Origin of the sequence: Microcystis sp. 0824, assembly GCF_003112475.1 — a bacterium.
GTDB lineage: Bacteria > Cyanobacteriota > Cyanobacteriia > Cyanobacteriales > Microcystaceae > Microcystis > Microcystis aeruginosa_C.
In genome coordinates, this window is the sequence record NZ_BDSM01000050.1 from 1 (window position 1) to 57,671 (window position 57,671).

52 protein-coding genes, 1 tRNA gene and 1 pseudogene are annotated in these 57,671 nt (G+C 42.9%); 22 read left to right on the forward strand and 32 right to left on the reverse strand.

What is annotated here, in order from left to right:
* From N0824_RS20780 to N0824_RS16205, 5 genes are all read right to left on the reverse strand, one after another.
* Nucleotides 1-4,352 (reverse strand): Calx-beta domain-containing protein (locus tag N0824_RS20780; RefSeq protein ID WP_158269563.1); only part of this gene is annotated, 4,352 nt, incomplete at its 3' end.
* A 171-nt stretch (nt 4,353-4,523) separates the two neighbouring features.
* On the reverse strand, nt 4,524-4,820 hold the full coding sequence (locus tag N0824_RS21455; protein ID WP_233256468.1) for a hypothetical protein: 297 nt from the start codon (nt 4,818-4,820) through the stop codon (nt 4,524-4,526).
* Nucleotides 4,821-5,024: 204 nt separating this feature from the next.
* A complete protein-coding gene (locus N0824_RS16195) occupies nt 5,025-6,515 on the reverse strand; it encodes an MFS transporter (protein ID WP_108937494.1) in 1,491 nt (496 codons plus the stop codon).
* Between the two features lie 22 nt (nt 6,516-6,537).
* Nucleotides 6,538-7,320: a DNA repair protein RecO gene (gene recO, locus N0824_RS16200; protein ID WP_108937495.1), complete on the reverse strand. Its 783-nt coding sequence runs from the start codon at nt 7,318-7,320 to the stop codon at nt 6,538-6,540.
* Between the two features lie 306 nt (nt 7,321-7,626).
* Nucleotides 7,627-7,699 (reverse strand) — tRNA-Ala (locus N0824_RS16205).
* 77 nt (nt 7,700-7,776) lie between these two features.
* Between N0824_RS16205 and N0824_RS16210 the strand changes: the two genes are divergently transcribed.
* On the forward strand, nt 7,777-8,589 hold the full coding sequence (locus N0824_RS16210; RefSeq protein ID WP_108937496.1) for a rhodanese-related sulfurtransferase: 813 nt from the start codon (nt 7,777-7,779) through the stop codon (nt 8,587-8,589).
* Nucleotides 8,590-8,611: 22 nt separating this feature from the next.
* Here the strand turns inward: N0824_RS16210 and N0824_RS16215 are convergent, their stop codons facing one another.
* The gene (locus N0824_RS16215; protein WP_108937497.1) at nt 8,612-10,153 is read right to left on the reverse strand and encodes an RDD family protein; all 1,542 of its coding nucleotides are present in this window, start codon (nt 10,151-10,153) and stop codon (nt 8,612-8,614) included.
* Nucleotides 10,154-10,210: 57 nt separating this feature from the next.
* Nucleotides 10,211-10,732, reverse strand: a complete 522-nt coding sequence (locus N0824_RS16220; RefSeq protein ID WP_108937498.1) for a hypothetical protein — start codon at nt 10,730-10,732, stop codon at nt 10,211-10,213.
* A 375-nt stretch (nt 10,733-11,107) separates the two neighbouring features.
* Here N0824_RS16220 and N0824_RS16225 point away from each other — a divergent pair, with 375 nt between their 5' ends.
* Nucleotides 11,108-11,629 (forward strand): hypothetical protein, encoded by a 522-nt coding sequence (locus tag N0824_RS16225; protein WP_108937499.1) that lies wholly within the window; start codon nt 11,108-11,110, stop codon nt 11,627-11,629.
* Nucleotides 11,630-11,670: 41 nt separating this feature from the next.
* On the opposite strand, the gene N0824_RS16230 is transcribed toward N0824_RS16225, so the two are convergent.
* The gene (locus tag N0824_RS16230) at nt 11,671-12,450 is read right to left on the reverse strand and encodes a pentapeptide repeat-containing protein (protein WP_108937500.1); all 780 of its coding nucleotides are present in this window, start codon (nt 12,448-12,450) and stop codon (nt 11,671-11,673) included.
* Between the two features lie 710 nt (nt 12,451-13,160).
* Nucleotides 13,161-14,042 (reverse strand): helix-turn-helix domain-containing protein, encoded by an 882-nt coding sequence (locus N0824_RS16235; protein ID WP_108937501.1) that lies wholly within the window; start codon nt 14,040-14,042, stop codon nt 13,161-13,163.
* A 197-nt stretch (nt 14,043-14,239) separates the two neighbouring features.
* Between N0824_RS16235 and carA the strand changes: the two genes are divergently transcribed.
* From carA to N0824_RS16260, 5 genes are all read left to right on the forward strand, one after another.
* Nucleotides 14,240-15,388 (forward strand): glutamine-hydrolyzing carbamoyl-phosphate synthase small subunit, encoded by a 1,149-nt coding sequence (gene carA / locus N0824_RS16240; RefSeq protein ID WP_108937502.1) that lies wholly within the window; start codon nt 14,240-14,242, stop codon nt 15,386-15,388.
* Between the two features lie 74 nt (nt 15,389-15,462).
* The gene (locus tag N0824_RS16245; protein WP_046661916.1) at nt 15,463-15,813 is read left to right on the forward strand and encodes an STAS domain-containing protein; all 351 of its coding nucleotides are present in this window, start codon (nt 15,463-15,465) and stop codon (nt 15,811-15,813) included.
* A 3-nt stretch (nt 15,814-15,816) separates the two neighbouring features.
* Nucleotides 15,817-16,233: a Mini-ribonuclease 3 gene (locus N0824_RS16250; protein WP_002734315.1), complete on the forward strand. Its 417-nt coding sequence runs from the start codon at nt 15,817-15,819 to the stop codon at nt 16,231-16,233.
* A 40-nt stretch (nt 16,234-16,273) separates the two neighbouring features.
* Nucleotides 16,274-17,140: a 23S rRNA (guanosine(2251)-2'-O)-methyltransferase RlmB gene (gene rlmB / locus N0824_RS16255; protein ID WP_108937503.1), complete on the forward strand. Its 867-nt coding sequence runs from the start codon at nt 16,274-16,276 to the stop codon at nt 17,138-17,140.
* A gap of 112 nt (nt 17,141-17,252) precedes the next feature.
* Entirely contained in the window at nt 17,253-17,549 is a 297-nt protein-coding gene (locus tag N0824_RS16260; protein WP_002768846.1) for a DUF1816 domain-containing protein, read from the forward strand.
* A 70-nt stretch (nt 17,550-17,619) separates the two neighbouring features.
* Here the strand turns inward: N0824_RS16260 and N0824_RS21770 are convergent, their stop codons facing one another.
* From N0824_RS21770 to N0824_RS16270, 3 genes are read right to left on the reverse strand one after another with little or no spacing between them, the layout of a single operon-like run.
* A complete protein-coding gene (locus tag N0824_RS21770; RefSeq protein ID WP_306438775.1) occupies nt 17,620-17,802 on the reverse strand; it encodes a hypothetical protein in 183 nt (60 codons plus the stop codon).
* A gap of 40 nt (nt 17,803-17,842) precedes the next feature.
* Nucleotides 17,843-19,276 carry a bifunctional orotidine-5'-phosphate decarboxylase/orotate phosphoribosyltransferase gene (locus tag N0824_RS16265; RefSeq protein WP_108937504.1) on the reverse strand — a complete coding sequence of 478 codons (1,434 nt, stop codon included), beginning with the start codon at nt 19,274-19,276 and terminating at the stop codon, nt 17,843-17,845.
* A 12-nt stretch (nt 19,277-19,288) separates the two neighbouring features.
* Complete coding sequence (locus N0824_RS16270; protein WP_108937505.1) at nt 19,289-20,293, reverse strand: CHAD domain-containing protein; 1,005 nt, start codon at nt 20,291-20,293, stop codon at nt 19,289-19,291.
* Nucleotides 20,294-20,644: 351 nt separating this feature from the next.
* Between N0824_RS16270 and N0824_RS16275 the strand changes: the two genes are divergently transcribed.
* Complete coding sequence (locus N0824_RS16275; RefSeq protein ID WP_108937506.1) at nt 20,645-22,174, forward strand: glycine betaine ABC transporter substrate-binding protein; 1,530 nt, start codon at nt 20,645-20,647, stop codon at nt 22,172-22,174.
* Here N0824_RS16275 and cysS read toward each other — a convergent pair.
* The gene (cysS, locus tag N0824_RS16280) at nt 22,157-23,599 is read right to left on the reverse strand and encodes a cysteine--tRNA ligase (protein ID WP_108937507.1); all 1,443 of its coding nucleotides are present in this window, start codon (nt 23,597-23,599) and stop codon (nt 22,157-22,159) included. The two genes, N0824_RS16275 and cysS, sit on opposite strands and share 18 nt — an antisense overlap.
* 464 nt (nt 23,600-24,063) lie before the next feature.
* Between cysS and N0824_RS16285 the strand changes: the two genes are divergently transcribed.
* A complete protein-coding gene (locus N0824_RS16285) occupies nt 24,064-24,339 on the forward strand; it encodes a hypothetical protein (protein WP_002768833.1) in 276 nt (91 codons plus the stop codon).
* Between the two features lie 2 nt (nt 24,340-24,341).
* Here N0824_RS16285 and N0824_RS16290 read toward each other — a convergent pair whose 3' ends face one another.
* Nucleotides 24,342-25,535: an FAD-binding oxidoreductase gene (locus N0824_RS16290; protein WP_108937508.1), complete on the reverse strand. Its 1,194-nt coding sequence runs from the start codon at nt 25,533-25,535 to the stop codon at nt 24,342-24,344.
* A 121-nt stretch (nt 25,536-25,656) separates the two neighbouring features.
* On the opposite strand from N0824_RS16290, the gene N0824_RS16295 reads away from it, so the two are divergent.
* On the forward strand, nt 25,657-26,298 hold the full coding sequence (locus N0824_RS16295) for a Uma2 family endonuclease (RefSeq protein WP_108937509.1): 642 nt from the start codon (nt 25,657-25,659) through the stop codon (nt 26,296-26,298).
* Here N0824_RS16295 and recN read toward each other — a convergent pair.
* From recN to N0824_RS16310, 3 genes are all read right to left on the reverse strand, one after another.
* Entirely contained in the window at nt 26,275-28,029 is a 1,755-nt protein-coding gene (gene recN, locus N0824_RS16300; protein ID WP_108937510.1) for a DNA repair protein RecN, read from the reverse strand. The two genes, N0824_RS16295 and recN, sit on opposite strands and share 24 nt — an antisense overlap.
* A 57-nt stretch (nt 28,030-28,086) precedes the next feature.
* Nucleotides 28,087-28,767 (reverse strand): two-component system response regulator RppA, encoded by a 681-nt coding sequence (gene rppA, locus N0824_RS16305; RefSeq protein WP_108937511.1) that lies wholly within the window; start codon nt 28,765-28,767, stop codon nt 28,087-28,089.
* Nucleotides 28,768-28,862: 95 nt separating this feature from the next.
* The gene (locus N0824_RS16310; RefSeq protein ID WP_108937512.1) at nt 28,863-29,921 is read right to left on the reverse strand and encodes a DUF2157 domain-containing protein; all 1,059 of its coding nucleotides are present in this window, start codon (nt 29,919-29,921) and stop codon (nt 28,863-28,865) included.
* A gap of 178 nt (nt 29,922-30,099) precedes the next feature.
* On the opposite strand from N0824_RS16310, the gene N0824_RS16315 reads away from it, so the two are divergent.
* The 3 genes from N0824_RS16315 (at nt 30,100) to N0824_RS16325 (ending at nt 33,585) form a co-directional block, all read left to right on the forward strand.
* Nucleotides 30,100-30,570, forward strand: a complete 471-nt coding sequence (locus tag N0824_RS16315; protein WP_108937513.1) for a DUF29 domain-containing protein — start codon at nt 30,100-30,102, stop codon at nt 30,568-30,570.
* A gap of 869 nt (nt 30,571-31,439) precedes the next feature.
* Nucleotides 31,440-31,880 (forward strand): Fur family transcriptional regulator, encoded by a 441-nt coding sequence (locus N0824_RS16320; RefSeq protein WP_061432819.1) that lies wholly within the window; start codon nt 31,440-31,442, stop codon nt 31,878-31,880.
* A gap of 58 nt (nt 31,881-31,938) precedes the next feature.
* Nucleotides 31,939-33,585 carry a DUF3685 domain-containing protein gene (locus tag N0824_RS16325; protein WP_108937514.1) on the forward strand — a complete coding sequence of 549 codons (1,647 nt, stop codon included), beginning with the start codon at nt 31,939-31,941 and terminating at the stop codon, nt 33,583-33,585.
* 60 nt (nt 33,586-33,645) lie between these two features.
* On the opposite strand, the gene lysS is transcribed toward N0824_RS16325, so the two are convergent.
* The 5 genes and pseudogenes from lysS to N0824_RS16350 form a co-directional block, all read right to left on the reverse strand.
* On the reverse strand, nt 33,646-35,367 hold the full coding sequence (lysS, locus tag N0824_RS16330) for a lysine--tRNA ligase (protein ID WP_108937515.1): 1,722 nt from the start codon (nt 35,365-35,367) through the stop codon (nt 33,646-33,648).
* A 106-nt stretch (nt 35,368-35,473) separates the two neighbouring features.
* On the reverse strand, nt 35,474-36,043 hold the full coding sequence (locus tag N0824_RS16335; RefSeq protein ID WP_108937516.1) for a TIGR04376 family protein: 570 nt from the start codon (nt 36,041-36,043) through the stop codon (nt 35,474-35,476).
* A 154-nt stretch (nt 36,044-36,197) separates the two neighbouring features.
* Nucleotides 36,198-37,325, reverse strand: a complete 1,128-nt coding sequence (locus N0824_RS16340; protein WP_108937517.1) for an RNA-guided endonuclease TnpB family protein — start codon at nt 37,323-37,325, stop codon at nt 36,198-36,200.
* Nucleotides 37,306-37,595 (reverse strand): annotated as a pseudogene (locus N0824_RS21460) (hypothetical protein); the annotation flags it as partial. The gene N0824_RS16340 and the pseudogene N0824_RS21460, both read right to left, overlap by 20 nt.
* Nucleotides 37,596-37,724: 129 nt before the next feature.
* The gene (locus tag N0824_RS16350) at nt 37,725-38,015 is read right to left on the reverse strand and encodes a recombinase family protein (RefSeq protein ID WP_002782826.1); all 291 of its coding nucleotides are present in this window, start codon (nt 38,013-38,015) and stop codon (nt 37,725-37,727) included.
* 337 nt (nt 38,016-38,352) lie between these two features.
* Here N0824_RS16350 and N0824_RS16355 point away from each other — a divergent pair, with 337 nt between their 5' ends.
* From N0824_RS16355 to N0824_RS16375, 4 genes are all read left to right on the forward strand, one after another.
* Nucleotides 38,353-39,267 (forward strand): alpha/beta fold hydrolase, encoded by a 915-nt coding sequence (locus tag N0824_RS16355; RefSeq protein WP_108937518.1) that lies wholly within the window; start codon nt 38,353-38,355, stop codon nt 39,265-39,267.
* A gap of 34 nt (nt 39,268-39,301) precedes the next feature.
* On the forward strand, nt 39,302-40,522 hold the full coding sequence (ispG, locus tag N0824_RS16360) for a (E)-4-hydroxy-3-methylbut-2-enyl-diphosphate synthase (protein ID WP_108937519.1): 1,221 nt from the start codon (nt 39,302-39,304) through the stop codon (nt 40,520-40,522).
* A 101-nt stretch (nt 40,523-40,623) separates the two neighbouring features.
* Complete coding sequence (hisC, locus tag N0824_RS16365) at nt 40,624-41,670, forward strand: histidinol-phosphate transaminase (RefSeq protein ID WP_108937520.1); 1,047 nt, start codon at nt 40,624-40,626, stop codon at nt 41,668-41,670.
* 101 nt (nt 41,671-41,771) lie between these two features.
* The gene (locus N0824_RS16375) at nt 41,772-42,029 is read left to right on the forward strand and encodes a cobaltochelatase (protein WP_108937521.1); all 258 of its coding nucleotides are present in this window, start codon (nt 41,772-41,774) and stop codon (nt 42,027-42,029) included.
* A gap of 51 nt (nt 42,030-42,080) precedes the next feature.
* On the opposite strand, the gene truB is transcribed toward N0824_RS16375, so the two are convergent.
* From truB to N0824_RS16395, 3 genes are all read right to left on the reverse strand, one after another.
* Nucleotides 42,081-42,962, reverse strand: a complete 882-nt coding sequence (gene truB, locus N0824_RS16380; protein WP_108937522.1) for a tRNA pseudouridine(55) synthase TruB — start codon at nt 42,960-42,962, stop codon at nt 42,081-42,083.
* An 88-nt stretch (nt 42,963-43,050) separates the two neighbouring features.
* Nucleotides 43,051-44,097, reverse strand: coding sequence for a tRNA (adenosine(37)-N6)-threonylcarbamoyltransferase complex transferase subunit TsaD (gene tsaD, locus N0824_RS16385; protein ID WP_108937523.1), 1,047 nt, complete (start codon nt 44,095-44,097; stop codon nt 43,051-43,053).
* 132 nt (nt 44,098-44,229) lie between these two features.
* Nucleotides 44,230-45,801, reverse strand: coding sequence for a hydantoinase B/oxoprolinase family protein (locus N0824_RS16395; RefSeq protein WP_108937524.1), 1,572 nt, complete (start codon nt 45,799-45,801; stop codon nt 44,230-44,232).
* A 298-nt stretch (nt 45,802-46,099) separates the two neighbouring features.
* Here N0824_RS16395 and N0824_RS16400 point away from each other — a divergent pair, with 298 nt between their 5' ends.
* The gene (locus tag N0824_RS16400; protein WP_002734024.1) at nt 46,100-46,282 is read left to right on the forward strand and encodes a hypothetical protein; all 183 of its coding nucleotides are present in this window, start codon (nt 46,100-46,102) and stop codon (nt 46,280-46,282) included.
* Here the strand turns inward: N0824_RS16400 and N0824_RS16405 are convergent, their stop codons facing one another.
* Nucleotides 46,283-46,741, reverse strand: a complete 459-nt coding sequence (locus N0824_RS16405; RefSeq protein ID WP_233256469.1) for a response regulator transcription factor — start codon at nt 46,739-46,741, stop codon at nt 46,283-46,285.
* 276 nt (nt 46,742-47,017) lie between these two features.
* Between N0824_RS16405 and N0824_RS16410 the strand changes: the two genes are divergently transcribed.
* The gene (locus N0824_RS16410; RefSeq protein ID WP_046661890.1) at nt 47,018-47,599 is read left to right on the forward strand and encodes a DUF1997 domain-containing protein; all 582 of its coding nucleotides are present in this window, start codon (nt 47,018-47,020) and stop codon (nt 47,597-47,599) included.
* A gap of 8 nt (nt 47,600-47,607) precedes the next feature.
* The gene (locus tag N0824_RS16415; protein ID WP_108937526.1) at nt 47,608-47,958 is read left to right on the forward strand and encodes a Rieske (2Fe-2S) protein; all 351 of its coding nucleotides are present in this window, start codon (nt 47,608-47,610) and stop codon (nt 47,956-47,958) included.
* Between the two features lie 345 nt (nt 47,959-48,303).
* Here N0824_RS16415 and N0824_RS16420 read toward each other — a convergent pair whose 3' ends face one another.
* The 3 genes from N0824_RS16420 to N0824_RS16430 all read right to left on the reverse strand — a co-directional run bounded on the left by N0824_RS16420 (nt 48,304) and on the right by N0824_RS16430 (nt 51,806).
* On the reverse strand, nt 48,304-49,116 hold the full coding sequence (locus tag N0824_RS16420) for a DUF362 domain-containing protein (protein WP_108937527.1): 813 nt from the start codon (nt 49,114-49,116) through the stop codon (nt 48,304-48,306).
* Between the two features lie 15 nt (nt 49,117-49,131).
* Complete coding sequence (gene dusA, locus N0824_RS16425) at nt 49,132-50,127, reverse strand: tRNA dihydrouridine(20/20a) synthase DusA (RefSeq protein WP_108937653.1); 996 nt, start codon at nt 50,125-50,127, stop codon at nt 49,132-49,134.
* Nucleotides 50,128-50,441: 314 nt separating this feature from the next.
* Entirely contained in the window at nt 50,442-51,806 is a 1,365-nt protein-coding gene (locus N0824_RS16430; RefSeq protein WP_108937654.1) for a hypothetical protein, read from the reverse strand.
* A gap of 206 nt (nt 51,807-52,012) precedes the next feature.
* Here N0824_RS16430 and N0824_RS16435 point away from each other — a divergent pair, with 206 nt between their 5' ends.
* Nucleotides 52,013-53,302 (forward strand): glucose-1-phosphate adenylyltransferase, encoded by a 1,290-nt coding sequence (locus N0824_RS16435; protein WP_108937528.1) that lies wholly within the window; start codon nt 52,013-52,015, stop codon nt 53,300-53,302.
* A 272-nt stretch (nt 53,303-53,574) separates the two neighbouring features.
* The gene (locus N0824_RS16440) at nt 53,575-54,672 is read left to right on the forward strand and encodes a patatin-like phospholipase family protein (protein ID WP_108937529.1); all 1,098 of its coding nucleotides are present in this window, start codon (nt 53,575-53,577) and stop codon (nt 54,670-54,672) included.
* Nucleotides 54,673-54,838: 166 nt separating this feature from the next.
* Here the strand turns inward: N0824_RS16440 and N0824_RS16445 are convergent, their stop codons facing one another.
* The 3 genes from N0824_RS16445 to N0824_RS16455 form a co-directional block, all read right to left on the reverse strand.
* Entirely contained in the window at nt 54,839-55,360 is a 522-nt protein-coding gene (locus N0824_RS16445) for a TolB family protein (protein WP_108937530.1), read from the reverse strand.
* Between the two features lie 162 nt (nt 55,361-55,522).
* Entirely contained in the window at nt 55,523-56,059 is a 537-nt protein-coding gene (locus N0824_RS16450; protein WP_108937531.1) for a TolB family protein, read from the reverse strand.
* A gap of 365 nt (nt 56,060-56,424) precedes the next feature.
* Nucleotides 56,425-57,240, reverse strand: coding sequence for a Ycf66 family protein (locus N0824_RS16455; protein WP_108937532.1), 816 nt, complete (start codon nt 57,238-57,240; stop codon nt 56,425-56,427).
* Between the last annotated feature and the right edge of the window lie 431 nt (nt 57,241-57,671).

Consider the following 57,671-nt stretch of genomic DNA (forward strand, 5'->3'; position numbering starts at 1 on the left):
CCCCCAACTGTATAGTTAGCGGTTAAGGCGCTGGTAGTAGAACCAGTACGAGTGAAGGTATAGACTAGATTTGTTGTCCCGTCTTCGGTAACAGTACTGGGAGAGACAGCAAGAGTAATACTGGGAGTGACAGGACTATTCGTAATCGTACCCGTCACTGGGGTGGTCGTACCTACTGTATAACCTGTCCCAGAAGCGAGGGTTAAAATAACAGTCTCATCACTTTCTACTGTGGTATCAGCAGTGGGGTCAACTGTTACCGTCGCGGTCGCTGAACCAGCAGCAAAGGTGACGCTGGTGGGGATAGAAGTGTAATCGGTTCCATTGGTTGCTGTCCCCCCAACTGTATAGTTAGCAGTTAAGGCGCTGGTAGTAGAACCAGTACGAGTGAAGGTATAGACTAGATTTGTTGTCCCATCTTCTGTCACACTACTGGGAGAGACAGCAAGAGTAATACTAGGGAAATCATCATTGGTAATTGTTCCCGTGGCTGCGTTGGGAGTACCTACGGTATAACCTGTCCCAGAAGCAAGGGTTAAAATGACGGTTTCATCGGGTTCAACTGTGGTGTCAGCAGTGGGGTCAACTGTTACAGTAGCAGTGGATGAACCAGCAGCAAAGGTGACGCTGGTGGGAATAGAAGTGTAATCGGTTCCATTGGTTGCTGTCCCAGTAACTGTATAGTTAGCGGTTAAGGCGCTGGTAGTAGAACCAGTACGAGTGAAGGTATAGACTAGATTTGTTGTCCCATCTTCAGTCACACTACTGGGAGAGACAGCAAGAGTAATACTAGGGAAATCATCATTGGTAATTGTCCCCGTCACTGGGGTGGTCGTACCTACTGTATAACCTGTCCCTGAAGCAAGGGTTAAAATAACAGTCTCATCGGGTTCAACTGTAGTATCAGCAGTGGGGTCAACTGTTACCGTCGCAGTGGATGAACCAGCAGCAAAGGTGACTGTATTGGTAGTCCCTGTACGAGTGTAGTCGGTATTGAGAGTCGCTGTCCCTCCGAGGGTGTAATTGACGGTTAAAGCATTTGTTGTTACACCAGTGCGGGTGAAGGTATAGACTAAGTTGGTTGTCCCATCTTCGGTAACACTACTAGGAGAGACAGCAAGAGTGATACTGGGAAGAGTCGGACTAGCAACATAGCTAAAATAACTAGCAGTTAGACTTAATGCTGTTTGATTATTGATAACCGCAATCAGTTCATCTGGTTCGGTTCCGGGTTTGTTGATGTAGAGTTTAGTATTAGAACCAGAAACCGTTAACAGATAGTCACTACTTGCACCTCGTAGTTGAATTGTATCATCAGTGGTGTTAAAGTCGGCAATTGTCGCGTAGTCGCTAGTACCTGCATTAGTTGTATTACCGTCATCGTAACCAATCCAAGTTGCGTCACCAAGGATAAATCTATCACTTCCTGCTCCTCCTGTTAAAGAATCAATTTCTCCTTTTCCTGGGGTGCTACTGTTAGGGTTAACCCCTGTGATGATGTCATTACCTCCCCCGGTGGTGATGGTGTCATTAGCATTAGTTCCAGTAATTTGAAACCTTTCTATATTAGAGAAGTCAACGTAGTCAGTATTACCACTGCTATTAATATAGGCACTAAAAGAACCACTCCAAGCACCACCACTTTGGTAGATACTGCTATTCATTCCTGCTGGATAGGTGGTTGTCCCCGCGTAGGTGTTACTGGAGTAGTTGACAATTAATAGGTCATTTCCATCCCCACCATTGACGTTATCTTGTCCTCGTCCCCCGTTAATCGTGTCATTTCCCTCTCCGGTAGCAATGGTTTCATTAAAACTACCCGTAAAGCTAATACTATCATTACCGGTTCCAGTGGTCAGGTTATTGAACCGTTCAACATTTTTGACCACATTGCCATTACTTTCAGTGAAGGTTCCCCCACTGTTATCAATGGTTAAATTGGTGGTAAAACTGCTAAGGTCTAAAGTGCCGATGGTGTCTGTACCTGTTCCCCCATCAATGTTAAATACTCCATAACCACCTTCGTCAAAGTAGTCGTTAGCATTAGTCCCGGTAATTTGAAACCTTTCTATATTAGAGAAGGAAAGGTAGTCATAATTACCACTGCTATTAATATAGGCACTAAAAGAACCACTCCAAGCACCACCACTCCAATAAATACTGCTACTCATTCCTGCTGGATAGGTGGTTGTCCCCGCGTAGGTGTTACTGGAGTAGTTGACAATTAATAGGTCATTTCCATCCCCACCATTGACGTTATCTTGTCCTCGGGCCGCACTAATAGTATCATCTCCCTCTCCGGTAGCAATGGTTTCATTAAAACTCCCCGTAAAGGTAATACTATCATTACCAGTTCCAGTGGTCAGGTTATTGAACCGTTCGACATTTTTGACCACATTGCCATTACTTTCAGTGAAGGTTCCCCCACTGTTATCAATAGTTAAATTGGTGGTGAAACTGCTAAGGTCTAAAGTGCCGATGGTGTCTGTACCTGTTCCCCCATCAATGTTAAATACTCCATAACCTCCCCGGTCAAAGTAGTCATCAGCATTAGTCCCAGTAATTTGAAACCTTTCTATATTAGAGAAGTTAACGTAGTCATAATTACCACTGCTATTAATATAGGCACTAAAAGAACCACTCCAAGCACCACCACTCCAATAAATACTGCTACTCATTCCTGCTGGATAGGCGGTTGTCCCCGCGTAGGTGTTACTGGAGTAGTTGACAATTAATAGGTCATTTCCATCCCCACCATTGACGTTATCTTGTCCTCGTCCCCCGTTAATCGTATCGTCTCCCTCTCCGGTAGCAATGGTTTCATTAAAACTACCCGTAAAGCTAATACTATCATTACCGGTTCCAGTGGTCAGGTTATTGAACCGTTCAACATTTTTGACCACATTGCCATTACTTTCAGTGAAGGTTCCCCCACTGTTATCAATGGTTAAATTGGTGGTAAAACTGCTAAGGTCTAAAGTGCCGATGGTGTCTGTACCTGTTCCCCCATCAATGTTAAATACTCCATAACCACCTCGGTCAAAGTAGTCATTAGCATTAGTCCCAGTAATTTGAAACCTTTCTATATTAGAGAAGGAAAGGTAGTCATAATTACCACTGCTATTAATATAGGCACTAAAAGAACCACTCCAAGCACCACCACTTTGGTAGATACTGCTATTCATTCCTGCTGGATAGGTGGTTGTCCCCGCGTAGGTGTTACTGGAGTAGTTAACAATTAATAGGTCATTTCCATCCCCACCATTGACGTTATCTTGTCCTCGGGCCGCACTAATAGTATCATCTCCCTCTCCGGTAGCAATGGTTTCATTAAAACTACCCGTAAAGCTAATACTATCATTACCGGTTCCAGTGGTCAGGTTATTGAACCGTTCAACATTTTTGACCACATTGCCATTACTTTCAGTGAAGGTTCCCCCACTGTTATCAATGGTTAAATTGGTGGTAAAACTGCTAAGGTCTAAAGTGCCGATGGTGTCTGTACCTGTTCCCCCATCAATGTTAAATACTCCATAACCTCCCCGGTCAAAGTAGTCATCAGCATTAGTCCCAGTAATTTGAAACCTTTCTATATTAGAGAAGTTAACGTAGTCATAATTACCACTGCTATTAATATAGGCACTAAAAGAACCACTCCAAGCACCACCACTCCAATAAATACTGCTACTCATTCCTGCTGGATAGGTGGTTGTCCCCGCGTAGGTGTTACTGGAGTAGTTGACAATTAATAGGTCATTTCCATCCCCACCATTGACGTTATCTTGTCCTCGTAAAGGACTAATAGTGTCGTCTCCAGATGTCCCTGTAATTGTATCATTACCATTAGTACCCGTGAAATTCGCCTGTTCTACTTGAATACTTTCCCCATTTACTATAATTGTTGTCTGGTCATTCTCTGCTCGTAAAGCGTCTAAGGTTGCCACATCCAGACTATTTCCTTGCACCAACTCCGCAAAAATTGCCCCCTCATCTCCCGCGCTATCCACCTGATTAATTTGAGCATCCACATAATGCCCAATTTCTTCTAAAATTACGTTAACTATCGCTGCTGAGGAGGCCGTATTTAAAAAAGATGCTGATAGATAAATCTTATTGGTACTGCTGGAATATGCACCATTCGCCGTCCCTAAAACCTCATCACTAAGTACCTCAATTGGGGGAATTTGACTAAAATTTCGGCTTTTCCACTGCTGTTGTAGTTCTGTCGCTTTAACCACATCATAATTTGCTCCAAAAGCGATAGCCAAATTCGCCCAAAAGCCATCAGATTGAGCGAAATCGAACAAAACATCGTCAACAGCAGGAAGAATCGGCAACAGGGTAGAAGTCATGACATTAACTGCAAAGGTTTATTGCTAACAGTTTTAGCTCAACAAATGCCAATTTTTCAAGACCCCTGTAACAGAAATTAATATTTATTACAAGAAAACGGGTTTCTAAATAGGCGTTTGCAGAAAACGGGTTTCTCAAAGAAACCCGTTTTCTTGGGCGACAAACCAGAATTATTCAGGTTTGATTAACTGATTTAAATAGTCCTGAAAATCTGAGATTGAGTCAAGAGTAATCGCTTGTCTGTGGAGATTTTTCAGAAGAGAAGTGTCTTGAATTTGGCTAATCTTATTAACCAGTTCAGAAGGCACATTCTCAAAGCGAATCTCAAGGGCATCAATGACAGATTCTCTCATCCCCTTTTCCATTCCCATTCTTTCAACACTGGTAATATAAGGCATTCTTTTTTCCTCCTCGTACTGATTTAATTCCTGTTGAAACTCTTGTTCTAATTCAGTGGGTAAGCTCATCAGCCAATCGATAAACTTAAAGAGGTTGATAATATCCTCTCGTTGATAACCCTGTTCGTACAACCGTTTAGTTAATGTTAGTTTCGCTTCTTGGCGGGGGAGATGGGAGAATAAATAAAGGCAATATACTAACTCCTGACTCCTAACTCCTGACTCCTAACTCCTAACTACTGATTACTGTTTACTGATAACTGAAAAGTTTCGCTAATCTTTAGATAAATTGCGAGAAACATACCAAGTAAAACCGCCGCCGATAACTGCCATAACTGCTAAAGCTAATAGTACCGGTCGGAGTCCGAATTGAGTTTCGGCGATACCCGCAACAGCTAGGGGTAAAGAGAGGGCAATATTAACGGCATTGTTTTCTAAACCAAAGACTTTACCGCGCATTTCGGGGGGTGTATCTGCCTGTAGGGTAGTTTGCATGGGAACCCCGACTAAAGCGGCAAAAATCCCTAATAAAGCGGTCATAGCGAAGGCTAAAATTAAACTCTTTGTGGCTAGAGATAAACCGATTAAAGCTGTCGCCATACCCAGGGAACCCCAGAGACTTAATTGGGTGTGGGAGAATTTTTGACCCCAATAACCCAAAGTAATCGCACTAACTGCCATTCCTGCACCACAGGAGGCTAATAAAAAGCCGAATTGAGAAGCTTTTAACCCGGGTAGTTTTTCGGCCATACTGACGGCTAATACTGATAGAGCGGCAAAAATACAGAATAAGATGACTAATTGAATCAGAGCGTTACGAACTTTATGATTTTTGTTGAGGTAACGAATGCCATCGCGGATGTCTTCCCAAACATGGGGCTGTTCTGCGGTAGGAATAACATATTTTTCGTTAGTTCGCAGGATAATTAGAATTAAACCGGCAATTATATAAAAAGCACCGACAATCATCACTTTGCCAATATCAAATTGTCCGGCTCTCGTGCCGAAAATGCTATCGGCAAAAGCTAATACTGGTTCACCGATGGCAAAACCGATAATTAATACCGCCATGGTGGTTAAAGTGTTGAGGGAATTAGCCGGTAGAAGATGACGACGTTTTACCACTAATGGCAGGGTAGATTGTTCGGCGGGGGCAAAAAATTGGGTTAGGGTGGAGACAAGAAAAGTAATGACTAACAATAGGAAAAAACCGAAGGGTAAATTAAATTCTCCCTGTAACCGGTAATGCCAATTTCTTAAACCGTCAGGCAACCAACCGAGGGGAACGGCTAAAGTTTGCTCGCGCACTAACCATAATAATAGGGGAATGAGGAGGACAAAAGCCCCGCGTAAAAGGTTAGAAATAACTAAAACTTGTTTTTTTAACCATCTATCAACATATACACCCGCCACCGAACCCACTAACACCGCCGGAATTGTATTAGCAATCATTATCGCCGATACCCAGCCACTAATCGACTGATCGGCTTTTTGGTAATGGGTGGCAATTAGGGAGATCATCAGGACTAAATAGAATTTATCCGCTAATTGGGAAAAAATTCCCCCCGCCCAGAGAATGAGAAAGCGCGGGTTTTTTAGCACTGGGGCAAAACCCTGACTAGGATTGGATTTGGGCGCACGTTTAGGCAAGCGGTTCATGGTTTCTGTGTCGGATTGCCTCGGTGAGGAATCGGAAGAATTAAAAACAGGAGTGGAGGAGGCGCTAGGAATTGCGTCGTCAGTTTCTGAGTCAAACAGTTGCATTATGATGATTTTTGCTATCTGTTTAAAATTCTAAGGGAGATAAACCCTCAACTAATGCCGAGGAGCGAAAAGTTTTTCCCAGATGATATTGAGTATAGCGGCGCAGCAGGCGATCGAGGTTAATCCAAGCTAGTTCTGAGGCAAGGTTTTCTGGTGGGGGAAAATCGGTTTTTCCTAGGCATTGCAGTAATTGCAGTTCTTGCAACGTCAGTTTACTATCGATTTTGGGCGGGTTGATTGTTTCTGTTAGGGCAGCTAGATCTATTATTCCCCCTGCCTCGAAACTAAATCCTAGGCAATTTTCCCCAACTAGAGCTTTTCCCGTCAACAGGCAGTTATCGACTTGCGGCACTAAACCGGCAATTATTAAGAAATGAAAAATTGCTTGACAAAGATAGGGAAGTATGTATTGATTTTCGTCGAGGACTTCAATTCTGGCCAGATGGCCGCAGATTAATTCGTATAATTCCCTCTGGGGTTGTTCACTCAGGGCGATCGCCAAAACCAGTTCGCAGAGGTATTGGCTAACGGTGAGTTTGGCGAGATTTTGACTTAATTTGGGATAAGATTCGATAGTTTCGGCTTGAACGACCTTATCTAGGGATTTTCCAGCGACTATTAACAGATTATTGACCACAAATAGTTCACTTCTACCCCGGAGGGAAGATTTATACTTGCGCGCACCTGGAGCGATGGCTCTAATTAAACCATACTCGGCGGTCAAAATAGTTAAGAGGCGATCGGCTTCTCCGAAGGCCATTCCTTGTAGATTGATTCCAGTAGCTTGATAGGTACGAGACATCATTTAATAATTAACTAGGGTCTGCTGAAAAAGTTTTTCGTGGGGACAGGGTGTGGGGTGTAGGGTGTGGGGTGTAGGGTTTTACCGATTTTGAGGGGGTCAATTACCTAATTTTCAGGGAAAAAGTCCAGGAAATTTCCCCCCGATCACTCCCAGATCTGGTACTTTTTGATTGACAAAAGGTCTAAAAGTCTTACCCAACAAGGTTTTTAAATTTTTTCGGCAAACCCTAGCTAATTGTCTCCCCAAGAAGACTTGAGCTAATCACCAAGCAAGGGGGAATCAGTCAGGACTATGGGGGAGATGCTATGGAGGTTAGCGGACTCGAACCGCTGACATCCTGCTTGCAAAGCAGGCGCTCTACCAACTGAGCTAAACCCCCGATCTGGTTTTTAGGACACTTTTGTTATCATAACCTATAGTGAAAAATATTACAAGTTAATTTTTCCCTTGCCTGCCATGTCTTATCTAGTCGCCACTTTTTACCAGTTTGTGGCTTTGTCAGATTATCGTCAAAAACAGCCAGAAATACAAAAATACTGCCAAGAAAGAGAAATTAAAGGAACTATTCTTCTGGCAGCCGAGGGGATTAACGCAACGATCGCCGGAAACCGTCAAGCGATCGCCGAGGTGATTAGTTGGTTAAAAACCGATACTCGTTTGGCTAATCTAGAGGTGAAAGAGTCTGTTTGTGATTATTTACCCTTTCAACGCTTAAAAATTCGCTTAAAAAAGGAAATTGTCACTTTTGGTCAACCCAAGGCTAATCCTCTCGAAAAAACAGGAATTCATCTCAAAACTGAACAGTGGAATCAATTGCTGAAAGAGCCAGACGTGGTAGTTATCGATACTCGTAATAATTATGAAGTGGCGATCGGTACTTTTGCGGGAGCGCTTAACCCAGAAATCCAGCATTTTCGCCAATTTCCTGAGTATATTCAGGAAAATTTTGATAGTATTAACGATAAAAAAATAGCTCTTTTTTGTACGGGGGGAATTCGCTGTGAAAAGGCGGCAGCTTTTTTATTAAATCAAGGCTGTTCTCAAGTTTATCAGCTAGAGGGAGGTATTTTGAAATACTTAGAAGAAGTTAGTCCCGATCAGAGTCTTTGGCAAGGAGAATGTTTTGTTTTCGATCAAAGAGTGGCACTAACAGCTAATCTAGAGGTGGGACATTATGAAATGTGTCCCGCTTGCGGTCATCCCATCGATGAAAAAGATAAACAGTCCCCCAATTACCGAGCAGGAATATCTTGTCCCTATTGTAGTTAATTTTATCCTATTTAGTATCTGGTTACTTTTTCTTGCGGATTTGTGTACCAGAAATCATGTCATGAAGGGCGCGTTTTTTCTTTGTCCAGGCTGCCAGTAAAAAGCCCAAATATAAGGGAGCAGTGGAGAGATATTTTAGTAAGTAGCGGCGATTTGCTCTTGCAAAAGATATGCGTCGGCCTTGGCTATCGGTGACGGATAAATCAAAAAACATTTTACCAATAGTTGCTTTAAAAAGATATTCTAAGAAAACATAATATAACCATTTAATAACTATTCCTAAACCAAGAGCAGTCAGGATGGCAATATGTTCGTGAGTAAAGTTAATTTTGGCTTGAATATTATAGATAATTGCCGCTACAAATAAAGCAACCCCGATAATTGTTGTTCCAGCTGCACTTAATCCCGCAGCATAGTAAACCCAGAATTCTTTGGCTATATCAAAATCAAGATTTAAGTTTTGAAAAGTTGACCATTGTTGTAAGCGAAAACAGATATAACCACCTAATAAAGCGGCGATAATAAGAACGACAAAAGAATCAATTAAAGAGGCTTTTAAACGGAGCCAAAACCCAGCATAACTGGGAGAAAGTAAATCGGGAATAGATGCAGAATTCCGAATAAGAATAACTTGAGTTTTTTCAGGAGGAGAATTTTTAGTTTTTTTAGTTTGATGGAGATTAGCTTTAATATCGATAATTATTTTTAGCAAATTTTTGGTGTCTTTCGGTCGATCAATAGGTTTTTCTGCCATTAAATTATCGATAAAATCTGCTAATCGAGAAGGGATATTTGCGGCATATTTACGCCAGTTAAATTCATTGGTATTAATATTATAAATTTTCGGGTCACTGGGTTCTTTACCAGTTAACAAAAAGACGAAAGTTTTGCCCAAAGCATAAAAGTCTGATTGGGGGACAGAGTGACCGCGAGATTGTTCGGGAGGAGCATATCCAGGGGTATAAATTCCTGTATTTTTGCCTCCTGCTAGGACGGTTTTAGTCACTTGTCGCGCTGCTCCAAAATCAATTAAAACTAATTGACCATCGGGTTTTAAAATAATATTAGAGGGTTTGATGTCGCGATGATAGAATTTACGTTTATGAACCTCGTGAAGAATATTAGCTAACTGAGTTAACCAATCCAGGGCGAGATTATAATCAATCGGTTTAAATCCTCTTTGTTTTTGATATTCTTCTAAGTCAATACCAGCAATTTTCTCCATAACTAAACAGTGTAAAGCAGTTTGACTCTCCCGGGGATGATAAATAAAATAGTTTTCTCCTTTGGGAATACCGGGGTGATTTAATTGTTTTAAAAGATTGGCTTCCTGTTGAAATAAATCAATAGCTTTACTTGAATCGTAGGTAAGAACTTTTAACACTTTGGGTATCTTACGTTCATCTATAACTTCATAGGTATTACCAAATCCACCTTTGGCACTCAATAAATTTGTGACTCGATATTTACCATCTAAAAGCAAGTCGGAACCACAGGATTGACAGTAACGACTCTCCGTGATACTTTTCGGTTTAAGACAATGAGGATTAATACAAAAACTCATAGATTTTATTGGTAGAGGACGAAATAAACTTGATGATTAAAATATCCACTGATACATTTAAGGTTTATTGCCAAGAAAAAAGCCGCGCAATCCCAAAGTTACCACGGCACTTAAAAAAGCCACAACCATGGGGATAATCAGAGATTTAAACCCTTTCAAGTCCGCAATATCTTTAACTAGGATTGCATAATTATCCTCGACTTTTTCCAGTCGTTTATCTATTGTTTCGACTTTCTGATCAAGAGTTTTAATATCTCCCTTGATTTCCGTGACTTCCACCTTTAAATCATTAACATCTTTTTGGAGACTGTCAAATTTTTGATTAACATCTTTTTGGAGACTGTCAAATTTTTGATTAACATCTTTTTGGAGACTGTCGATTTTCTGATTCATATCTCTTTGGAGATTGTCGATTTTCTGATCCACATCTCTTTGGAGACTGTCGATTTTCTGATCCACATCTCTTTGGAGACTGTCAAATTTTTGATTAACATCTCTTTGGAGATTGTCGATTTTACTCTCGATCCTTGTCAGGACAGATTCAAGGGAATAGGTAACGGTTTCGCTAGTTTGTGTCATAATTAACAACCTCTGGTAGATATATCCAAATATAATTAGGTTATACTAAAAAAGTTTTTCGTTGGTGTGGGGTGTGGGGTTTTACCCATTTTCAGGGGAAAAGTACCTGAACTTTCCCTCTGACCACTCCAATGGTTGGCACTGTTTGATTTCAAAAAAGCCTAAAGATATTATCCAACAAAGTTTTTAGATTTATTCAGCCAGCACTAATTATTCCCCTATTGCCCATTGCTAGGGACTAAGGACGATTTTGCTACCGGAAAATTTTCAATTGTGGCCAGAGATATATCATGGTAATTTAAGAAAGCGATCGGGGAACTCTCACAGGGAAGATCCCGACCCTAACCAGGGAGTGACTGTTTAACCGTCTGTCCTATGTACAAGTCTATTACTGTTTTAACGCTGCTGACGGGAATTATCGCCGTTGATGTGGTTTTTGCTCAATCCACTGTTAATCTTCCTATCGCAGTTAAAAGGGGAGAATCCTACGAAGGATTATTGACTAGAGCATCGCAATTAGCAGAGAAAACTATCATCAGTCGTTTTAATCAACAACAGGGTCTTAATAAAATTGATTTATTAATAACGGCCGAAAAATCAGGGGCGATCGCACCTCTCCTCTCGGTGAAGGTATCCCGTCAAGATTGGTTTGGCCATCCCAATATTCAACGCTGGAGAAATGTTTTTCCCTTTGGCAAAGCTCTCCTCGGTTTTAGCTCTCCCGCACCCGTCGTCACCCCGAAAAGTCCCCCCGCTGCCGTTAATCCTACGCCATCTCCAGCACCATCTCCTGGTGCTACCACTCCTCCCCCTGCTTTACCCTTCGAGGATGATCCGAATAATGCCCCCCCAATCCCCATTCCTAACCAAAGATTAACCACTCCAGCTAATCGTTAATTGATAGGAAAAGGAGGGGCTTTCGGCAGATATATTGACTTTTATGTGGCAAAACGGGGCTGAAACCAGTCTAGGGGAAAAATATCATCTTCTTGGACGATTTCTGTCCAACCGGTGACGCTCTCAAAACAAGTCCCCGTCAAGTTAGCACCCCTCAAGTCCGCTCCCTGTAGATTTACCTCTTGTAAACGCGCTCCCGCTAGATTAGCACCCGCTAAATTGGCCCCGCATAAATCACTACCCGTCAGACGTGCCTCGCTAAAATTAGCCCTTTCTAAATTGGCCCCCTGAAAGTCCACCTCTTTCAGAAAAGAGCCGCTAAAATTGGCTTCCCTTGCGGAAATCTGACGACATTTAGCCCCACTTAACCGCGCTTCCTGCAAATTAGCCCAATTGAGATTGACTTTATCTAGGTTTGCCTCCAAGAGATTAACTAAGTATAAATTCGCCCCGCATAAATTCGCCCCGCATAAATTCGCCCCCCGGAGATTAGCATGGGAAAGATCCGCCCCACTTAAGCGCGAGTTACGCAGGTTTGCCTGGACCATAAAGGCCCCGGTGAGATTGGCTTTGGTTAAGTCTGCTTCCACTAATTGCGCTTGACTTAATTTGGCATAGGTTAAATTCGCCCAATTCAAACTCGCTCCCCGCAGATTTGATTTAGTCAGAAAAGAGCGACTCAAATTAGTTCCGCGCAAATTGGCCGCCGCAAAATTGACGGCAATGAGAGTCACTTTTTGTAGATCTAGACTCATCAAGTCAATGCCTAAAAAATCCCGCTCTCCTTGTTCGTAGAGTCTTAGTAACTGATTAACTTTCATCTCCCTTCTTCTACTTTAAGATGGTGGTTAAGAAGTAATCAACAAAAGCACCTAAAAACTCGGTCTGATAAGTAACTCATCTAAAAGCTGAGTTACTTATCAGGCTCTCTTTTGAGTTTATGTAAAGTTTTTTATCGATTTTTTAAGAGAAGATAACCCGAACCGCAATTTAATTCTAATCATAGTTAAATAGCTTGGCTAAAACAGTTGGACTGGTTTTCCCAATTCTACCCCAGTCCATCAGCTAATTAGTATCTGAAACTACTCTTGTTAAAAAACTTATCTATTGTTCAAACTCGATTATATTTAGGGGTTGCGGCAAAAAGTTTGTTGGTGGGGTTAGGAGACAGTATTCAGGAGTCAGGATTCAGTATTCAGGAGTCAGGAGGATTATTTTTATTTATTCTCCCTGCTCCCCATCTCCCCACTTCCCTACTTCCCCAATTCAGGTTCTTCGTTACTTAGTATGGTTCGATAGGGTGGCATAAATGGACTAAATCCTTATTTGGCAAGAGATTTAATTGATTAGTTCGCTCTAGATCGAAAACAATTAACAAAAATCGCCAAATGTCTTTCTCTATAAGAGTTTCATTCCTTATAACCCTGTACGTTGCATAAGACAAACCGAAGAACCCCAATTCATAATTCATAATTCATAATTCATAATTCCCATTTCCCCACTTCCCACCCCCTGCTAACCCGCTAATTCCCTACTCTAAAGCGTAGATACGACCATCCATGAGCAGACGGGTGATCCCTTTCGCTTCCAGTTGAGCGTGAGCTTTTTCGATCAGGCGACCGTCGGGAACTTTAATCACTTTTTCCTTGCGCTTGGAGAAACGGCGAGCGATGCGATGACTTTCAAAGATGGGGAGGGTGCGCTGCTGGATTTCCTGAGCGGGAACCTTACCCAATTCGGCAAAATCCTTGAGGGGACGGGTGATCAATTCGGCAGCGCGATCAATCACCAAGTAACAGGTTTTGGGAAAAGCCGCCGCCGAGAGGGGTAATATCTGTAATTGGGCTGTTTTAACGATAGTTGGGCCTAAATAGCTCCCCGCTAGTTCCTCCTCATCCTCATCTTCATCTTCCTCCTCCTCTTCATCCCAATCCTCGTCAAGCTCATCTTCCTCCTCCTCTTCCTCGATAGCTTCGACGAAAAACTCGGTTAAATTAGAGTTTTCTGGGGGTTTATCGCCATTAATTTCTGTATCTTCCGAATTATCTGCTTCTGACGGGTAAGAGGTATCCATTAACAGGGTTAATTGTTCCACAGCAGCGATCGGTTGCTCAAAAGCCTGCTCATCCTTAGCTTCGATGCGCGCTGCCCGAAAACTAATCACCTCGATCGCTTTTTCTGGTAAATCCGCTGCTGCTTCCTCCTCCTCGAGGCCACGAGGACTACGGGCCAAGCGTTTTTTCTGAATTAACTGCTCGTATTCCTCGCTAGAAAAAGAATTTTTGAGAAAACGACTGACCGTAGAACTACTCACGCCATAACGCTCGGCTAACGTGGAAGTGGTGGCCTCCGTTTCCCGATAAAGCTTAAGAATTTCTTTTTTCGTGGCATCAGTCAGTTTTCTTGGACTCATATTACTTATATAGTTATTTTTTAAGCGATAGGATTTTGCCGATGGCTAGTCAGGGGAAACTGTCGTCCTTGAGCGGACGTACTCTTAATCATAAAACGCTCTAGCCAATTAAAACTAAGCAATTCGTTTTCTAGTCCCTGTTCTAGTCTATCCTTGACTTCTGTTTCTCACCACTACTCAAGATTAAAAAATTGACGATGATATCAAGTGCTGCTAGTCAAAAAGCCTTATTAGTTCTGGCCGATGGTACGGTTTACGAGGGTTATTCCTTCGGAGCTAAGGGAACCACCGTCGGCGAAGTTGTCTTTAACACGGGAATGACTGGTTATCAGGAAGTCCTCACCGATCCCAGTTATGCCGGTCAAATCGTCACTTTTACCTATCCAGAATTGGGGAATACGGGGGTTAACCCCGAAGATGAGGAGTCAATTCGTCCCCAGGTGAAAGGAGCGATCGCCAAAAATATCTGCCACCGGCCCAGTAATTGGCGTTCTAGCCAATCCCTACCGGATTATCTGGCCGCTCATCATGTTATTGGCATCTATGGCATCGATACCCGGTCTCTGACCCGCAAAATTCGCTCGGTTGGGGCGATGAATGGGGCAATTTCCACGGAAATACTCGATTATCATGATTTACTGCGGCTGGTGCAAGCGGCCCCCAGTATGGCCGGGTTAAATCTCGTCAAAGAAGTTACCACCAAGGAAGTGTACGAATGGACGACTCCCACCCCGTCCGCCTGGGAATTTGCGCCAATTGATAGTGATCAAGAACCTTTAACGGTGGTGGCGATCGATTTTGGCATCAAACGCAATATTCTCCGGCGTTTAGCCAGCTACGGTTGTCGGGTGATCGTGGTTCCCGCCGACACTCCCCCGGAAAAAATCGCCGAATATAATCCCGATGGTATTTTCTTTTCTAACGGACCGGGAGATCCGGCGGCTGTCACCGAAGGAATTGCCCTAGCCAAGGAACTTTTGCAAGGAGAAAAACCCACTTTTGGCATCTGTATGGGTCATCAAATTTTAGGCCTATCCCTAGGAGCAGAAACCTTTAAACTGAAATTTGGTCATCGCGGGTTAAATCAACCCTGTGGACTGCAGCAACAGGTGGAAATTACCAGTCAGAATCACGGTTTTGCCGTGCAGGAGGCATCTTTAAACCCGGAAGTGGAGATTACCCATCTCAATCTCAATGATCGCACCGTAGCGGGTTTAAAACACCGGTCTTTGCCCTTTTTCTCGGTACAATACCACCCCGAGGCCAGTCCCGGCCCCCACGATGCCGATTATCTGTTTGGCAAATTTGTTGATTTAATGCGGCAAGCAAAAAAGGATCGGTCGTAAATTTTTAGGATATACTAGGGTTTTGATTTTTACGGCTCTAGAGCTAGGAGGCGATTATTCCAGAAGCAATTAACTTGACTGTCAGCTTGCGAGGCACGCGCGAGGTCAGAGATAAGTACCAAATTTTCCGTTTGACGGGTCTTTTAGATGCCTTTTCCGAACCGACTTTTTGTAAGGTGATCGAAGGCTATGTGGAGGAAGGCCCTAAGGATGTGATTATTAGCCTCGCTCAGATTGATTTTATCGATAGCTCCGGTTTAGGGGCCCTAGTAAAATTAGTGAAAAAGGCCAAAACCGAAGGGGGCAGTTTACAAATTGTTACCAATCCCCGGGTAACTCAAACCGTAAAACTGGTGCGATTGGAGAAGTTTTTTTCCCTGCAACCCACCCTGGAAGAAGCGATAAAACATCTAGAAAAAGCGTAAATCGTGGAATCTCCTCTCGAAAAACTTCGCTTACAGGTCAGTGGCCAGGGTTCACCAATCCTAGAGGGTCTTGACCGATTATCGCCCGCTTCTCTGGCCTATCTGGGGGATGCTGTTTATGAATTATACATCCGCACCTATTATTTACTGCCGCCCCAGCGTCTGGGGGACTATCACGCTCAGGTGGTAGGCAAAGTCAGGGCCGAACAACAGGCTTTAGATTTAGCACAACTGCAGCCCTATCTGACGGACCAAGAAAAAGAAATTCTGCGCCGGGGACGCAATGCGGTCACGGGAAAACGCCGTCGTCTGACAGCCCAAGTCTATCAGCAGGCCAGCAGTTTAGAAACCCTGTTCGGCTATCTTTATCTACAAGACCCCTCAAGATTACATCAACTATTAGAAAAACTAGAATTATAGCCATCGGGATGACTCCCGACTCCTTTACTATTAATCAACCATGAGCGATCGACCATTTCGTGACAAGTCCGATAATCGTAATTCTCGCCGGCCCTCGCGGCCAAAAACCGGGCCAATTCTGGCTAAATCCCCGGCAGTAACTCCAGAAAACCAAGAAGCTGATGATCTGCTCTACGGTCGCCGGGTGGTTTTAACGGCCATGGAGGAGGAGCGCCAACTAAATCGGATTTGGGTGGTCAATCGACTCCGTTACGATCCCCGTTATCATACCCTTTTGGAAAAAGCCAAGGCCAACGGTACGGTAATTGATGAGGTGGACGATCTGCGTCTCGATCAGATTACCAGTAAAGCCAATCATCAGGGGATTGCGGCCCAGATGTCTCCCTATGAGTATATTGAATTAGCCGATCTGATCGAAAAAGCTAAGGGCAAAAGTCGCCACCCCGTCATCGTCATCGCTGAAGGGATCACGGATCCCCATAACCTGGGGGCAATTATTCGCACCGCTGAAGCTATGGGTTGTCAGGGGGTAGTTATTCCCCAACGTCGCGCCGCCGGGGTGACATCGACGGTGATGAAAGTGGCGGCGGGGGCCCTGGAATATTTACCCGTCGCCAGGGTGGTCAATCTCAATCGTGCTTTAGAGGAATTAAAAGCGGCTGGTTTTTGGCTCTACGGCACGGCGGCAAAAACTGGTAAATCTTTACACACAATCAATTTAACGGGTGCGATAGGATTGGTGGTAGGTTCGGAGGGAGAGGGTTTGAGTCTGTTGACCCAAAAGTCCTGCGATGAGTTGGTATCTATCCCCTTGGCAGGCAAAACCCCCAGTCTCAATGCTTCGGTGGCGGCAGCTATGGCTCTTTACGAGGTTTACCGTCAACGCTGGCAAAATTCCCCGGACTGAGAATCTGTATTTTTCGACACTCCCAATAGCCAAAAGGAGAAAGTATAAATAAAATAGGAAGGAAGTTTGCGAAATGTAAACAAACGTAACAAAACCACCAGAGTAGATTTAGATGGGGAACGAAATGAAAGAATTTTTGATTAGCTTACTCGAAAGGTTCGGATTAGCCTACTGGGTCGAGATTAAAACCGACTATCCCAGATGTACTTATTATTTCGGTCCTTTTCTCGCTAAAGACGAGGCTGAGGTCGCTCAAGCCGGTTACGAAGAAGATTTGAAAACGGAAGGAGCGCAGGGGATTAAATTGCATATAAAACGTTGTAAACCGAAAGATTTAACTATTTTTGAGGAAAAAGAAGAAAGCAAGCTCCTGAATACCCTAAAGGTCTTACGCAGTCAAGTTTCTTAACAATTTTCAGGGATCAGTAATCAGGGATCAGTAATCAGTAATCAGTGAAAAGACAGCATAAGGCTGCTACTTAGGGTCTGCTGAATAAATCTAAAAACCTTGTTGGATAAGACTTTTGGACTTTTTTCCCCTCAAAAAGTGCCAGCCGTTGCGGGGATCGGGGGGAAAATTCAGGTACTTTTTCCCTGAAAATTAGGTAGTTGACCAGCTGAAAATCGATAAAACCCCACACCCCACACCCCACACCCCACACCCTGCCCCCAAGAAAAACTTTTTGCCGCAAACCCTAAATATCAATGGGAGCGATTTAAAAAACAGCTATATTCTGCTTCTGTCAGTCTTCCCGCTTCGTAGAGAGTATCGGTAATTTCTGCTAGGGTTAAAACCGAATAAGGTTGATAACCATGGCTACGAAGTTTATCTTTAACAGGGCCACCATGGTCGATAAAAACCACGATATCATTAACTAATAATCCCGCCGATTTAATTTTTTCTGCCCCTTCGATCGCACTTTTGCCAGAAATTAAAATATCGTCCACCACTACCACAGTTTCCCCCACTTGAAAATTACCTTCAATTACTCTTCTTGTGCCGTGAGCTTTTACTTCTTTGCGGGGGAAAATCATCGGATGATTTAATAATAAAGATAAACCCGTAGCTGTAGGTAAAGAGCCGTAGGGGATACCAGCAATGCGGTCAAATGTCAAGGTTTTTAATATTTCTCCATAGGCTTCAATTACCTGCTGAAAAATATTAGGATTAGAGATAATTTTTCTCAGATCAATATAATAGGAAAAAGTTTCTCCCGATGCTTGCACATAATCGCCAAACATCAAGCAGCCAATATCAAATAATTGTAGAATTAAATCCTGATGAGGATGTTGTTTTAAAAGACAAACGTTAGCAGTCCAAGTCTCATCTTGGCTTGATTCTTGCTGGTGATTTTGTTGAATTTTGTTGACTTCCTCGCGTAAATCCTTGACCTTTGCCCCCAAATCGGGTTGAGATAAAAAGTCTTGGGGTACAGGAATTAATAAACCATCGCCATGACTATTTAAACCCACAGTAATTAACTCGGAGAATTTACTTTTGTCTTCCCAAATACTGCGTAATAAAATCAATCTTTCGGGGGCAAAATTGCGAATCTTTTTCAATATCTCCGGTTGAGTGGTTCCCACTTCTAAAAATACTTGTTCGGGAGTTCCCCAGGTACAAGCTTCTTTGACAACTTGCAGATAAAAAGGATTGTCGCGACTGGGGAATTCTTGCAGATTAATCGCACCTTGATTGGAAGTATGACAGAGGATAAAAGCACCATGCTCGGGGTAAACTAAAAAAGGAGCAACGTGATCCTGTCCGGAGTAGGGATTGAGAGTAACCGCGTCCACCTGCCAAGTTTTAAAGATAGTCTCGGCTAAAATACTGCTAGTATTAATATCGCCGTGTTTAGCATCCAAAATGACCGGGATATGAGGGGGAATTGCCGTTAAAATTCGCTGTAATAATTCTAACCCTGCCGCTCCCAAAGCTTGATAAAAGCCTAAAGTTGGTTTGTAGGCACAGACAAAAGGGGCAGTTTCATCGATAATAAACTTGAGCCACCGTTCCAAATTAACGATTAATTCTCCCGGGGTGGAGGGCATCATTTCAGGGTTAGCATCTAAACCGAGGACAAGTAGAGTCTGGTTTTGATTAATGGCGTGGTTTAACTTTTGAAAAAAATTCATCGGTTTCTAATCTCAGGATTCTGGATTAGTTTCTAATTCTACACTATTTGGTCGAAAAATAGGCTGTAAAATTGTCTGGTGCAGACTTTTTCTGGTGTCAGCGTCAAGAAATTTCTTTTGTAGTGGTTGCCATTCTTGCCATTTTTGGCGACGGATATTTTGGAAAATTTCGAGTAAGGTGGGCATTTCCTTGGCCAGACAATTGGGGAAAATTTGGCTAAGAAAATCCGAGAGAACACAACAATCCTGTATTTCTCCGAGAATACCTTGAAGGTTTTTAATATCCTCTAGATACTCTCGATACTTGTCGCCATAAAAATGAGTGAATAACTCCATATTATAGCGGGAACGCTTGGCTTCTTTACGGAGATCGTGCAGTAATAATCCTTCCTTTTCCAATAAGTCATCAATTTCTTGACTAGAAAACTCTCTTACTTTTTGATCTTCCTCTAAATTTACCCCAACTAACCAACCTTCATGGAGTAAAAAGCGGCTCGCTTGCGGTAATAATAAGTCTGGTAAAACCGTGGCAATATCTAATTTTCCTATCGGTTGATAGGTGGGATTATCCAACCAACGGGCAAAATCTACCTTAAAATTGAGAAATTTGTCGGACTTTAACAGCTTTTCTACCTTAGTAAAAGCCTTCTCCCTTCGGTGTTCGAGAACTTCTAAAACTTTCTTCAGTAAATCCTGTTCTTTCGGGGGTAAAATTGGCTGATAATGACCGATAAAAGCCTCTTTTAACACATCTAAATCCCGCAATTCTCCTAAAATTCTGCCCAGATTACCCACCCGTTTTTGATCGGCAGATTTCGGCATGGTTAAAGCGGGGGCAAAACCGGTTAAGGTACTACGAAGACGGCGCATTCCCACACGAATTTGATGTAATTCTTCCGTATCCTGATCGAGTAAAACCCCAGCTTCGTGTTTAAGAACTTTATGAAAATGTTTATCAATACCGATATAGGCCCAATCGGCCACAGTTTTAGCCCGAGGATTAAATTTGTTAGTCATTTGTCTTTAGGGAGGAAATAATGTCAAGATGATGATAGAATCTTTAAGTAGGGTTTGCTGAAAAAGTTTGTTGGTGGGGTTAGGATTCAGGAGTCAGGATTCAGGAGTCAGGAGTTTCAGGCTTTGTTACCCTCTTCTTTTGTACCAGTTTATGTACTACAAGAAGGATAATGCCAGATTTTTGAAGGTTCCAATCCTATTTTCGCAGCACTAACATCGGATTTTAACAGGTCAAAAGCCTTATTTTAAAAGGGTTTTACCATTATTCAGCAAGCTTTAAGTAAAGACTGGAACTAATAGATCCCATTTATTCTACACAATAGGATGAAGCAGCCGCTTTAAGAGAAGTTTATGGATAGTTTTTGGCTAGATTATGCGGGGGAAATCGCTTTTCGCACCGGAGAGCATCTTTTCTTGACGGGAATAGCCATGGCTATGGGTAGCTTAATCGGGATTCCTCTAGGTATTTTGATTAGTCGTCAAGCTATTCTCGCTCAACCAATTATAGCGATCGTTAACACCCTACAGACTATCCCCAGTTTAGCCCTATTTGGTTTTTTAATTTCCGTGCCTTTTTTGGGAGGAATCGGCAAAATTCCCGCTATTGTTGCCCTAACTCTCTATACTTTACTGCCAATTGTTTTAAATACCTATCTGGGCATCAAAAAAGTTGATCCCGAATTAAAATTAGCCGGGTTATCCCTAGGCATGACCGACGGTCAAATCCTGCGCTATATCGAATTACCCCTGGCCAGGGCGACAATTTTGGCAGGAGTGAGAATTGCCACGGTGATTGCTATCGGTGTGGCTACGATCGCAGCTGCCATCGGTGGCGGTGGTTTGGGAGTGTTTATTTTTCGCGGTATTGCCACGGTCAATAATCAGTTAATTTTGGCGGGAGCAATTCCTGCCGCTTTTTTAGCCCTTGTTGCCGATTGGAGTCTCGGTTGGCTAGAAAAGACCTTTTCCCCTTCGCAACGTCCTACAAAGCCCTCTAAATGGCAATGGGGCTTAGGTTTAATCGGGTTGGCCCTGCTATCTTTCCTCTTGACTCAAATTTTCCATTCATCCCCCGGCACAGTGGTGATCGGTTCCAAAAATTTTACCGAACAGGTGATTTTAGGGGAAATTTTGGCACAGGAGATCGAAAAAGAGACGAATTTACGGGTTGAGCGTCAATTTAATCTCGGTGGTACTCTGATCTGTCATGAAGCGGTGAAAGCGGGTAAAATCGATGGTTATGTGGAGTATTCTGGCACGGCTTTCACGGGAATTTTGCAAGAAAAACCCCTTAACGATGCCCGATTAGTCTCTGAAAAGCTGCAGGAGATTTATCCAGAAAAATTTAATCTAGAAGTGTTTCCCAGTTTAGGATTTGAGAATACTTTCGCCATTGTTATCCGGGGAGAAACCGCCAGTCAATACAATCTTAAAACTCTCTCGCAGGTGGCTAAATATACCCCCAATTGGCAAGCGGGTTTTGGTTATGAATTTTTGGAAAGGGAAGACGGTTATAAGGGATTAGCCAAGACCTATGGGCTAAATTTTGCCCGACCCCCGAAAGTGATGGATTTAGGGTTAATGTACCGCGCTTTAGCCGAAAAACAAGTGGATTTAGTGGCGGGAAATTCCACCGATGGCTTAATTCCCGTGCTAGATTTAGTCATCCTAGAAGATGATCAACGCTATTTTCCTCCCTACGAAGCGGTACCGATTTTTAACCTGGATAGTCTGCGAAAATATCCGCAATTGCGACAGGTTTTAGCCAAACTAACTGGCAAAATTACCTCCACAGCTATGCAGAAATTAAACTATCAGGTGGATGGACGCAATGGCAGGGTGGAGGAAGTGGTTAAAGAATTTCTAGTCTCCCTCTCTTAACCATTTAGTCACTCCCCCGGGTTGGTCGATTAAAGTAATGCCTTGGGCTTTTAATTCTGCGCGAATGCGATCGCTTTCGGCGTAATTTTTCGCTTTTTTCGCCTCTGTCCGTTGTTGGATCAGATTTTCGATATCCGCTGCACTAATTCCCTCAGAAACAGGGGTTTCTCCCTGGTCGGCGGCCATTTCTAGGCCCAAAACCCTAGACAATTTCACCAAAGTATGCCATTTTACCACTAATTGGGCCAGATTGCTGTCTGTCTTACCCGCATGGGTTAAATTATTACCCTCCTTGCGTAATTCCTTAGCGATTTCAAATAACACCGCTAAACCACCTGCAAAGTTAAAATCGTGATTTACCGCCTCTTGAAAGCGATTTTCTAGCTCTTGGTCGGTAATTCCGGGATTATCTTGCTGAAGATGCTTATAACCAAAGGATAAACCCTCTTGTAAAGTATGCCAGCCATTAGTGGCCGCCTGCAATCCCTCATCGGAAAAATCGATCGGTTTGCGGTATTGGGCGCCTAAAATTAATAATCTCACGGCTAAGGGGTCATATTTTGCCAATAAGTCGCGAATAGTGATGAAATTACCGAGGGATTTCGACATTTTTTCCCCGGCCACCTTAACCATGCCATTATGTAACCAATAGTGGGCCAGAGGTTTACCCGTAGCCGCTTCACTTTGGGCGATTTCGTTTTCGTGGTGGGGAAAAATTAGATCACTTCCCCCCACATGAATATCGATAGTTTCTCCCAATTGTTCTTTGACCATGGCCGAACATTCAATATGCCACCCCGGACGACCTTGGCCCCAGGGAGAATCCCAACTAGGTTCCCCCGGTTTTGCCCCCTTCCAGAGGGCAAAATCAAAGGGGTCTTGTTTTTTAATTGCTTCCGGGTCGTCGGTTTCTACCCGGCCGCTGGCCCCGGCTTGCAGATCATCCAGTTTTCGCCCTGATAGTTTGCCATAATCAGAAAAACGACGGACGGAGTAGTAAACATCGCCATCGCTGGGGTAAGCATAGCCTTTTTGTTCTAATTCGTAGACTAGGCGCTTGATACCGTCGAGGGTGTGAGTGGCCCGGGGATAAGCGTCCGCCGGTCTGACTCCTAATTTTGCCATATCCTCAAAGTAGGCCTCGATAAATTTCTCGGCCACGGCTGCCATGGTGGTATGTTCATTTTTAGCCCGATTGAGAATTTTATCGTCAATATCGGTGAAATTCTGAATATAGCGCACTTTATAGCCGAGATACTCTAAATAACGCCGCACCACATCCCAAACCACACAGGTACGCGCATGACCCAAATGGCAATAATCATAGACGGTAATGCCGCAGCAATACATGGAGACAATGCCGGGGATGAGGGGGGTAAAGGGTTCTTCGCGACGACTGAGGGTGTTGTAGAGGATTAAGGTCATGGATGGGGATTTTTTTCTGGGGAAAAAGGCTAGTCCAATTTTATAGCAGTTATCAGTGATCAGTTATCAGTTATCAGTTATCAGTTATCAGTGACCGCTAACCACTTTCCCTGATTTACATACTATATTCTGTGTTTTTTGTCAAGGGGTTTTTCTGGTTTTAGTAAAAATCTGACGGTAAGATTCGAGGAGATAAGCTAAGACGCATTTAAACCGCTTACTCTTAGATTAGCCGAACCGCCCCCAATCCCTTTACTGTTGCCTTTTGCCGTTCGGCTGAGCTCACGGCCGAAGCCTCTTGCCTCTTGCCTCGTCTCAACAAGCAATTTAAATTACGAACAGCTTAGGACTGTTTTGATGAGGACTATTATTGTTGAAATCGATAGAATAACGATAGGGGAAGCTTGATTGTTTGCCTCAACCGACAATTTTTATTGTTAATCAACTTTGACCAGACCATCACCATGAATGAACCACCTAATAGCGCTGGCGATGAAATCCAGTTACCCCGGGGAGAAAGAGTTGACCAGCTAAGAAATCTCATCGAAACCCTACGCATTGCCGATGAAGTGGCCAATCGCGGTTATTTGATTACCAGCGCCGAAGTGGCCGATTTAATGGATATTAATCCAGGGGCCGTTACCAGTCGCGGCGACCATTGGCCGTGGCGAAATTGGGTAATCTCCCGGGTCAGACGCGAGGGAAACCAAATTCTTTGGCAGTTGGAAAAAGTCGATTAGGATTAATTGCAACCATCAGTTAATTTCTCTCTTAACTTTTGTAAATTAGTAATTATCTCGTCATTTTCCCCCAGCAGATGACGCGCAAAACGTCGGGCCAGGGGCGGAGCCGATACAAGTGTACTGGTAAAGCCAGAAAATACCTGCAATCCCAGTTTATCGGCGATCGCTCCCACTAGGGCCCGTCCCGAGGGAGCAAAGGCCACTAGGCAATGATGACAGCTGCCGGGGAGAGAGGCTAAAGAGGGCAGCAATGTCCCCACGGCAGCCCGTATTGCTTTTTCCCCCGCCAGAGGGTTTAAAATCGCGTCTGGATCGGTGATAATGGCGCTAATTTGCCCTAGATAAAGGCTTTGATCCCGGAATTGTACCGCCCCCGTTTCTAAAACACTGGCAATTATTTCTGGGGTTTCTCTCTGCCAAATGCCCTGATTTTCTAGTTGGGTGATTTTTTGCTCTAATACCAATCTGGCAGGAATTGCCGGCATAACTAGGGTGTTTAATTTGATTTCGCTGGGGGGAATTTTGATCCCTTGGGCATGGGTAAAATAGACGGGAGCAGCAATACCAGATTTTTGCAGTAAAGACCGGGTTAATCCCCCCGCACAGACGATAGTTTCCCCGGCAGAATAATTATTTTTAGGAGTTTTTACGCCAGTAATTCTCGATGCAGTTTCAATTAATTCGATGACAGCTTCCCGAATAATCTTGCCTCCCAGACGCAGAAAAGCTTGTTGATAGGCAAGATTAGTTTTTTCGGCGTTAATGTGACCGTGGGGCAGTCGTAAAACTCCCGAAATAGCTGCGGGATTTAATAGAGGTTCTAAAGCGATCGCTGCTTGCGGATCGAGAATTTCGGGGGTAATAGCAAAGATAGCAAATTTTTCGGCCACAGTGACCGGATCATCTTCGGGGTTAACGGTGAGAATTAACTCTATGTCCCGGTATTCGTTATCTATGCCCAATTCCTGCAATAAATTGCGCTGAATTTCTCGACCTTCTTGATATAATTTTCTCTGGATTTCTGTGGTGGCCGACCAATAGGCTAAACCCCCGTAACTGTAGAAAGTGGCGTTGAGGGGATGGGTTTCTTTTTCTAATAAGAGGACTCGACTGCCTAGGTTAGCTAGTTCATAACTTAAGGCGGAACCGGTGATACCACCACCGATAATTATATAATCATAAGTTGTGGTCATAATTGGGCTAATTTTTCCTCGATTAATCTATTCTATCATTATACTGGCTCAGTTCCCTGGTTCTGATTTGATCAATAATTGCTATAATTACAGAAAAAGTTCAAAGGGGGATCGGATAACTATGCAACAGTTAGAAACTAGGGGGATAACTGACCGATGGATTAGAGGTAGTTGGGAAGAATACTTAGAAGCAATTAACCACCTCCCAGAGAATCAAGGAAAAAGTTATTATTACAATGGCTATTATCGATTAGAAATGACTCCTATTGGTAACGATCATGCCAGCGATCATGCTATTTTGATCTTCGCTGTTAGTCTCTATGCTACCCTAAAAAATCTGGCCTTTAATGCCAAGGATAATTGCAGTTTTCGCAAGTCTGGTTATCGAGAAGTCCAACCGGATATATCTTATTATTTTGCAGAGAAAGCTAATCTGATTCCCTACGGTACTTCGCTGATTGATTTAAATCAGTATCCTCCACCAGATTTAGTCATTGAAATCTCAAAATCTACCCTTAATGATGACTTAGGTAATAAACGCTTACTTTATGAAGAATTAGGAGTTAGTGAATATTGGAGTGTTAAGGTAGATGCTCCCCAAATATTCGCTTTTGAAATAATCGATCGAGGTAGCAAAAGAATTGATATATCAAAGGTTTTACCTAATTTAAAACTTGCGGTTTTAGAGTCAGCTTTACAACAGGCGCGCAGCCAGGATCAAAGTCAGGTAGGACGTTGGTTAATCAGTCAATTTCAAGGTTAAATCCTGCTGTTTTTTTGCAGCAGCTTTCTCCAATAAAGACTCGGCAAAAGCGAGGGCATCTGCTGCCGAATTTCCTCCCGTTAATTGTGCCAATTCTTCCCTTCTCGTCTGACGATTATCGAGAGAAGTAACCCGGACAACCGTGCGAATGTCCGAGAGATTAGTGGGATTATCTTCGGCAATCATTTGTTTATAAACTCGAAAATGGTGATCAGCTAAAGCAGCCACTAAGGGTTGATGGGTAACGCATAAAACTTGATATTGTTGACCTAATTGATCTAATTTATCGGCAATTGCCTGGGCAACTTTTCCCGATACTCCCGCATCGATTTCGTCAAAAATTAGGGTGGCTGCTGCCGATTGGGATTGGGAAAAACAGGACTTTAACGCTAGGAGAAAACGACTCATTTCTCCTCCGGAAGCGGTACTGGATAAAGGTTGGATTTTTTCTCCCGGATTGGGACTAAAATAAAATCCCACTTGATCGACTCCCAGACTGCTAGGATTACCCGGAGCAATCCGACACACAAAAATCACCTTTTCCATGGCTAAAGGTTTTAATTCCTGTACCAATTGTTTTTCTAGTTGACTAGCGGTTTCTTGTCGCAAAAAGGTTAACTGGGTGCTAGTTTCTCGATAGATGTTTTCCTGTTGCTGACAAATTTTTTCTAATTCCTCAATCGATTGTCCTTCTCCCGTCAACTCCGCTAATTCCTGCTGTAATTTCTGATAATAATCGAGTGCTTCGGCTAAACTTGGGCCATACTTGCGACAAATGCGCTTAAGTTGGACGATTCTCTCTTCTATCTCGTTCAATCTCTCGGGATCTGCCTCTAGACTATCCCCATAAACGTTGATTTCCTGTCCCGCTTCCACCACCTGATTTAATGCCGATCGCACCATCTCTAAAATTGGCTCTAAACTGCTATCATAAACCATCATATTTGTCAAGATATTTTCAGCTTTTCCTAACAAATCAGCGACGGCCGGTTGATCGCGATCGTTTTGGTAGAGGAGTTGATAGACTTGATAGCTGCAATTTTGCAAATCGACAGCGTGGGAGAGTCGGTTTCTTTCCTGTTCCAACTGTTCCAACTCGTCAGCGTCAGTTAAATTAGCTGATTCTAGTTCTTTTAGTTGATATTCTAATAAATCTAATCTCTGTAGGCGATTTTGTTCCGATTGCAACCTATTGTTTAAACTATTCTTGCTTTCTTGCCAGTTAACGTAGGCTGTGGCTACCTTTTCCCGCTGCCGCAGCAGCGATTCACCCCCGTAGAGATCTAATAATTCCCTCTGTCGATTAGCGTCCATTAACTGAACTGTTTGACCTTGGGCGGTGATTTCTACCAAAAAATCTCTTATTTGCGCCATTTGTTGGCGATTAGCGACGACTCCGTTAATGCGAGAACGAGAACGCAAGGAATTATTAGTAATCACTAATTCCCGGCTGATGGTCAGACTATTATCCTCTAATGGGTCAATTTCCTGACTTTCTAGCCAAGCAATTAATTCTGGAGTTAGAGAAAAAGTCGCTTCTAGGGTTGATTGTTGGCTTCCCTGACGGATGACGCGATGATTGACTTTACCACCGAGAACAATATCGATCGCATCTAATATAATCGATTTTCCTGCCCCCGTCTCACCGGTCAGTACATTTAATCCGCTGCCGAAAGTTAATTCTAAGCGATCGATGAGGGTAAAATTTTCAATTTGTAGGCAGGATAACATATATCAGTAATCAGTAATCGGTAATCAGTTGGTATTCTCATTATCCTTCAGCATTCCCTAATTTTCCCCGAAACGGTAGCCTTTCCCATAGACAGTATTAATTAGAGGTGTTTCTCCAGCCGCTTCGATTTTACGACGCAGCAAGCGCATCAGGGCAGGAACTACATTACTATTAGGTTGCTCTCCTTCTGACCAGAGATGCTGATAAATTTGTTCATGGGTGAGAAGTTGCCCCGGATGGGTCATAAATAAAGTTAACAATTGTACTTCTTTTGCTGATAAACTAATCGTACGACCGTGACGATAGGCCACTTGATTTTCGCTATCGAGTTCCAAATCAGCACATTTTAATTTACTGCTATTACTAGCTTCAAAATTGGGAGAACGACGTAATAAAGCGCGGACTCTCGCTAATAATTCTCGCAGTTGAAAGGGTTTGACTAAATAATCATCGGCACCGGCATCTAATCCCGCCACTCGATCATCTATGGTATCCTTAGCGGTTAGAAATAAAACGGGAGTGGTGTCCCCCTGATCCCGTAAATGTTGACAGATTTGTAATCCCGATTGCTGGGGTAACATCCAATCGAGAATTAAGAGGTCATAATTATTCTCTCGTGCCAATTCTAACCCCGTCCGACCATTATCAGCAATATCAACTTCATAGCCTTCTCGATCAAGAATTTGTTCTAAGGGTTCGGTTAATTCTTTTTCATCATCAACGATAAGTATTTTCATAAAAGTAAAAAAGATGGTGTCGGGTGTTGGGGTTTTGGGGTTTTGGGTTTTTTTAGTTGAATCTCCCCATTTCCCCATATCCCCATTTCTCCTAATTATCGATCTTTGGGTAATAAATTGCGCCATTCGAGAGGGATATAACTTTCAATAAATCTAGCCAGGGTTGGGTAATGACGCTGATACAAAACTCCCATATAGATAATACCAAGTCCAAGGACGGTTAGGGCAAAGGGAAAGAAAATTGAATCGGCAAAGATACGATAGGAGAGATAGGAAAGATAGGCAAATACTCCGACACCTCCAAAAACCACAAATAATCTTCTTTTTAGCAGGACTGATAATAACATCAATCCCAAGTTAATTAGACAGTACAAAAATCGTTGCGCTTCATTATCATCGATTAGGAGAGATAGACTAAACCAAAACATAATTAATCCGAATAGGTATAGCCAAAAAGCAAAATCTCCCAGACTGCGACGCTGACGTACATCAATTAAATAGGCCGTTATTAAACAGGCAATTCCAAACCAAAAGGATACCCACAGTCGTCCTCTCCATGTATATTCTTCCTCTCCAAATAGTAAAGGGGTTAAGTCCATTGACATATACCACAGACTAAAAGCGATCGGTGCAGTTAAGAAAGGAAATTTAACAAATCGCAAAGTTATTAATCCTGCGATAATCGTGCCTAATTCCATTAAAAACCAACTGCCTTTAGTCCAGGTATAGAAATCTGGATAAATGGCCATATTTCCTGCTTGCCAGTATCCTGTCCAGCGTTGTAAACCATAGATTGCTAAGGGAGTCATTGCCACTGCCATGGTAAATAAAAGGCCGCCGGGGATTTTGAGATTTTGCTGAAAATAGAGATTTTTACCTGTGAAAATAAAACAAATTGCATAAAACAGGGCGATAAAAAATAGTCCTGCACCACCGAAACTCTCCCAAGCTTCGTTCATAAACCACCCCAGGGCAGAGATAACAATTAATGCACCAAAATAATAGGCCACATTAGCAAAATTAAAGCGAGGGCGATTAACTTCATCTTCCTGGGGATAACGGGACAAAAAAGCCGTCCATAAATTTTCAGCTTGGCTGGCAGTAATTAGGTTTTGTTGTACTGCCCAATCAAAATCTTCTTTTTCTAGTCTCATAACATTCTCTAGTCCTTAAGCTAAGATGTATTTTAACCGCTTATCCTAAGGATAAGGGAATAGGGCATAGGCGCAGATGTTAAATCCTGTAGTAAAACTTAACATTTACCGATTGCAACATCCGAAATCTGCAAAATAGAGTATAACTCAATCTAGATTAACTATTATCGAAGACATTATGATAACTAAATCAGAACTCTATGAACAAGATTTTCAATTATGGCTGATAACAACAATAGGTCAGTTAGAACAAGGAGATTTTCAGGCATTAGATGTATCTCATTTGGTTGAGGAGTTAAAAGAATTGGGTAAATCAGATAAAAATGCCTTGGAAGGAAATTTAATGATTTTGCTGGCTCATTTACTGAAATTAAAAGTACAATCCTCCGCCCCTGAAAGCATGAAATCTAGCTGGTATAGCTCCATTGTCGAACACAGGGAACGAGTTATCGCCTTACTAGAAAACACCCCTTCTTTGAAATCTCATCTAGCAATCGCTATCGATAAAACCTATCCTAAAGGTCGCAAAATTGCCATCAAGGAAAGTAAATTGGCTGACTTTGGAATTGCGATTCCTCCAGAGGAAGCATATCCCTTAGACTGCCCTTTTTCCTTAGAACAGATTCTTGACGAAGATTTCTATGCCTGATAAGTAGGTAGGTGTTAAAAGTTATCAGACACCCCCCTTATTAAGGAGGATCCCCCCGCCTATCGGCACCCCCCTTATCAAGGGGGGCAGGTGGGATCGGCACCCCCCTTATCAAGGGGGGCAGGGGGGATCAGAGGCAAAATCTATCTTCAATTTAATTATGACTACTTACTTAACTCATAAGTAGTCGTGCAAAATTAATTTCTTGGTTAGGATAGGCAAGAGGCAACGGTAAAGAGATTGGGGGAGATTGAGCTAATTTAAGGGTAGGTGTTTAAAATGCGTCTTGGCATAGCTTACAAGCTTTTTTGCCCAACCCTAGTTAATCAGCCTTCAAGAATAAGTAAAAATTATAAATTTAAGGCAAATAATTAAAATATTTAAATATTTGGGGTGATTAGTTAAATGTAACAAGTAAGTTACAACATTTTGATTTTCCCAGAATTTGCCAAAATTTGGCTGTAAATCGGGGTTGCCTACATTTATTAATCTGGTATGATCGTGGTATGCTGTGGGCTTAGTTTAAGCATTAAACCTTAAATCAACGGAAAACCAAGGCAATCAGGGGAATGTGTTGATACTCTTGCCCAAAAAAAGCCCCTAGGGAGGACATTTTTTTGTGTGACAATTTTTGAAGTTTTGTAAAGGCTATTGACTTAAAGCCAGAATTATGAAGGCTGAGAATTTTAGTACAAATGGTCAGGCTCTTTCTTGCTGCTCCTGTCTCCCGACAACGAAAATTTCTTATCTCACCATTGAGATAACTACTCTGAGATGGGCTAAAAACTGGGGCAATGTGGACATCGATCGAAAGACTAAGCTAAACTGGTAATGACTATGTATTAGGGCGGAGGTCAACGGATACAACTATGGACAATTTGGAGGTAAAACAAAAACCGATCCGGTGTTTAGAAGATGCGATCGAAAGGTGTCAAACTTTAGGAATGCGGGTTAGTCGTCAGCGTCGCTATATTTTAGAATTGCTGTGGCAAGCGCAGGAACACCTATCAGCGCGAGAAATTTATGATCGTCTCAATCTGCAAGGAAAAAACATCGGTCATACCTCAGTGTACCAAAACCTAGAGGCTCTATCGGGTCAAGGCATTATCGAATCTGTGGAACGCTGGGACGGCAGACTCTACGGTAACATCAGCGACTCCCACAGTCACGTCAATTGTCTGGACAGCCAACAAATCATCGATGTGCATATCCAACTTCCCCCGGAATTAATTAAACAGGTCGAGGCATCGACGGGGGTAAAAATTACCGATTATCGCATCGATTTCTATGGCTATAAACAAAATAAATGAGCCGGATCACTGTATAATTGCCCCTGTGAATAGTATCCGTTGACAGGCTGCAACTCTTGTGATCGATCGCCCTCTCACCCTAATTATCATCGATAATGACCCGATTTACCGCTTGGGTCTAGTGCAGGCCTTGTCGCGGATAGAAAATATTAGTATCGTCACCGAAGGGGATTTAGAAACAATTTTCGCTTTGACTCTGAATCCCTCCCCCGAAATTATTATTATCGATCCTCTTTTTGATTGGTCTTACTGTGAAATTCTCCACTCTCGCTACCCCGAAAGTAAAATTGTTTTATTAACCTTTCCTCTCGACTCCCGACAGCAACTAATCGCCAGAGAATTAGGCATCGCTGGTTATATTCCCAAAGGCACAAACCTAGAGCAATTTATCACTATTTTAGGGCAAATTTCCCGGGATGAATCCCCGGATGTTGCCCCTTCTGCTCTCACCATTGCTACCCGTCCAAGTTTAGCCCCTAGCCATTGGTTAATCAGTGCTGGCAAAACGGGATTAAATCGCATCGAAAGTGAATTACATTTAATTGATCTGCATCTTAATCAACAGTCTTTATCCGGCTTTGATCGCTTTTATTGGCAGGGGAGAAAACGAGAACTTTTAGCAGCCCTATGGCTAGTGAGAAAACTAATTCCCCTGGAAGGTAGCTCTTACAATTCAGTTTCAGCGACACCTCCGATAATAATTAACAATATCGATCGGGAATTACCAATTTTAAGCCGCGAGCGTCCCCTGTGTGTTTCGGCGGTTTTTGAGTCCACTTTAGCAGTCATTCGATCGCCTTTAATTAATAGAACCAAGATTAGTTTTGAAATTGATGTTTTACAGGATAATCGGCAACGGGAATTATTGTATTTAGTTCTCGATGAAATTCGTAAAAATGTCGATGAAATGAGATATTTACAGGTTAGCAGTGGGGAATTAACCAGTCGCTTAAATCTGATTATTTACGATATCTGGGAGAAAGTTGCGCGTAAATTTTTAGAAATTAATGCCTCGGTTTATGAGGAAATTAGTAAAGGCAGACTTAACGAAATTATTCTGGAAGAAAGAGAGGCAATTCAAACAGAAATCCTCAATAAAATTCCTTTTACTCTTGACTTATTTTCCTATTTAGTGTACGAAAATAGTTTAAATATTGACGGAGTAGGATACCGGGCTAATGCTCCTGAAACCATCGCCAGAGCCGAAATTCTCCTGCAAAATCTCATTCATAATCTTGCCAATGCAGTGACAGTAATTATTCTCAATAACTTCTCGGAATCGGAAAGAATCAAACAAAAACTTTACCGGTCAGAATTTCTCATCGCCAGAAAATTAGCTAAAATCCGCAATGAATTATCTTGGAAATACCGACGGCAACAATACTGGCAAGACCCCAAAGATATATTTGAAAGTCAATATCAATTATTTCACTATGGCGAGGGACAAATCAAATCTTTAGCCATTTATTCCCCCCGACAGGAAGAATTAAATAGTTTAACAGGCATACCCTGGTTAGTTTCGATCGCCTTAGAATTAAGAGACTCTTTATCTCCTCGTTTACGCGCTTTTTTTCGGGTGGTGGGTAAGGGAGTAGTCTATATTCTTATCCAAGTTATCGGTCGCGGTATTGGTTTAGTAGTTCGCGGGGTTTTACAGGGAGTTGGTAACACTTGGCAGGAAGTCAAAGGTAAGAAGGAATTATGAATTATGAATTATGAATTATGAATTATGACTGATAACTGATAACTGAAGTGTCCCTAACTTTTACAATTCCTTGTCAAAACTGTATTTATCGCGAATTTGTCCGACAAAAAACTGTCCTTTCGATGGTGCAGACTGAAAGTCTTTATATACTGCCAAAGGTAGATCATGATAAAGATAGATACCACCGTGATTAAATTCCACTTTCAGAATTTTTTTGTCCTCATCGTAGTCAAAAGATTTAATCGCTGTACTTTGACTTTTTAATAAGGGGAAAGCAATCACATCGCGAATACTGGCAGAATCGGTTAATAACATGATCAGGCGATCGATGCCAATTCCTAAGCCTCCCGTGGGGGGCATTCCGTATTCTAAAGCGGTTAAAAAGTCCTCATCAACGCCTTGGGCCTCTAAGTCTCCGGCCGCTTTTTTGAGTGCCTGTGCTTCCAATCTTTGCCGTTGATCGATGGGATCGGTTAACTCAGAAAAACTATTAGCTAATTCCCGTCCAACCACATATAATTCAAATCTTTCTACGAGGTCAGTTTTTGAGCGATGGGGTTTAGCTAAAGGGGAAATTTCCACGGGAAAATCTAGCACAAAAGTGGGCTGTATTAGGGTTTCTTCGACTTTTTGTTCAAAAGCTTCATTTAAGAGCTTACCGATGGTTTTACAGTCCTCTGGAACGCCAATACCGGCATTTTCTGCGGCAATACGAGCCGACTCGAAATCCTCAAAACTATTAAGGTCAACCCCGGTTATTTCTTGGACTAATTCGTGCATAGTCACTCGTCGCCAAGGAGGAGTTAGGTCAATTTGCGTGTCTTGATAGGTGATTTTCAGCGTACCTAAAACATCTTGTGCAGCGTTAACAATAATGTTTTCGGTTAACTCCATCATGTCATAATAATCGGCATAGGCCTGATAGATTTCGATGGAAGTAAACTCAGGGTTATGTTTAGTAGAAACCCCTTCATTGCGAAAAATTCGGCCTAACTCGAAGACTTTTTCAAAACCCCCGACTATCAATCTTTTTAGATGTAATTCGGTGGCAATGCGGAGATATAACTCCATCTCCAGCGTATTATGATAGGTGATAAACGGTCTAGCATCGGCTCCTCCCGCTTCACTTTGTAGCACCGGAGTTTCAATTTCAATAAAACCTTCTTGGTCTAAATATCTGCGAATGGCAGCGGTAATTTGGGCGCGACGGCGAAAAGTTTGTCGCACTTCCGGATTAACAATTAAATCCACATATCTTTGGCGATAACGTTTTTCTACATCGGTTAAACCGTGCCATTTATCCGGGAGAGGTAAGAGGGATTTGGTGAGAATTTCGTACTGATTTACATAGATAGATAATTCGCCGCGTTCTGTGCGTTTAATCGTCCCTTTTGCCCCTAAAATATCGCCTGTATCGGTTAGTTTAATCACCGTGTTAAAGGCATTCGGCACGGCGGCCATGGTTTCACTAATGCGTTTTTTATCGAGGTATAATTGAATCGTTCCCGTTTCATCTTGCAGGTTAAAAAAGGCTAGTTTACCCATAATTCTTCGGGCAATAATCCGACCAGCAATGGCTACTTCTGTGCTAATTTCTTCTCCCGGTGCTAAGTCGGCATACTGCTCTTGTAATTGTTGAGCGTGAGCGGTAGATTTCCACTGGTAAGCGTAGGGATTTAAGCCAGCTTTTTGCAATCCTGCCACTTTTTCTAAACGAGCGGACCGGATTTCTTCGAGAGTAGAGGAGGGTTGATTTTCAGGATTTTGTGCTTGAGATGCCATCGTTTTCTAAGAGGAACAATTCTGGGAAATTTTTAGTTGTTGGGGATTTCAGTTATCAGATGTGAGTTATCAGTTTACTGTTTACTGTTCACTGCTCACTGAAAAATTATCGTCCCATTTCTCGCTTTAATTTTTTCAATTCTTCTTCCATTTCCCATTCTTTAAATTTTAGATCGAGATTATCGTAGTTCGAGCGCTGATAGTCCGATTCTTGGGGTTGATCCCAAAAAGTGGCTTCCCAGTCACGGGACTGATTTTTAGGGGCTTTTTCGGCTTTAATTTGCACTTCTTGACGACGTTGTTGGATCTGTTGCAGTAACTCTTGGGATTGAGTCAGACGTTTTTTCACCCCTTCCATCCGTCCCCAAAGTTGATTACCCTGACGAAATAGGGCCGCCTCGCGTTCACTGGCAGCCTTAAGCAAGTCCTGCCGTCCAGCGGCCTTAGCCTTATCAATTCTAGCGTGCCAAGTTTGGATATCTTGGGCAGTGGCCAAAATTTGCTGTTCGAGACGTTGACGCTCATTTTCTAGGGCGGTAATCAGTTTAGCAGTATCGCGCTCCTGTTCGCGCAGTTGCTCTACCAGCGCCTGTAATTCTAATTGGGGATGACTTCTGAGAAATTCTTCCAGTTGGGTTTCAAGAAAGCGACTGACATCATCAAATAGATTGCCCATCTGTGCAGTATCCTAAATTTGCAATTAAAGTCTAGGAGCGATTTTAATCCCCCTCTTTTTAGCATAGGCTAGATCAACCGCTCTCAGAAACCTATGATTATCTGGAAAACCTAGGATAATCTGTTCTGTTCCTGCTTCGCAGAATCCCAATAGCCTAAGCTAATGGTTTGTGTGACTCTCCACAGGCGTTGACGGTAGAGCTGACCGCCAGGGACTCGAGATTGATAGCCGCGTTCAAGTCTCTATCAATCTGAGTTCGACACTTTTGACAATGGTATGTCCTTTCTGATAGGGGCATCTTCTGTTGATTGCCACAGTGAGAACAAAGCTGGCTAGAAGGAAACCATCTATCAGCCATTATCAATTTACTGCCATACAACTGGGTTTTATACTCCAATTGACGACGGCATTCGTACAGTCCAGCATCAGCAATTGCATTAGCCAGTCTGTGATTTCTCAACATTCCTGAGACGTTTAAATCCTCTAACACGATGACGCTGTGGTTCTTGGCTAACCATGATGTTAGTTTGTGGATAGTATCATTGCGGATGCAAGAAATTATGTAATGCACTCTAGCTAAAACTTTAACGGCTTTTTTCCTATTGTTAGAACCTTGGGCTTTACGACTGACAGCACGTTGTACATGAGCCAGTTTTCGCTTTAATTTACGATAAGCTTTAGCGTTTTTAAATACTGTACGATCACTACATACTGCTAAAGATTTAATTCCTAGGTCAACTCCAATAGCCTCCCGTTGTTTGATGGTAGGATGGACTTCAACATCATCTATCTTGAAAGCGATAAACCATCTATCAGCTTTTCTAGTTATTCTGACACTTTTAATCCCTCCTGTCGGTAGTTGTTCATAAGTCTTGACCCACCCGATTACAGGCAGTTTGATTCTGTTAGACTCTACTTTGATTGAGCCTTCGAGATAAAACCCATCTTTTACACCTTTTTTCTTAAACTTGGGGGATTTGGCTATCTTCTTAAAACATCTATCCCAAGCTATCCTTAAATCTCTTAACGCTTGTTGAGGGGCGCACTTAGAAGATTCAGACAACCACTCGTTAACAGACTTGACTTCTGCGACAAATCTTTTATGAAGGTCAATAGCTGTAGGGAATTTCTGTTTGTTCTCGGGATTATTCCGGTTATAGTCTAAAATTTCTTGGGTTAGAGCAACACCCCAGTTCCAGGCAAATCTAGCGCAACCACCGTGTTGAGCCATCAGAGATTGTTGTTTGTTGTTAAGTTTTAACTCAGTCTTGAAGCTCAACATTTTTCCTTGTCTCCTCGTAAAGCTTATCTCCTTCTGCCGCTAACCCCTTCATTAACTGCTCGTGCTTTTTGCTTCTAGAGCCGTATAGTCACAGCACTAAATACTGTGATTATCTCCAGAACATCTTGCGCTAATTCCTCTTCAAAGCTTGGTTGCTCTCCTTCTCTCCTTATGAGTTAAAACCAGTCGCTTAATCTGTTTTTTGAGAATCTTCTCCAAGAGAACCATCAGTCCTTTTTTGTGATAGTTCATCCCAGGGCTTAGCTCTCTGCTCTGATTATTTCAGTTTTCCAGCCTTTAGCTGCAGGGAGCATCTCACCTTTGTAACCCCTAAATCAGGTTTTTATGTCAAGCTATTTTGAAAGCCTTGCTAGAAACCAGTTTTAGGGATAAGTATAATTACTCACTTGCATAAATGAGATGCTCCCTAGCTGCACAATAAGCTTCTAACATGGCTTGTTGCCTATCTAGATCGGCTTTTTGGTCATGACTGCTAACTCTTGCATAACCTACTGTTGGAGAATCTCCATTCTCTAGGTTCAATAACTGGTTTACGTCGTAATATCGAGTACCTCCTTGAGTTTTTCTCGCTGGCATAACTTCTCCAGTTACTTCCCATTTTCTGAGCGTATCTGGAGTTGTCCCCAAAATTTTAGCTGCTTCTCCTATCTTGACTAATCTTTTTTCCATAACTGGAGATTAGCATAGATTAGACAAGATTACAAGACTCAGTTAAAATCCCTAGATTTAAATAGGGTTTGCGGCAAAAAGTTTTTCGTGGGGGTAGGGTGTGGGGTGTGGGGTGTAGGGTTTTATTCCCCTCTTTCACTCCAATGGTCAGCACTTTTTGAGGAAAAAAAGTCTAAAAGCCTTATCTAACAATGTTTTTAGATTTATTCAGCAAGACCTAAATATATTTGGGAAAAGTAGTACAAAAATGTTATTCGGCTGCCGGTTAGGGACGGGGAAACCAGTATAATAAAACTAGAGTAATATTTCCTGAAAACCTCTTAATTGTTTGACTTAAGTGACAACTTCACCAGCTTGGACAGAACGTATCGGTTATCAACGGGATTGGGTGTGGCGCGGTTGGCAAATTCGTTATAGTTTTATGCCGGCAAAAAACCCCCAAGATGCCGATAAACCCCCTTTAATTTTACTGCACGGATTTGGAGCGGCGATCGAACATTGGCGCCATAATATTCCTATCCTCAGCCAAAATCATCGAGTTTATGCGGTAGATTTATTAGGTTTCGGTGGTTCCCGCAAAGTGCAGGTTCCCTATACCGTTAATCTTTGGGTGGAACAGATACACGATTTCTGGCAAACTTTTATCAATAGACCGGTGGTATTAGTGGGAAATTCGATCGGTTCTTTAGTTAGTATGGCCCTAGGGGGTAAATACCCAGAAATGGTAGCCGGATTAGTTATGCTCAGTTTACCCGATGTCAGCCGTCGGCGGGAAATGATCGCCAATTGGTTATTAAATATCGTCACTCCCATCGAAAACTTTTTCACTTCTCCTTGGCTATTAAAACCGATTTTTTACTATCTGCGTCGTCCGCAAGTCTTGAAAAAATGGACAGGAATCGCCTACGAAGACAAGAAAGCAGTCAGCGACGAATTAGTACAAATTATCGCCGCCCCAACCTTAGATGAGGGGGCAGCCGAGGCCTTTATTTCCCTAGCACAAGCTGTCAATCATCCCGAATATTGTCCACCGGCAAAGTTGATTTTACCACGCTTAGAAATCCCGATTTTATTATGTTGGGGCAAACAAGATCGCATGGTTCCCGTCCAGTTAGCTCCTGGTTTTGTTTCCCTTAATCCTAGGATTAAATATGTAGAATTTGACCGGGCCGGTCATTGTTTACAGGATGAATGTCCTGACCGTTTTAACCCAATTTTATTGGAGTGGCTAGAATCTGTCCCTGTTCTTTGAGAGAATAGGGAGAGTGATTGTTGGTGATAGTCCTATGCAAACCTTGGAATCGACGCTCAAACCCCCCGCAACTGCCTCCGAATTCGACACCACGATTCACCGACGCAAAACCCGTCCCGTCCGGGTAGGTAGCGTTACCATCGGTGGTGGTCATCCCGTGGTCGTGCAGTCGATGATTAACGAGGATACCCTTGATATAGATGGTTCCGTGGCCGGTATTCGTCGCCTCCATGAAGTCGGTTGTGAAATTGTCCGTGTCACCGTGCCGAGTCTGGCCCACGCCGCCGCCTTGGCTAAAATTAGGGAAAAACTGCTGGCCACCTATCAACCCGTACCGTTAGTAGCCGATGTGCATCACAACGGGATGAAAATCGCCCTAGAAGTGGCCAAGCACGTCGATAAAGTGCGGATTAACCCCGGTTTGTACGTTTTCGAGAAACCGAAGGCCGACCGCAGCGAGTATAGTCAAGCAGAATTTGATGAAATTGGCGAAAAAATTGCCGAAACCCTGAAACCTTTGGTGATTTCCCTGCGAGATCAAGATAAAGCGATGCGAATCGGCGTTAACCACGGTTCTCTGGCCGAAAGAATGCTCTTTACCTACGGCGACACCCCCGAAGGAATGGTACAGTCGGCTTTAGAATTTATCCGCATCTGCGAATCCCTCGATTTTCGCAATCTGGTGGTTTCCCTGAAAGCTTCCCGCGTGCCGGTGATGGTGGCCGCCTATCGTCTCATGGTTAAGCGCATGGACGAGTTAGGTATGGATTATCCCCTGCATTTAGGTGTTACTGAGGCAGGAGATGGGGAATACGGACGAATTAAATCCACTGCCGGGATTGCCACTCTCTTAGCGGACGGTATCGGTGATACGATTCGCGTTTCTCTGACGGAAGCTCCCGAAAAGGAAATTCCCGTCTGTTACAGCATTCTCCAGGCCCTGGGACTGCGGAAAACCATGGTCGAATACGTTGCCTGTCCTTCCTGTGGTCGCACTCTTTTTAATTTAGAAGATGTCCTGCAGCAAGTGCGCGCAGCGACTCAACACCTCACCGGACTAGATATCGCCGTTATGGGTTGTATTGTCAATGGACCGGGAGAAATGGCCGACGCAGACTATGGTTATGTGGGGAAACAGGCCGGTTATATCTCCCTTTATCGCGGTCGCGAGGAAATTAAACGCGTCCCCGAGAGTGAAGGTGTAAGGGAGTTGATTAATTTAATTAAAGCCGATGGCCGTTGGGTAGAACCTTAATTAGTTTTACCGGTAGGGGTTGACATCTATTCAACCCCCGATCATCGGCGAGAATTTGTTACAATGGAAAGCTTGCTAGAAATTGCCGCCCCAGAGAGTCCATGCTACCTACACGCGATTGTGTTCGTCAAACCCCCGCTTACACTCCGGGAGAACAGCCCCAAAGCGCGGGATTTACCAAACTTAACACCAATGAGAATCCCTATCCCCCACCGGCGGAAATTTTTGCCCACCTGCAAGAGCAATTAGAGAAAGTCCGACTCTATCCCGATCCTATCTCCAAAGAGTTACGGCAAACGGCGGCGGAATTATACGGCATAACAGCCGATCAGATAATCGCGGGTAATGGCTCCGATGATATACTTAATATCGCCCTGCGAACTTTTGTTAACCCTGGCGAAAGCGTCGCTTTTTTAGATTTAACCTATTCCCTTTACGAGACAATTGCTCGGGTACACGGGGCAAATATTATCGAATTTCCCACTAATGATAAATTTGCATTAGCAGGACCGATTATTTGTCCGCAAGCGAAATTAATTTTTCTCGCTTCTCCTAATCCTCCCCTCGGTAAACATCTTGAGCGCGACTATTTAGAAGCCACCTGTGCCAATGCGTCGGGAGTGGTATTAATTGATGAAGCTTATGTGGATTTTAGTGATGACAATCATCTCGATTTTCTCTCCCGTTACGATAATGTCATCATTAGTCGCACTATGTCGAAAAGTTATAGTTTAGCGGGGTTAAGAGTCGGTTTCGGTTTTGCTTCCAGGGCAATTATCGAACAGATGGATAAGGTGCGTGATTCCTATAATTTAGATCGCATCGCTCAAACTTTAGCCACAGCAGCTTTTAAACACCATAATTATTTTGAGCAAGTTTGGCAAAAAGTCCGTCAAACCCGCGGCCGTTTAATTACTTCTTTGCGCGAGTTGGGATTTATTGTTTTTGACTCGGAAGCTAATTTTATCCTCGCTTCTCCCCCGCACATTAGTGCCAGTGAGTTATATAATCAACTGAAAGAGCGTCAGATATTAGTGCGATACTTTAAACATCCTCGCATTAAGAATTATGTGCGGATTTCTATCGGGACCGATGGGGAGATTGATCGCCTTTTATCTGCTATTCAAGAGATTATGGGAACTAATTAATATCGATTTACGTCGGGGTTTTATTAGCACTTGAAACCCTGATAACTTCTCGAAAAAAAGGCTAGATCGAGCGGAACAAAGCAGCGACAAACAAGGGTCTAATGACCTGTCGTTTCTCCCGATTACTAGCCTTGGCTATCAAGATTATTAGTCCGACAAAAGGATTAAATACTAGCGCGCAAATTTTTGAACTTATGCAATTTTATCCCCAAGGAATTACAGTTCAAGAATTGAGTGATCGCTTAAATCGTCCCGTTTCTATGCTCAATCTTTGTCTAAAATCTTTGGTCGCTTCTAAAAAAATCGTGGCCAGAAAAAATCATAATCAGTGGGTTTATACTGTTGATCAAAAAGCTTAGTTTGTCCAGATAAGCATACTTAAGATATAGAAAAAGTGTTTATTATTAACCCTATTGCTGAATAACTATTTTAGGCTGTAGGTAGTATTCATCTTCTCGGACAACTATCTCAGCAATGCCGAGAAATTGAGCTTCTAAAGACTCCACAGCCACCAGAGAACCAATCATAACATTTGCATCGGTGAGATTAATTTTTCTGCCGTGAAACCAATCGATAACTCTCTCTGATGTCAAAGAAATCCAGTCTAGATGCGCCAAGGCAATGCGAGGCGAAATTAAACCCTCGGAATTAGCCATTAAAGCTTCCAGATTAATACTATCGGCTAATTGAAAACCACAGCTTTCCGTACGAGTTAAACCGGCTAAAGTGCCACCCACAGCTAACACCTTGCCCAAATCTCTGGCCAGGGAACGGATATAAGTCCCCGATCCACAGTGAATATCTAGCTCTATTTGCGGAAATTCCCCCTCTAACCAGCCTAAAACCGTAATTTGGTCAATTTTGACCTGACGAGGCTCCACTGCGATTATTTCCCCTTTGCGAGCCAATTCGTAGAGACGGCGACCATCCTTGTGAATAGCACTATACATCGGCGGAATTTGGGCAATATTGCCAATAAATTCCGCTAAATACGGCTTAACTGCCTCTAAAGTTAAATCGCCACAGGGACAAGTGGCGATCGCTTTTCCAGTAATATCATCGGTATCGGTGCTGAGTCCTAACTGGATTTTGGCCCGATAAGCCTTATTTTCGGGGAAATAGGGCAGTAATCGGGTGGCAGACCCGACGGCAATCGGTAAAACTCCCGTAGCCATAGGATCTAAAGTTCCGCCATGGCCAACTCGTTTTGTCTTCAGAATTTTTCGGACTTTGGCCACACAATCATGAGAAGTCCAATCGGGGGGTTTATTGAGATTTAAAAAGCCAAACATTATAAATTATGAATTATGAAGTGGGGTGGGATGATGGGGAGAATAGATAAAAGCAATCTCCTCAATTCTGAATACTGACGGCTGATAGCTAAAAATCTGACGTATTATATAATTGCATAACTTCGCTTAAAGGTAAACGGGAACGAACACCGAGGGAAAGGTCAGAAAAATGACCCAGATCATAATGATCAACGGCAGCGCGAGCAATCATAGCGGCGTTATCGGTACAGAGTTTAAGCGGCGGAAAATAGACGGTTAAATCATGATTTTTGGCGGCAGTTTCCAGATGATTTCTCAAGGCACTATTAGCCGCCACTCCTCCCCCGATCGCGATAGTTTTTAAGCCATAATCTAAGGCACAATTGATTGTCCGACGGGTTAAACTTCTGGCTACCGTATCTTGAAAACTAGCGGCTATATCAGCTACGGGTAAATGATCCGGCTCGAATTTCTCTACTAAGCGCAAAACAGCAGTTTTTAAACCGCTAAAACTGGAATCGTAGGCATGAAAACCGCCGGTTGGTAAAGATATTTTACCTTCAGGTAAGGCAAAAGCTTGCGGATTACCATCTTTAGCCATGCGATCAATTATCGGACCTCCCGGATAACTTAAGTTTAATAATCGTGCCACTTTATCAAAAGCTTCTCCGGCTGCATCATCTCTAGTGGTTCCTAATTGTTGATATTTACCGCAGGCCTGCACATGGATTAAACTGGTATGACCCCCGGAGACTAAAAGAGATAAAAAAGGAGGTTTAAGATCGGGTTGAGCGAGATAGGAAGCATAGATATGACCTTCGAGATGATGAATGCCGATAAAGGGTTTATCCTGGACAATAGCCAGGGTTTTGGCTGCTGTCATTCCCACCATTAAAGCACCTACTAAACCGGGAGCAACTGTGGCGGCTATTCCATCAATTTCTGACCAAGTTAAACCCGTTTCTTGCCAAGCTTTTTCTAGACAAAAATTAATGGTTTCTAGGTGTTGTCGAGAGGCCATTTCTGGCACAACACCGCCATAGAGACGATGGAGATCAATTTGAGAAAAAACTACACTACTCAACACATGGTTATTGTTAACAATAGCCACAGCCGTTTCATCGCAACTGGTTTCGATCGCTAAGATAATTGTCATGATTTAATCAGTAATAGGACAAAATTAAATTCTTGGTTAGGATAGGCAATGGGCAATAGACAATAGGCAAAAGGTAGTTAGATATGTGTAATTAATTTTGCTTAAGTACTTAATTAAAATTAAAGTTATCATTCAGCAATTTCCATAGCCACCACCGCCGGGGGTTTCAATAATAAAAACATCACCGGGATTCATTTCTACAGTAGCGGTACCGGACAATTCTTCGATAGTTCCATCGTTTCTTTCCAAGGCATTACGTCCTATTTTACCAGCTTTTCCTCCCGCTAGTCCAAAGGGAGGAATCCGGCGATTACTAGATAAAATATTAGCAGTCATGGACTCTTGAAATTTAATCCTTCTAATTACACCATCACCTCCAGAATATTGTCCCTTACCGCCACTATCTTGGCGAATGCTAAAACTTTCTACTAACACAGGATAGCGCATTTCTAATACTTCCGGATCAGTGAGACGGGAATTAGTCATTTGGGTTTGTACGGCAGCAGTTCCCGCAAAATTTGCCCCCGCACCAGAACCGCCGCAAATAGTCTCATAATATTGATATTCTTGGTTGCCAAAAGTGAAATTATTCATCGTCCCTTGACTGGCTGCTTGAATACCTAAAGCACCGTATAAAGTATTAACTATTGCTTGGGAAGTTTCCACATTTCCCGCTACCACGGCTGCTGGATAAACAGGATTAAGAAAACAACCAGATGGGATAATTAAATGGAGGGGTTTGAAACAGCCAGCATTTAAAGGAATTGCCTCCTCCACAAGGGTACGAAAAACGTATAAAACCGCCGCTCTTGTCACTGCCAGGGGTGCATTAAAGTTATTATTTAACTGGTTAGATGTGCCAGTAAAATCAATGGTTGCTTGACAATTATCAATATCTATGGTAATTCTGACCTTGATGACAGCACCGCTATCTAGATAATAAGTAAATTCACCATCTTTCAGGACAGATATAGCTTTTCTAACCGCCAATTCGGCATTATCTTGAACGAACTGTTGATAGGCTTTAACCATAGCTAATCCGTAGCGATCAACCATATTATGTAATTCTCTTTCTCCCTTGGCATTAGCGGCTATTTGTGCTTGAAAATCGGCAATATTTTGAGGGATATTGCGTGCAGGAAAAGGACTATTAGTTAAGTGATTAATTAATTCTTGTTCCCGAAACTGTCCCGCCGCTACCAGCAAAAAATTATCGAATAAAATTCCTTCTTCACTAATATGGACAGAGTGGGGAGGCATAGAACCGGGAGTAATGCCACCGATATCAGCTTGATGTCCCCGGGAGGCAAGATAAAATAATATTTCCTGATTTTGACGGTTAAAAATAGGACTAATTACTGTGACATCTGGCAGGTGAGTACCGCCATTATAAGGATTATTAGCTAGATAAACATTCCCGGGACGAATCGTCTCCCTTTTATCCTGAATTAAGCTTTTGACACTATCGGCCATAGAGCCTAAATGGACGGGAATATGAGGAGCATTAGCGATTAAATTTCCCACCTCATCAAAGATAGCACAGGAGAAGTCTAGACGCTCTTTAATATTGACACTTGCTGCCGTATTTTGCAGAGTAATACCCATTTCTTCGGCAATAAATTGATAGAGATTTTTAAAGATTTCCAGATAAATAGGATCGGCAACGGTAGTTATTTCTGTGCGGTGAGAATCTAGAGGGGACATAGGAAAATCAGTTATCAGTTATCAGTTATCAGTTATTAGTTATTAGTTATCAGTTATTAGTATATCCCCTACAAAAGTAAGTTATCGAGCCGCTATCGGGCTAAAATATCGAAAATATCAGATAAATTTGACCTAATTGTGGTTTTTATAGATAGGGTGCTTGTCTCTTGTCTTTTTTTATCCTCCTGTCTCGGAGTTTACTGTCTGCTCACCTAACGGAAGATTTTTGATTTTTGGAGCAGCTCCACTGATAGGAGCTAACTGAGATATAATCGCAGTCAGTACCAGAGGGTAAATTATGGATAAAACCAGCTTGATCGATAAAGTAAAACAAATGGCTAATAAACGCGATTATTTACTGCAATTGCGCGATAAACCCGACATTGGGGGTCTGAGATTAGATGTTAATCAAGCTCTTGAGGAGTTGGATGAATTACTCGATGAGTTTCAAGCAACTTTTCCTGAAGAAAAACTTAGTTAACTATCCGACTCGACGGAATTGAGATTTGTCCGATTGTGCTAATTTTCCCAAGTCATCGATCGCTTTGATCAGATCTTGGGAAGATATATCTTTAGAGCAGTATAGGTCAAAGGCTGTACTTTGATGATTTTTTTCCATTGGAGGCTTTGGCAAGGAACTATAGGCAATAATGCGAATATGGGGGTCGAATTGTTTGATTTGAATAGCGGCGCTGTGTCCATCTAAGACAGGCATCCGTATATCTAAAATAATTACATCTGGTTGACAACTTTTCGCCAAGTCGATCGCCTGTTGACCATTAACCGCAATTCCCACCGCCTGACAATGCTGCTGCTTGGAAATTAAAATCTTGAGTCCTAAACAAGTTAGCTCGTGATCGTCGGCAATTAAAACTTTAATTGGTTCTATCGGCTTCATTATAATCATTTTCCTATACTTGGAGGTCTCACTTCTTATCATTGTAGGGGCTGTTGGTCTTTTGGTCTTCACTTCAGGACACTTCTCATCACCCCATCACCCCCGCAACGCGCACGAAGTGGTCTCCCCATCTCCGGCGCTCCCACTGTTGACTTAAAACCCCCCACTGAGCGCTGATCACTGAAAAAGGCCTAACTTTGGGCAAAAATCTGGTTTGTGTCCCCTCTTAGCGATAAAATTTCTACATCTGGACCGTCGAAGAGTATAAGTTTTGTAAAGTAAAATTAAGAAGGGAGACAAATTTAAGATGGCCAACTTATGGAAGTAACTTTTACCGCTGCCGAATCCCTAGAAATTTTTGTTGCTGAACAAACCATCCCGATTCAGCATTATCTGCGCCAACCGCAAAGATTAGTACAGGCTATCGTTGAGACTAGCTTAACGGAACACTTGTCTGAGAATCGGTTTCGCCTAAAAATGCGTCCCCTCAACTTCTTGGATCTGTACTATTTTCAGCCCACAGTTATTCTCAATGTCTGGGCTACCTCTGGGGGGACGGTATTTTTGCAATCAGAAGACTGTCAGATCAAAGGTATTGATTATATCAACGATCGCTTTAGCCTCAATGTTCAAGGCAAACTCGCTCCGGTGGAAAAAAATAATCAAACCTATCTAGCGGGGAAAGCCAATCTTGAGGTGAAAGTCGCTCTACCACCGCCATTATGGTTAACCCCGCGTCCCTTGTTAGAAATCACCGGCAATAGTCTCTTAAAAGGGGTTTTATTGCGGATTAAACAGCGTTTAATGAGTCAATTGTTGCAAGATTACCAACAATGGGCTAAACAGGACATTATTGCCCAAAATTACCCCGAAACCATTCTCGATCTCTCCCTTAGTTAAATAAAAATATGAGTTGGACAAAAGTATTATCTGTAGATTCCCTTGCCCCCGGCACCCGTCAAGTGGTAAAAGTGGGGGACAGTTCCATTCTCTTGATTAACAATAACGGTCAATTCCACGCCGTCGGTAATCGTTGTCCTCATTTAAAATTATCGATGACGAAGGGCAAAATTACCGAAGACGGCGCGATCGTTTGTCCCTGGCATCGTAGTTCTTTTGATCTATGTACTGGTGCTGTCAAGGACTGGATTACCTGGCCCCCTGTGGTTAACAAAGCGATGGCGGCAGTTTCTCAACCCCAAGCTTTACCCGTTTATCCCCTCCGCATCGAAGACGGCAGCATCTGGATAGACGCATAACCGCTCACCGAGGGGGGGTTTTGGGCAACCTAAAGAGCAGTTGCTTTAACCGACAATTGGTTAATCTTTGAGAATGTCAAACCCTACCGCGCTCCCTTCCATAAAAACCCAGTTATGGACTGTTCCCCCCCTCCGCTCTCATAGTAGGTTGATTCAAGGTAGGGTTGATTCATGAATCAACCCTACCCCGCTCCGGTGATCCCCACTCTCCTATACTTTTTAAATAGGATTTTAGTATAAAATCCCGTCATGTCAGCCTAGGAGCGGAAGGCTTTGCAGTAGAAATAATAAGCCAGAGCTTATTTAATACAAGTGTTTGCCTATTTTAGCCAAGAATTATTAACCCTAATTGGTTCCGTTTAAAAGTTGAGAACGAAGCAAATCGATCGCATCTAAATAACTCGGCATCGGTTCATCACCCAACAGGCAAGCACTGCGATCCACGCTAATCATATCATCACCCCAAAATACTTGACCCAGAGGAATAGATTTTCCTCGATCCGGTCGCCAATTGCTACTAAAATATTTGAGATTAGCGTCCACCACTGCCCCATCAAAAAGATGACCGATACAAAAATAAACATCCTGTAAAATTAGCGGTACGGAGGGGCGATGTAATTGCCCCCGCGAGTTGGGACTACGGGCTTTATAATGACTACGGGGAAAGAGTCCATAGAGATTTTTTAAAGAAGCAGAAATCAGGGGTTTATCCTTTAAATGGGTGCGTTTTAAGGTTCCAATCGTGATCCGACAATCCACTTCTTCGATAATTTTAGGGGCAAACATCGAGGGAAAACGCACAGGAAAAGGGGAAAGATTCGGATATTCTTGCTGTGGTAAACTATCAGCATCAATAATATTTATTCCAGGATCGAGAATAGATTTTACCCCCAAAATATCGATAATTTCTCTCAAAGAAATAGCAGAACAAACTCCCTCTACCAAGATAATTTCTGCCCCTGGATTTACCCCTCTCAATCCTCGCAAAACTTGACTTAATACCGGCAGACTAACCGTTACTGGTGGTGGCACAGGATAACCTAAATTAGGTTTAATTAAAATACGTTTAGCTGTGATAGCTGCCCGGGGAGGTTGATAAACAAAATCCGCCATAGCTGAATTTTTTACCCCAGCAGTAATTGAGGATTGGATAATCATAGAAAAGAAAATAAATCAATGGGAAGCTGACAGATTAGCCAGATCATTTAGGGAGTTTACCTGCTGTAAAGCTTGCCAGATTACCCCAGAATCAGCCCCAGGAAAATGGCTATTTTCACTAATATAACGCTTCCAGGCCTTAGTTCCGGGCTGACCGGCAAAAAGCTGTAAAAGATGCTTGCTGATCTGGTGTAATTTATAACCTTTACTCACCCACTCATCGATGTAGGGAAGCATTTTTTTGATTACTTCTTCCCGGGTAGGAGGAGTAACCGATTCCCCATAAAAATCTCGATCGACTGTGGCAAATAAATAGGGATTATCGTAGGCTGCCCGACCGATCATAACTGCATCTACTAATTGTAAATGTTGTCTAGCCTGTTCTAAATTAATGATACCGCCATTAATTTCAATAAACAAATGGGGAAACTGATTTTTTAGGCGATAAACATCATCGTAACGTAAAGGGGGAACGGTGCGATTTTCCTTAGGACTTAATCCCTGTAACCAAGCTTTCCGCGCATGGATGGTAAAACGTTGACAACCCGCATCCGCGACAATACGGACAAAATTGACCATATTTTCGTAACTATCCTGATGATCAATGCCAATTCTCTGTTTTACAGTCACGGGAATCGATACAGCTTGATTCATTGCCGATATTCCCCTCGCGACTAATTCCGGGTTAGCCATTAAACAAGCGCCGAAATTGCCCTCTTTTACCCGAGAACTAGGACAACCCACATTGAGATTTACCTCGTCATAACCCATATCTTCTGCTATTTTAGCACATTCTGCCAAAAGATAGGGATTATCACCCCCTAACTGCAAAGCTAGAGGTTTTTCTGCTAGGGAGAACCCCAGCAACTTATAGCGATCGCCGTGTTTAATCGCCATCGTTGTGATCATTTCCGTGTAGAGAAGGGGACGACGGCTAATTTGTCGCAAAAAATAGCGAAAATGGCGATCGGTATAATCCATCATCGGCGCCACACTTAAAATACTGCCCATTTTCCCCTTGATTTTTTCGCTGATCGGGACATTCTCTGGTGAACCCCAGAGAATAACCAGTCTTCCTCTCAACATATTTTAAAGCTTTTTGGTAAGTAGGTAGGCGTTAAAAATTATCAGACACCACCCTTATCAAGGGGGGACTAAGGGTAGGGTTGATTCATGAATCAACCCTACTATGAATCAACCCTAGGACTAAGGGGGGATCGAACCTAAAATCTATTTTTAATTTAATTATAACCAGCTACTTAAGTTGACTATCTAAATTACTGGTTAACACTGCACCGGAGAAAGGAGAAGGGGACTTTTTTGACTTATCTCCGCAGGATATTTGATCCTTTAATCGTGTCGCGGATGACGATTTTTTGTTCTTTGGAATAACCAGCAAAAGAACGCGTAGCAAGTAACTCGATTTCTACCCCAGTACCCGATCGCAAAGATTCCACAGGTAAGGGTAATTGACCGATATCCAGAATAAATTGATTGCCGTCCTGTCGGACTAAATTAGCGGGCATATCTCCTTCATAGCGAGTGACAAAATCAGTTCTGGGACTGGTTTGCAGGTCGTCTGCTTGCCAACGAGTGACGCGATAACGCACTTTAAATTTAGTGCCGATTAAATTCGATTGGGAAGCTTTATCTTCAAGAAAAAGCCTTAAATCAGTACCATTTCCTGTAATACCTTTTGCTTCTAATTGGGTGACATCTCGTTCAAAAACAGCATTATAAACGACAAATTCCGTAACATTATTGCGTTTTTGAGTGGTTCCCTCGATCCACAATTCACTGGGGACAGTTACCCTCATTTCCTTTTGAGCATCGAGGGTTAAAGTAAAACGCTGATTAGCAAACCGGTTAAACTCTTGGGGCGCATTCCAAATTAAAATAAAAGAACGTTCCGATCGATCTACTAAAATCCGATATTGATCATCGATCAGGGAACCGGGGGCAAATAAAGACACTGCCCCGGTGCGAGTTTCCCAACTATTTTTAGAGAGAATATAACCCCGTTCTTTTAACTCCGAAAGGGGAACAGTTGCGCTCGGTTGATCGGCAGTTAAAGGGCGATCGATTTGAATTAAAGTTAACTGTCCTAAACGTCCCCCGCGACCGTTACGACCACTATTACCCGTCGCCCCATCCAGACCATCCTGACAGCTAAATTCTCTAGTGGTACAGCTATAATTGGCATCACCCGGCCTACCGCTGCAGGTTTGAATTGTCCAGAAAGGTCGGGAACAGCGACAACCCTTGCCCCCCTGACCTCCTTGACCCCCAAAACCCCCGGCGCCTCCGGCCGCATTGACCGTTACTTGTCTTAAAAAATCTAAATTAGTGGCATAGAGGGTTAAAGCGCCGCCATTGCCCCCATCACCCCCATTACCCCCATTGCCACCGTTACCACCACCGGCCGCCTGAAGATTTCGTGTGACGTTGCTCGGTTGACCGCTACAGTTGCCATCGCTGCCATTGCCGCCATTTTCCCCATTGACCCCTTTTTGTCCCGAAATATCGAGTTTTAGGGGAGAACCATCGAGAAAAAGGGTTAAACTGTCACTATTTTTGCCTTGGCTGCCGATCTTGCCAGCTTTTCCGCTTTGTCCCTGTTTACCGAAAGTTTGTACATCGGAACTTTGGGCTAACCAGGAACAGCGATCGCCCGTCACCGTAGGGGGCATTAGGTACGGTAAAGGGAGAAAAAAGGTGAATATTAATGATTTAGCCCAGAAATTCATGATTTTAGCGAATTTATCCGCAAAGACTCCGATCAATTCCCTCTTGATGACTTTTAGATCTAGATTTTTGTTTCCCCTCTATCAATAAGGTACGCTATCATCCTACACTTACTTTGAGAAGGAAACAGCCAATCGCGAGGGTTACGCGCGTGAAAAAAGTATTAGCTATTATCTTAGGTGGCGGGGCCGGAACTCGCCTTTATCCGTTAACGAAACTGCGGGCAAAACCTGCCGTCCCCCTAGCGGGAAAATATCGCTTAATCGATATTCCCGTCAGCAATTGTATTAACTCCCAGATTGACAAAATCTATGTGTTGACGCAATTTAATTCCGCTTCCCTCAATCGTCACCTCAATCGTACCTATAATTTTACGGGTTTTAGTGATGGTTTCGTGGAAGTTTTGGCTGCTCAACAAACCATGGAGAATCCTCAATGGTTCCAAGGCACGGCCGACGCGGTACGACAGTATATTTGGACGATGAAGGATTGGGATATCGATGAATATCTCATTCTCTCGGGAGATCATCTCTATCGCATGGACTACAGCAAGTTCATCGAACGCCATCGGGAAACCAACGCCGATATCACTTTATCGGTAGTTCCCATCGATGAACGTCGGGCCTCCGCTTTTGGGGTGATGAAAATTAATGATTCGGGGCGAATTGTCGATTTTTATGAGAAACCCAAAGGGGCAGAATTGGAAAGAATGCGGGTAGATACGACGATTTTAGGCTTAAGTCCCGACCAAGCTCGTCAAAGTCCCTACATTGCTTCCATGGGAATTTATGTCTTTAAAAAGAATGTTTTAATCGATCTGCTCGATGCCAATAAAGAACAGACCGATTTCGGCAAGGAAATTATTCCCTCGGCGGCTAAAGACTACAATCTTCAGGCTTATTTATTTAAGGGTTACTGGGAGGATATCGGGACGATTGAAGCCTTTTATGAGTCTAATCTCGCCCTGACCCAACAACCCAATCCCGCCTTTAGTTTCTACGACGAAAAAGCCCCCATCTATACCCGTTCTCGCTATCTGCCACCCACAAAAATGCTCAATTGTACGGTGACAGAATCGATGATTTCTGAAGGTTGTATTCTCAAAGAATCTCGCATCCATCACTCGATTTTAGGTATTCGTAGTCGAGTCGGCAAAGACTGCACGATCGAGGATACAATGCTGATGGGAGCCGACTTTTATGAGTCTTTCCCCGAACGGGAAAGTCTGATCGGAAATGCCAAAATTCCCGTGGGTATCGGTCCCGGTTCCACTATTCGTCGGGCAATTGTGGACAAAAATGCTCGCATTGGTTCCAATGTTTTAATTGTTAACAAAGATCGTGTGGAAGAAGCTAATCGCGAAGATTTAGGTTTCTATGTTCGCAGCGGCATCGTGGTTATTTTCAAAAATGCCACTATTCCCGACGGGACAGTAATTTAATCTATCAGTTATCAGTTATCAGTTATCAGTTATCAGTTTTTCCATTTTTCTAGTTATTATCGCTTGAATATAGCCGCAGGCTGATGGCTTCAGCTAATTACCTAGACAATTCCCTTGAAATCCTATCCTTTTCTAGAAGTGATAGCAAAATCTCCCGAGCAGCTCCTCTGAAAATCAGAAAAATTTCTATATTTTTGCATCCGATTCTAGGTTTTCAATTAACCTTAAATTAAAAGCCTAGGGCTTAGATATAAGCCATTCAAAGGATATTTATGAAAGCCAAAATTGCGATCGCTTGTCAGGGAGGCGGCAGTCAAACTGCTTTTACTGCTGGTGCATTAAAAGCATTATTTGACAATAAAGTGCAAGATTACTTTAATATTGTCAGTCTCAGTGGTACTTCTGGCGGTGCTATCTGTGCCTTTTTCACTTGGTATGCTCTCAAAAAAGGTGATAGCATCGTTTGGAAAAGAATGATTGATTTTTGGGAAGATAATAGCGCTCAAACTCCCCAAGAAAAGCTATTTAATGACTCAGCTATTAAAGCTCTAGAATTAGCCAGCAAAGGATTAATTCCCCAGTATAATCTCAGTCCTTACTCTCCGATTACTAAAACCTTATTTTCCCTAGCTACCTACGGTTTACGCAGTCGCTTTACCAACTTTGATCAGTTACTAAGAGCGCATATTGATTTCTCGGAATTAGCCACTTGGGGAGCTAAACCAGAACCACCAATTTTATTAATGGGGGCCTGTAATGTCCTCACAGGAAAATTAAGTAAATTTAACTCGCGCCAGGAAGCAGTTAAAATTGAACATATCCTAGCTTCTGCCTGTGTTCCTAACATTTTTCCTGCCGTCACCATTGAAACTATGGCCTACTGGGATGGACTATTTTCCGATAATCCCCCCATCCGTTCTTTAATTCGCCGTGAATTTGTTGGAGTCGAAAATATTCCCGATGAAATTTGGGTAATTAAAATTAATCCCACCTCTAGAGATAAGATCCCCGTGCAATCCGATGATATTGCTGATCGCCGCAATGAATTAGAAGGCAATGTTTCCCTATTTCAAGGTCTCGATCAGATTGATTTTCTCAATCAATTATTTCTCAAAGGAGCCTTTAAAGAGGAATTTTTGCGGGAGATCGCCTTAACAGAACCATTTAAAATTCCTAAATCTTTCCCGGAAGATCCCGATCAAGATTACCATATTCCTATGATCGAAATGTCGGCGGAATTAGCCAATAGTCTCAACTACGAAAGTAAACTTGATCGCTCTCCTGCCAATATCCAGCGTCTGATCGCTGACGGCGAAAAACAGGGAAAACAGTTTCTAGAACATCGACTAAAAGCTATGGGTTTAGGATAATTTTTGAGGTTTCAAAAACGGCAAAAATAAGGATTAAATGGCATGAAATCTGTCAATAGACTATTTAATTGATTATTATTCATTCTTAATTCTCCTGACTACTGACTACTGGCTACTGACTCCTAACCCTAACAACAATTTTTGATTTTTACAAGAGGTCTAATAATCACTGATTTTCATTGACTAATACCCGTCCAGATAGATCGTAAATCATAATATCCCATTGCCCATTTTTTGCCACTTCAAAAGCCACTTTAGAACCATCGGCACTGATGATCGGATTGCGTACTTCCGCGAGGAGATCGGGAGCAATTTCCCTTCTCTGTTGAGTTTGTCGATCGTACAGATAAATAGCCGTTTTTCCCTGACGACTAGCAGTAAAAACGATATAACGACCATCTTCACTAATGGAAGGACTAGAAGCGATCTGATCGAGAGAATTTAGGCCGGGTAAAGGCAGTAAACGGCGATCGATGGCATCAAAAAGATAGATAGCTTGGGAACCATTGCGATCGGAAGCAAAAACGAGATAGCGAGAGGCAAGATAGGGAGTTAATTCACTAGCAGCACTGTTTAAACTTCTCCCCCCTCGATCGAAAGGAAAAGACAATAAACTGGGATAACCCGCACATCCAGTTAACAAACTAATTACGGCAACAAGACTAATAAAAAAATAAACCTCTTGCATAATTAATTTTTGATGGTTCAAAAACGGGAAAAATAAGGATTAAATTGCACAAAATCCTTAAATAGACCATTTAATTGATTATTATTCATTCTTAATTCTCCTGACTCCTGACTCCTGACTCTAACAACAATTTTTGATTTTTACAAGAGGTCTAATGACGTTTCACGGTTTGGGACTGTCAACGGGACTGCCATCGGCAATATCTAACTCGATATTCGGACCGCGATCGAGAACCTCCACATCCCATTGTCCCCGACGAGCGGACTCAAAGACAAGATAACGACCATCGGGACTAAGACGGGGATTTCGCAACCAACCGCGATAATTTTGACTCAATAACTCAGAGCGATCGGTAATGCGATCATATAAAGCGATGACGGGACGACCTTCAATAATCACCACATAAGCCAGATAACGCCCCGTTTGGCTTAAACTGGGGCTATCGGTAATTTCTTGACCCGTATATAATCCCCCTAGGGTCTGGTATTGTTTTGTCTGCAAATCATACAGCAGCATTTGATTAGTACCGCGACGATTAGACAGCAAAGCAAGCCAACGACCATCACCGCTCAGGGCAGGTTTTTCGTCATTATAGCGACTATTTAGGGTTCCTGTAGAGAAACCGGGGTTATTGAGATTACAACCGCCTATAACCCCTAAAAACAAGCAGATAAACAGCAAAAAGGGAGCTTTGGTCATCGGAAATTTTGGGTCTGAAACCCCGCCGTTCTAGGTTGGCTTTACGTTAGAATTAAAAGGCCGGTCTCGAAAACCAAGTGGACGGCGCAGCACCTTGAAAACTCGGCTTAGGGGGTTCCGACCAGAAAAGCTTGGCCGGGTAAAAAGTCGCGCGCAACAAGTACAAGAAGCTATAGGCGGTCAACGTACCGTGGGACACACGGAATCGGGCTTCTGAAATGGGGCGAAAGTCTGTGGACTCTGTGTAAGACAGTACATGGTTTTTTAACTGTGGTATGCGACGGTGGTGGAAGCAGAAACTTAAATCGTGAGGTTTAGGAATCGCCGCACTTTTAGGGCGGCGAGGATGTCAACGGACCTACTCCTTAATAATCAAACCTAGTCGGATGATCATTGCTCGACTCCCGTTCACTATTATCTGGTCTCTGCCAATCTTCTCGATCGCTCGTATCGCTAGGATCGATCGGTTGATAATCGACGTATTCCCCTTTAAATGGCGGATCGTCCTCAATTATTGGGCGAGGACGACGTTTTTGTCCAGTGCGGGGCGGTTTACTGCTCGTCTCTTCATTAGCGGGACGACGACGGGGACGAGAACTGGTTTCTTCCCAATCATCACCGCTACGGCGCTGATCATAAACATCTCGATCGCTAGTGGGGGAACTATTGCGGGGACGACGATTACTGGTTTTGCGATTGCCGGTATCGGCCGGCCGACGGGTGCGGGTGCTGCGGGGTTCCTCGTCCTGATAACTAGAAGTGCGGGAAGAGCGGGGATCATCGTAACCGCGTAAACGGGGATTATCTTCGTAACGTTCCTCCGGTTCGTAGGTGTCGAGGGGTTCCAATTCGGCCCGATATTCCCGACTCACAGGACGTTCATCCACAAAAGACGTGCCTCGGCGGGCCTGTTCCGTGGTTAAACCCCGTAATTTTACCGTCTCGAAGGCAAAAAACACCGCTGCCCCAGTCAGCAAAAATTGTCCGAATTGCAAAATCGGATCCAGTCGCCACCCTTGAAAAAGTAGAATTAAACCGCACAGTAAACCAACGGCGGCAAAAAATATATCATGATCCCTGGAAAGTTCCGGCCGCACCGAGCGCAGGAAGTATAACCCGGCTCCGGCCACTGCCAGAAAAATTCCTAAGATACTGGCCGAATTCAGCCCAAAATTGACCATCTTTATCTCCCTTCTCGGTGCTTAAATTTAAGAATCGAGTCTTTATCTCTAGCCCTCAGCTTTCAGAAGCAATCCTGCTGTTTTTAACTCTAGGCATCGAGCTATATTCTAACCCCAAAGTCTAGCAATATATTGGCCACCCCCGTTCACACAACTATTGTTAGGGGAGTGCGGAGACTTGATCAGTGATCAGTAAACAGTAATCAGTCAACTGAAAACTCACATCTGATAACTGATAACTGATAACTGAAAAGACTGACGGCTGAGATTTTAACAAAATCTTTAGAAGTTACCCATTGACAGGATTGACTAAATGTGATATATAGGTTTCGGACATTTTAACGTGATTTCTGGATGGCTTTTGAGCGATCGCTTCTGAAACGACGGATTGTCATTGACGCACATCCGCACATCATGGTTAATTTGTAAAG

What these genes read in the sequence shown, in the direction of transcription:
- N0824_RS21455 (WP_233256468.1), bottom strand. Translation starts at nt 4,820, where the DNA reads ATGAGCTTACCCACTGAATTAGAACAAGAGTTTCAACAGGAATTAAAT.
- N0824_RS16195 (WP_108937494.1), bottom strand. Translation starts at nt 6,515, where the DNA reads ATGCAACTGTTTGACTCAGAAACTGACGACGCAATTCCTAGCGCCTCC.
- recO (WP_108937495.1), bottom strand. Translation starts at nt 7,320, where the DNA reads ATGATGTCTCGTACCTATCAAGCTACTGGAATCAATCTACAAGGAATG.
- N0824_RS16210 (WP_108937496.1), top strand. Translation starts at nt 7,777, where the DNA reads ATGTCTTATCTAGTCGCCACTTTTTACCAGTTTGTGGCTTTGTCAGAT.
- N0824_RS16215 (WP_108937497.1), bottom strand. Translation starts at nt 10,153, where the DNA reads ATGAGTTTTTGTATTAATCCTCATTGTCTTAAACCGAAAAGTATCACG.
- N0824_RS16220 (WP_108937498.1), bottom strand. Translation starts at nt 10,732, where the DNA reads ATGACACAAACTAGCGAAACCGTTACCTATTCCCTTGAATCTGTCCTG.
- N0824_RS16225 (WP_108937499.1), top strand. Translation starts at nt 11,108, where the DNA reads ATGTACAAGTCTATTACTGTTTTAACGCTGCTGACGGGAATTATCGCC.
- N0824_RS16230 (WP_108937500.1), bottom strand. Translation starts at nt 12,450, where the DNA reads ATGAAAGTTAATCAGTTACTAAGACTCTACGAACAAGGAGAGCGGGAT.
- N0824_RS16235 (WP_108937501.1), bottom strand. Translation starts at nt 14,042, where the DNA reads ATGAGTCCAAGAAAACTGACTGATGCCACGAAAAAAGAAATTCTTAAG.
- carA (WP_108937502.1), top strand. Translation starts at nt 14,240, where the DNA reads ATGATATCAAGTGCTGCTAGTCAAAAAGCCTTATTAGTTCTGGCCGAT.
- rlmB (WP_108937503.1), top strand. Translation starts at nt 16,274, where the DNA reads ATGAGCGATCGACCATTTCGTGACAAGTCCGATAATCGTAATTCTCGC.
- N0824_RS16260 (WP_002768846.1), top strand. Translation starts at nt 17,253, where the DNA reads ATGGGGAACGAAATGAAAGAATTTTTGATTAGCTTACTCGAAAGGTTC.
- N0824_RS16265 (WP_108937504.1), bottom strand. Translation starts at nt 19,276, where the DNA reads ATGAATTTTTTTCAAAAGTTAAACCACGCCATTAATCAAAACCAGACT.
- N0824_RS16270 (WP_108937505.1), bottom strand. Translation starts at nt 20,293, where the DNA reads ATGACTAACAAATTTAATCCTCGGGCTAAAACTGTGGCCGATTGGGCC.
- N0824_RS16275 (WP_108937506.1), top strand. Translation starts at nt 20,645, where the DNA reads ATGGATAGTTTTTGGCTAGATTATGCGGGGGAAATCGCTTTTCGCACC.
- cysS (WP_108937507.1), bottom strand. Translation starts at nt 23,599, where the DNA reads ATGACCTTAATCCTCTACAACACCCTCAGTCGTCGCGAAGAACCCTTT.
- N0824_RS16285 (WP_002768833.1), top strand. Translation starts at nt 24,064, where the DNA reads ATGAATGAACCACCTAATAGCGCTGGCGATGAAATCCAGTTACCCCGG.
- N0824_RS16290 (WP_108937508.1), bottom strand. Translation starts at nt 25,535, where the DNA reads ATGACCACAACTTATGATTATATAATTATCGGTGGTGGTATCACCGGT.
- N0824_RS16295 (WP_108937509.1), top strand. Translation starts at nt 25,657, where the DNA reads ATGCAACAGTTAGAAACTAGGGGGATAACTGACCGATGGATTAGAGGT.
- recN (WP_108937510.1), bottom strand. Translation starts at nt 28,029, where the DNA reads ATGTTATCCTGCCTACAAATTGAAAATTTTACCCTCATCGATCGCTTA.
- rppA (WP_108937511.1), bottom strand. Translation starts at nt 28,767, where the DNA reads ATGAAAATACTTATCGTTGATGATGAAAAAGAATTAACCGAACCCTTA.
- N0824_RS16310 (WP_108937512.1), bottom strand. Translation starts at nt 29,921, where the DNA reads ATGAGACTAGAAAAAGAAGATTTTGATTGGGCAGTACAACAAAACCTA.
- N0824_RS16315 (WP_108937513.1), top strand. Translation starts at nt 30,100, where the DNA reads ATGATAACTAAATCAGAACTCTATGAACAAGATTTTCAATTATGGCTG.
- N0824_RS16320 (WP_061432819.1), top strand. Translation starts at nt 31,440, where the DNA reads ATGGACAATTTGGAGGTAAAACAAAAACCGATCCGGTGTTTAGAAGAT.
- lysS (WP_108937515.1), bottom strand. Translation starts at nt 35,367, where the DNA reads ATGGCATCTCAAGCACAAAATCCTGAAAATCAACCCTCCTCTACTCTC.
- N0824_RS16335 (WP_108937516.1), bottom strand. Translation starts at nt 36,043, where the DNA reads ATGGGCAATCTATTTGATGATGTCAGTCGCTTTCTTGAAACCCAACTG.
- N0824_RS16340 (WP_108937517.1), bottom strand. Translation starts at nt 37,325, where the DNA reads ATGTTGAGCTTCAAGACTGAGTTAAAACTTAACAACAAACAACAATCT.
- N0824_RS16350 (WP_002782826.1), bottom strand. Translation starts at nt 38,015, where the DNA reads ATGGAAAAAAGATTAGTCAAGATAGGAGAAGCAGCTAAAATTTTGGGG.
- ispG (WP_108937519.1), top strand. Translation starts at nt 39,302, where the DNA reads ATGCAAACCTTGGAATCGACGCTCAAACCCCCCGCAACTGCCTCCGAA.
- hisC (WP_108937520.1), top strand. Translation starts at nt 40,624, where the DNA reads ATGCTACCTACACGCGATTGTGTTCGTCAAACCCCCGCTTACACTCCG.
- N0824_RS16375 (WP_108937521.1), top strand. Translation starts at nt 41,772, where the DNA reads ATGACCTGTCGTTTCTCCCGATTACTAGCCTTGGCTATCAAGATTATT.
- truB (WP_108937522.1), bottom strand. Translation starts at nt 42,962, where the DNA reads ATGTTTGGCTTTTTAAATCTCAATAAACCCCCCGATTGGACTTCTCAT.
- tsaD (WP_108937523.1), bottom strand. Translation starts at nt 44,097, where the DNA reads ATGACAATTATCTTAGCGATCGAAACCAGTTGCGATGAAACGGCTGTG.
- N0824_RS16395 (WP_108937524.1), bottom strand. Translation starts at nt 45,801, where the DNA reads ATGTCCCCTCTAGATTCTCACCGCACAGAAATAACTACCGTTGCCGAT.
- N0824_RS16400 (WP_002734024.1), top strand. Translation starts at nt 46,100, where the DNA reads ATGGATAAAACCAGCTTGATCGATAAAGTAAAACAAATGGCTAATAAA.
- N0824_RS16405 (WP_233256469.1), bottom strand. Translation starts at nt 46,741, where the DNA reads ATGATAAGAAGTGAGACCTCCAAGTATAGGAAAATGATTATAATGAAG.
- N0824_RS16410 (WP_046661890.1), top strand. Translation starts at nt 47,018, where the DNA reads ATGGAAGTAACTTTTACCGCTGCCGAATCCCTAGAAATTTTTGTTGCT.
- N0824_RS16415 (WP_108937526.1), top strand. Translation starts at nt 47,608, where the DNA reads ATGAGTTGGACAAAAGTATTATCTGTAGATTCCCTTGCCCCCGGCACC.
- N0824_RS16420 (WP_108937527.1), bottom strand. Translation starts at nt 49,116, where the DNA reads ATGATTATCCAATCCTCAATTACTGCTGGGGTAAAAAATTCAGCTATG.
- dusA (WP_108937653.1), bottom strand. Translation starts at nt 50,127, where the DNA reads ATGGGCAGTATTTTAAGTGTGGCGCCGATGATGGATTATACCGATCGC.
- N0824_RS16430 (WP_108937654.1), bottom strand. Translation starts at nt 51,806, where the DNA reads ATGCCCCCTACGGTGACGGGCGATCGCTGTTCCTGGTTAGCCCAAAGT.
- N0824_RS16440 (WP_108937529.1), top strand. Translation starts at nt 53,575, where the DNA reads ATGAAAGCCAAAATTGCGATCGCTTGTCAGGGAGGCGGCAGTCAAACT.
- N0824_RS16445 (WP_108937530.1), bottom strand. Translation starts at nt 55,360, where the DNA reads ATGCAAGAGGTTTATTTTTTTATTAGTCTTGTTGCCGTAATTAGTTTG.
- N0824_RS16450 (WP_108937531.1), bottom strand. Translation starts at nt 56,059, where the DNA reads ATGACCAAAGCTCCCTTTTTGCTGTTTATCTGCTTGTTTTTAGGGGTT.
- N0824_RS16455 (WP_108937532.1), bottom strand. Translation starts at nt 57,240, where the DNA reads ATGGTCAATTTTGGGCTGAATTCGGCCAGTATCTTAGGAATTTTTCTG.